Genomic DNA, 55,561 nt, shown 5'->3' on the forward strand with positions numbered 1-55,561 from the left:
GACATGGGGCCGCTCGCCTCGCGGGTGCAGCGCGAGCGCTACGAGCGCATTCTCCACCGCGCCATCGAGCAGGGCGCCCGCGTTGCGGCCGGTGGTGGTCGCCCGCGCGGCCTGGAGCAGGGCTGGTTCGCCGAGGCGACCGTGCTGCGCGACGTGCGCCCGGAGATGGACATCATGCATGACGAGAGCTTCGGCCCGGTGGCGCCAATCTGCCGGGTCGAAAGCCTGGACGAGGCGCTGAAGCTGTCCAACGACTCGCGCTACGGTCTTGGCTCGACCATCTACACCACCGACCTCGAGGAAAGCATGCGCGCCGTGCACGCACTGGAGGCCGGCATGGTGTGGGTCAATGCGCCGCTGCTGGACAACGACGCGGGCCCGTTCGGCGGCCGCAAGCAATCGGGGATGGGGCGCCAACTGGGGGCCGAAGGCCTGGATACCTTCCGCCACAGCAAGTTCGTGATGATGGACCCGGCGGCCTCGGCGCAGGACTTCTGGTGGTTCCCGTTCCGCGACGAGGAAGCCTTCCCGGGAGCGCGCTGAGTCAGCAACCGATGCAAACACTTCGCCGTGCCGGTAGGCGCGGCGGACCTTTCTGGATGAGGGCCGAAAAAATGCAAGAACAAACGGGCGAACTGGAAAGACGTCTGCGGTTGCTGGAAGACCCGGATGAGCAGGGCGACGACTTCGATGCGATGAGCTGGTTCTGGCTGCTCCTGCTCGGGCTGGTCCTGCCGGTGGTGGCGCTGGTAGCGGGGTGGTACGCATGAACGGACAAGTATCCACGGCCTCGACGGCTGCACGGTCCGCCGCCAGCGCCGCCGTCGAGGCGGACAAGAGCGCCCTGCCGCTGCTGCGCGGGGAGCGCACCTGGGGCAGCTGGAAACTGGGCATCTCGCTGGCCACCGCGGCGGCGGCGACCTGGTGCTATCTCATCGGCGGCTACGTTGGCGCCTACCTGCCGTTCCTGCGCGGCTCGATCTCCCTCAGCGCCGGCTGCATGATTGGCATGCTGCTGGTGGCACTGGCCGTGGTGCCGGTGTGCATGCGTTTCGGCGTCGACTCGATCGCCTCGGTCAAGCCGCAGTTCGGCAACCGCGGCTGGGTGCTGGTCAGCGCCATGCAGTTCATCTCGATCGTCGGCTGGAACTCCCTGCTGCTGATCTTCTTCGCCAAGTCGACCACCCAGTTGCTGCTGGCGCTGGGCGTGATCAAGGACGGCAGCGGCGCGTTGCTGGTGCCGATGACCATACTGCTGGCCTGCTCGCTGGTGTTCTGCTTCCTGCTCAAGGGCTCGAGCGGAGTCGATCGGGTTGCCAAGATCCTGGTGGTGCACGTCCTGGTGGGCTTCTGGATGCTCTACATCATCGTCAGCCAGCGCTGGGACGAGCTGGCCAGCGCGGTGCCGGCGTCCGCCTCGCCGGACCGCCTGTGGAACTACACCACCGGTGTCGAGATCGGCATCGCCTCGCTGCTGTCCTGGTGGCCGTACATGGGCGCCATGGTGCGGATGGCGCCTAAAGGCCGCACGGCAGCCTTGCCGATCATGCTCGGCATGTCGGCGCCAGTACCGGCACTGAGCCTGATCGGTATCGCTGGAGTCCTGGTGCTGCAGGTGTCCGACCCGTCGGAGTGGCTGCGCAGCATCGGCGGGCCGACCTATGGCATCGTCGCGCTGCTGTTCGTCGCCGCCGCCAACCTCGGCACCGCCGTGGCGGGGGTCTACGCCTCGGCCATCGGCCTGCAGCACTTCAAGGCGCTGGAGCGCCTGTCCTGGCCGGCGATCCTGCTGATCACCATTCTGCCGGTGGCACTGGTCGGGCTGATTATCCCGGAGCTGTTCTTCGCCAACTTCGGCACCTTCCTCGCCTTCATCGGGGTCGGCTTCGCGCCGCTGTGCGGCATCCAGATCGCCGACTACTACCTGATGCGCCGGCGCCGGATCGTGGTGCGCGCACTGTTCGACAACGGTCCGGCCAGCCCCTACCGCTTCTGGCTCGGGGTCAACCCGGCGGCGGTGCTGGCGATGGCGGCGGGGTGCGCGACCTATGTCGTCCTGCTCGATCCGCTGACCTACGAAAGCCATGGCCCCTACGCCTTCACCACCGCGTCGCTGCCGTCGGTGCTGGTCGCGGCGGTGGTGTATTGCCTGCTGACCCGGCTCTGGATCATGCCGGCGGGCAAGGGCGGCTATCGCTGAGCCTGCGCACGGAGCCCGCTCGCCGGGCTCCGGCTGTCAGTCGCCGGTGCGCTGGCGGAAGCGTCCGGGCGTTTCCTGGCAGGTGCGGTGGAAGCACGCGGTGAAGTGGCTCTGGCTGGAGAACCCTGTGGCCAGGGCCACGTCGCTGATGCGCGCGTCGGTTTCCCGCAGCAGCACCTTGGCGCGCTCGATGCGCCGTTGCAGCAGATAGTGGTAGGGCGACACGCCCATGGCCTTGCGGAAGGTGTGGGCGAAGTGACAGGGGCTGCTGTGCGCCGCCGTGGCGATGTCTTCCACCGAGATGTTCTGCGCCAGGCTCGCTTCGACGAAGTCCAGCGCCGCCTTGAGCTTGTGCGGCGAGAGCGCCAGGCGCTCGTCCTGCTCCTCGGCCAGGAGATTGCAGTGGCCGCGCAGCAGTTCCAGGCAGAAGGTCTGGGTCAGTGCCTGCACGTAGGCCCGTGAGCCGGGCTTGTTGCCATGCAGCTCGTCGAGCAGGCCCAGGCCGATGTTGTAGATCGCCGGGTTCTCCAGGCCGATCCCGTCGGTCAGTTCGAATGCCGGGAAATCCGATTCGCGCGCGGTGCGGCGCAGTACCTGCGGGTCCAGGCAGACATGCAGGGAGTCGATCGCCGACGACCATTCCCAGGCGTTCTCCTGGTTCGCCGACATGATCGAGATCTGCCCTGGACGACTGTGTCCGCGCAGCCACTGGCCATTGAGGCGGACGCCGAGATCGCCGGGGGTGTCGAGGTGGATGACGATGAAGTGCGCGGCCAACGGTGGCGGCTCGATGTGCCCGCGGGTGGGGTGCAGATGGCGGCGGGCGGTGATCGACGACCAGCCGTGGCTGTCGCTGGAGGTTTGCGCGGGGGTGGGCATGAAGCTCGCCCACTCCTGCGGTGAAAGCGCATCGGGGTGCTGGCTCTTGCGGAGCATGGCCTCGCCTCTTGTTGTTCTTCTTGAGGAGACGTGTCCGTGTCGTTCGGCGGATGGTGCCCCTTCGGGCCGCAAGGTGCGGCGGGGCTCTGCAGTTCTAGCAGAAAAGCCGGGCCTGGGGGAGGCCCGGCATGCGCTCGGGGATCGCTGGCGCGGTCAGCGCTTGAAGCGCTCGGCCAGGGCGCCGGCGACCGCGGGATGGACGAACTTGGTGATGTCGCCGCCCAGCGCCGCGATTTCGCGCACCAGGGTGGAGGAGATGAAGGAGTACTTCTCCGACGGGGTGAGGAACATGCTTTCGAGGTCAGGGGCGAGCTGGCGGTTCATGTTGGCCAGCTGGAATTCGTACTCGAAGTCCGACACCGCGCGCAGGCCGCGCAGCAGGATGTTGGCGTTCTGTTCCTTGGCGAAGTGCGCGAGCAGCGAGGAGAATCCGACGACTTCGACATTGGGCAGGTGCGAGGTGACCTGGCGGGCCAGCTCGACCCGTTGCTCCAGCGGGAACAGCGGATTCTTCTTGGGGCTGGCGGCGACGGCAATGATTACCTGGTCGAACAGTCGCGAGGCGCGTTCGACCAGATCGGCATGGCCTTTGGTGATGGGGTCGAAGGTACCCGGGTACAGCACTCGATTCATCGCGGCGTCCTGGTCGGCTCTTGTTGGCAGGCTGGGCATCAGCGGGGCGGATGGTAACGCAGCACGTCCGTGGGGCCAAGCGACCTTGGTAGTGCTTCCGCGCGCGGACTACCTGAGTTTATAGGCGGCGGACCGGGCAGTCACGCGCAGGCCCCGTTCCAGAGCCTGTGCGTGGGTTTTTGCCGGTTGCCGTGGAGATTTACGCCTTGCCCAGGCGCTCGGCCAGTGCGGCGGAGAGTTGCGCGGTGAGGCCGTAGACCGACAGCTGCGGGTTGGCGCCGATGCTGGTAGGGAACAGCGAGCCGTCGTGGATCGACAGGTTCTGCAGCTGGTGATGGCGACCGAGGCTGTCGCACACCGCCTGCTTCGGGTCTTCGCCCATGGCGCAGCCACCCATCACATGGGCGCTGCCCAGGCGAGTGCGGTACAGCTCCAGGCTCAGGCTGTCGATCAAGGCGTGGGCTTCCTTGGCGGTCTTCACATAGTCGGCGTCGGCATGCATCGGCAGCACGGCCTTGGCGCCAGCGGCGAACTGGATGTCGGCCATGGTGTGATAGGCGCGGCGGATGCCGTCCCAGGTGTAGTCGGTCATCTGGTAGTCGAGCACCGGGGTGTCGTCGCCGCGCAGGCTGACGGTGCCCACCGCGCTGTCCGGGTGGAAGCCGTCGCGCATCAGCGCGAGGATCACGTTGGTGTGCGGCAGCTGCTCCATGCGCAGGGCGTTGTCCTCGCCGAAGCGTCCGAGCAGGGTGGCGCTCAGCGAGGGTTGCAGTGGCGGCACTTCGAGCTTGTAGGACATGCGCCCGGTGGCGCCGTCGTCCCACTGGAAGTGGTCGGAGTAGATCGACTGCGGTGCGCCATAGAACGGGTTGATCACCTCGTCGAACAGCGCGGCGCTGAAGTTCACCACGTGCAGGAAGGTGCGCTTGCCGACGCGTCCGTTCGGGTCCGGCGCCTTGGAGCGCATGAGGATCGCCGGGGTGTTGATGCCACCGCCGGACAGCACGTAGTGACGTGCCTTGACGGTGATCTTGCGGCCGGTGGGGGCGACGCAGCGCTCGTCCATGGCCAGGCACTCCAGGCCGCTGACCTTGTCGCCGTCGATCAGCAGGCGGTTGGCGCGGACGAGATAGAGCAGCTCGCCGCCCTTGTCGAGGGTGGCCGGAATGGTGGTCACCAGCATCGACTGCTTGGCGTTGGTCGGGCAGCCCATCCCGCAGTAGCCCAGGTTCCAGCAGCCGCGCACGTTGCGTGGGATGACCTTCCAGTGCAGGCCGAGCTTGTCGCAACCCTTGCGGATCACGTCGTTGTTCGCGTTCGGCGGCAGTGCCCAGGGCGCGACGCCCAGGCGCTGTTCCATCTTCTCGAACCAGGGCGCCATCTCGGCCACGCTGTGGCCCTTGACGCCGTGCTCCTTGGCCCAATGATCCAGGGTCAGGTCCGGCGTGCGGAAGCTGGACGTCCAGTTCACCAGGGTGGTGCCGCCCACGGCGCGGCCCTGGAGGATGGTGATGGCGCCGTCCTTGCTCATCCGGCCGATACCTTCCTGGTACAGGGTCGGATAGGCGTCGGCTTCCTGCATCTTGAAGTCGGAGCTGGTGCGCAGCGGGCCTTCTTCCACCAGCAGCACCTTGAAGCCGGCGGCGCTGAGGGTTTCGGCGGTGGTGCCGCCACCGGCGCCGGTGCCGACGATCACCACGTCGGCTTCGAGGGTCAGGTCGTTTTCCAGGCGGGAGCCGTCATGGACTTTCCAGCCACCGGCGAGGCCAGCGGCGAACAGATCGGGTACAGGCATCGGGATTCTCTCAGGCTAATTCTGGTTGTTCTGACGGGCTCAGACCTTCGGCGGTCCGGGGTAGCCGCAATGGCCCCAGGACTCCGGTCGGCCGTACCAGGCCATCAGGACCAGTTGCAGCAGCGAGCTGTGGCCCATCTTCAGCAGCGAGATCGAGCTGTTCTGCCAGCGTTCGAGGAAGTGCTTCACGTCGGCGGCGCTGGCGTTGTCCCAGCTGCCCCAGATACCGGTCAGCGGACCGCGAGTGATCGGCAGGGCGAGCACGTCGAACAGCTGGACAGTGAGCTTGAGCATCTCCGGGGAGAGACGGTTGAGGCTGAAGTCGAGGCTTTCCAGGGTGCCCTTGACCGCGTCTGCCATGCGCTCGGCGGGCACGGCGCCGGCCAGCATCACCGGGATCAGGGCGCGCAGGAAGGGCATGTCGGAATCGCGCAGGACCTTGTAGCCATTGGCCGGGGCGCTGGCCGAACAGCCGCTGAGAGTGGCGGTGACGCCGGCGGTGGCAAGGAAGGCGCCACCGAGCAGGCCGACTTTGAGAACGCCACGCCGGGACAGGCCCGGTGCGCTCAGGGAGGTGTCTGTCATTCTTGTTCTTTCACCTGTGTGGAACGCCGCCGGGGTTGCCGGCGGTCGGGGAGATCAGCGGATGAACAGCTTGTACACCAGCTTCTGCAGCGACTTGCCGTAGGGCGGGTAGATCACCCGCGCGGCGTTGAAGCGCGGCTTGCTGAACACGCCCTTGGCCTTGCTGAAGGTCAGGAAGCCTTCATGGCCGTGGTAGTGCCCCATGCCCGACGGACCGACGCCGCCGAACGGCATGTCGTCCTGGGCCACGTGCAGCAGGGTGTCGTTCAGGCACACGCCACCGGAGTGGGTACGCGCCAGCACGTAGTCCTGCTCGCGCTTTTCGTAGCCGAAGTAGTACAGCGCCAGCGGACGGTCGCGCTCGTTGATGTAGCCCAGGGCTTCGTCGAGGTTCTGGTAGGGGATCACCGGCAGCAGCGGGCCGAAGATCTCTTCCTGCATCACCTTCATCTCGTCGGTCACGTTCAGCAGCAGCGCCTGCGGCAGGCGGCGGCCCTGGGCCTGCGGGAACAGCGGGATGACCGTGGCGCCGCGTGCCTTGGCGTCGGCCAGGTAGCCGTTCAGGCGCGACAGCTGGCGCTCGTTGATGATCGCGGTGTAGTCCGGGTTGTTCTCCAGTTTCGGGAAGAAGCCCTGCACCACCTGGCGGTAGCTCTCGACGAACTCGTCGACGCGGTTGTGCGGCACCAGTACGTAGTCCGGCGCCACGCAGGTCTGCCCGGCGTTGAGCGACTTGCCGAAGGCGATGCGCTCGGCGGCGTCTTTCATCGGCACGCTGGTGGAGACGATGGCCGGCGACTTGCCGCCCAGTTCCAGGGTCACCGGGGTGAGGTTCTCGGCGGCGGCGCGCATCACGTGCTTGCCGATGCTGGTGGCGCCGGTGAACAGCAGGTGGTCGAAGGGCAGCTTGGAGAAGGCCACGCCAACCTCTACCTCGCCTTCGACGACCGCCACCATGTCCTCGGGGAAGATCTTGGCCAGCAGCGCCTTGAGCATGCGCGCGGTGGCCGGGGTGGATTCGCTCATCTTGATCATGACGCGGTTGCCGGCGGCCAGGGCGCCGGTCAGCGGGCCGATGGCGAGGAACAGCGGGTAGTTCCACGGCACGATCACGCCCACCACGCCCAGCGGCTGGTAGATGACCTTGGCCGAGGCCGGCTGGAACTGCATGCCCACGCTGCGCCGGGACGGCTTCATCCATTTCTTCACGCGCCTGGCGGCGTAGTGCACGCCGTGCAGGGCGGGCATCACCTCGGCCAGCAGCGTCTCGTCGGCCGAGCGGTTGCTGAAGTCGCTGTTGATCGCTTCGATGATCGCCTGCTGCTCGGTGACCAGCAGGTTGGCGAGGCTCTTCAGCCAGGCGATGCGCTGGCCGGCGTCGGGCATCGGGTTGGCGCGATAGGCCTGACGCTGGCGTTCGAGGAGGGATTCCAGCTGGCTGATCTGCTGCTGGCTCTGCTGCAGGTAGGCGATGTCGGCGACCATGACGGGCTCCTTGGCGGAAGCGACTGGGAGAAGCGTCCGGTGGGTAGGCGCTTCAGGTTATTGTGCTGTCGCTGGATTTTTAGAGCAATTACTCTAGACTGTCAATCAGCATGCCGCGTCCGCGTCGTCACGCCCAGCCAACGAAAAGTTGGGCTGTGCCTGCCCAGGTGTTACGCGGTAGCAATAGGTGTACCTTTGCCCCGCAATCCGTCTTCACGAGTTCCGCGAATGGCCCCACGCATCAAGACCCGCGAGCGCATCGTCCAGGCCAGCCTGGAGCTGTTCAACGCCCAGGGTGAACGCAGCGTCACCACCAACCACATCGCCGCGCACCTAGGGATTTCGCCGGGCAACCTGTACTACCACTACCGCAACAAGCAGGCGATCATCGCCGAGCTGTTCGCCGAGTACGAAGGCTACGTGGACCAGTTCCTGCGCGTACCGGAAGACCGCGCGCTGACGGTGGAAGACAAGATCTACTACCTCGAGTCGCTGCTGGAGGCGATGTGGCGCTACCGCTTCCTGCACCGCGATCTTGAGCACCTGCTCGACGCCGACCCGGAGCTGGCCGCCAACTACCGTCGCTTCGCCCGGCGCGCGCTGGTCAACGCCAAGGCCGTCTATCGCGGCTTCGTCGACGCCGGCATCCTGCTGATGGACGACACCCAGCTCGAGTCCCTGACCCTGAACGCCTGGATCATCCTCACCTCCTGGGTGCGCTACCTGTGCACCACCCGCGAAGCGGCCGGCGACCTCAGCGAAGCCCAGCTGCGTCGGGGGCTCTACCAGGTGCTGGCGCTGGAAAGCGGGCATATCGCCCCGGATGCGCGCGAGGCGGTGGCGGCGGTGTTCGACCGCTTGTACGTGCCGCTGGAAGACTGAGCCAGCGGGGGAGTCCGTCGGCGGCCCCGCGTAGGGCGCATAACGCGCCGGCGTTATCCGCCGCCTTGCCCGAGCCTGACCTTCACCCATCCGCCTTGCGCGGCCCCGGCACCCGGGGCCGGCGCAGTGCAATGCCGTGGCGCACGAAGAAGGCTTCCACGCCCTCGGTGGCATCGGTGTAGAGCGTGCGTTGCGGATGGTCGGCGAGGAAGCGCGCCATCAGCAGGCGCCCCACGCCGCGCGACTGGAAGCCCGGCAGCACGGCGATCTCCGCCAGCCAGGTGGTCTGCGCCGTCTCGCTCTCGGCCCGCAGCAGGCCGATGACCTGCTCGCCGTCCTGGGCCAGCAGGGTGTAGCTGGAGAACTCGTAGAGCTCGCGCAGTTCGAGCGTCGTACCGGGCGAGCCCCAGCCCACCGCACGGTAGAGCGCGGCGATCCCGACGCACTGCGCATCGCTCAATGCCGGGTTATGCAGAATCGTCAGCGCCGTGTCGGTCATGGCATCACTCCTGTCCGGCCTTCCCTTCCTGGGTGCACCTCCAGTCTGCCCCATTGCCGTCCCGGCCGGCTGATCCAGGACAGTCAGGCGCCGTGCCGGTGCTGCAGCCACTGGGGGATGCGGCGTTCCAGATAGTAATCCGGCCGGCCCGGCAAGCCGCCGATGAAACCGACATGCCCGCCGTGGGCCAGCAGTTCCAGTTCGGTGGAGGCTGACAGTTCGTCGGCCTGCGGAATGCTCCGGGCGTGGATGAAGGGGTCGTCACTGGATTGGATGACCAGGGTCGGCACGTGGATGCCACTCAGGTAATAGCGGCTGGACGCCCGCCGATAGTAGTCGTGGACATCGGCGAAGCCGTGCAGCGGTGCGGTCACCCGGTCGTCGAAATCCCAGAAGGTGCGCATGCCGTCCAGCGGGCCGAGGCGCTCCAGCGCGGCGAGGTTCTCCGCATGGCCGCCGGCGGCGAAGGCCTTGCGCTTGGTCTGCACATAGGCCACCAGCTCGCGCATGAAATGCGCCTGGTAGACCTTGGAGAAACCGATGCCGATGCGGTCGGCGCACTGGTCCAGGCGGAATGGCACCGATACCGCCACGGCGCCGCGCAGCGGGCAACTGGCGGAGGACTCGCCCAGGTACTTGAGAAGTACGTTGCCGCCCAGCGAGTAGCCCACGGCGTAGAGTGGCGCCATCGGCCGCTTCGCCCGCAAATGGGTGACCACGGCGGCGAGGTCTTCGCTGACGCCGGAGTGATAGCCGCGCGGCAACAGGTTCGACTCGCCCGAGCAGCCGCGCCAGTTCAGCGCCACGCTGGCCCAACCCTGGGCCGCCAGTTGTTGCTGCAAGCCGAGGATGTAGTGCGACGACGAGGAGCCGGTCAGCCCATGCAACGCCAGCACCAGCGGCGTATCGGCCTCGTGCGGGCCGTGCCAGTCGAGGTCGATGAAGTCACCGTCCTCCAGCCACAGCCGCTCGCGGCTGCGATCGAGTGTCGGTGCCTTGCGCAGCAGCGAGCCGTACAGGGTCTGCAGGTGCGGACCGGGGAGCCACCAGGCGGGTTTGAAGGGGGCGTTCATGAATGGGGTATGCGGCAAGTGGAAGGCCAGTTTAGCGCCATCCACTTGCCGGCGGAGCGCCGGGTTTCAGGCTTCCCGCTGCCATAGTGCGTAATGCACTGCCCCGGCTTTCTTCTCCCGGTGCAGGCGCCAGTTAGGCGGCAGCCCGAGGCTGGACGGCACGGCTTCGCTTTCGGTGTAGATCCACGCGTCCTTGGCCAGCCAGCCGCGTTCTTCCAGCAGACGGCAGGTGTTCTGCAGCAGATCCTGGTGGAAGGGCGGGTCGAGGAACACCAGGTCGAACGGGGCGGCCGGTTGGCTCTCCAGATAGCGCAGGGCGTCGGTCAGCAGGACCTGGCCGCTAGTGCACTGGAGGGTGGCGAGGTGGCTGCGCAGGGCGGTCGCCGCCTCGGCGTTGGTGTCCAGCGCCAGGCCCGCGCTGGCGCCGCGCGAAAGGGCTTCGAGGAACAGCGCGCCGCTGCCGGCGAAGGGGTCCAGTACGCGGGCGCCGGGCACATAGGCCGCCAGCCAGTTGAACAGGGTCTCGCGCACCCGGTCCGGCGTCGGGCGCAGGCCCGGACCGTCGGGGAAGGCGAAGCGCCGGCTGCGCCATTCGCCGCCGATGATGCGCAGCTGGCCCTGGCCGCCATGGGGACGTTGTGCGGCGCGCGGGGCGCCGCCAGGACGTTTGCTCATCAGTGCTCCGGTACGCCGGCGGGCTGCTCGGCGGGCTTGTCGGTGGGCGGCGGCAGCGGCTTCTGCGGCACGGTGGGGCCAGCGGTGACGATGACGAAACCGTCGGCGGTGACGTGGCGGCGCATGGCCTGCTGCACCTGCTCGACGCTCAGCGCCTGCACCTGGCTGAGGAAGGTTTCCAGGTAGTCCAGCGGCAGGTCGTAGAAGCCGATGGCGCCCAGCTGGCCGACGATGTCGGCGTTGCTCGCGGTGGACAGCGGGAAGCTGCCGGCCAGCTCGCGCTTGGCGTCGTCCATCTCCTTCTGGGTCGGGCCCTTGTCGAGGTAGTCGCGGACGATGTCCTGGACCAGCTTGAGGGTGCCTTCGCTCATCTCGGCACGGGTCTGCAGGCCGATGGTGAACGGTCCGCGCGCCTGCATGCCGGTGAAGCCGGAATAGACGCCGTAGGTCAGGCCACGCTTCTCGCGCACCTGGTCCATCAGCCGGGTGCCGAAGCCGCCGCCGCCGAGGATCTGGTTGCCCAGGTAGAGCGCGGCGTAGTCCGGATCGTTGCGGGTGATGCCCAGCTGCGCCAGCATCAGCTGGGTCTGCTTGGACGGGAACTCGATGTGGGTGACACCGGCCTTGGGCGTCTGCGGCTCGGCAGGGGCCGGCAGGGCAGGGCCCTTGGGCAGCGACTGGGACACACGGTTGGCGATGCTTTCGGCCTGCTCGCGGGTCAGGTCGCCGACCATCGCGATGACCACGTTGCCGGCGGCGTAGCCCTTCTGGTGGAAGGCGCGTAGCTGAGCGGTGGTGATCTTCGGGATCGACTGCTCATTACCATCGCTGGAGTGGGCGTAGGGGTGGTCGCCATACAGCCGCTTGAACAGCTCCAGACCCGCCAGTTTGCCGGGGTTCTGCTTCTGGTATTCGAGGCCGGCCAGCACCTGGTTCTTGATGCGCACCAGGGCATCCTCGGGGAAGGTCGGCTGGCCGATCACCTGGTCGAACAGCGCCAGCGCGGCGTCGCGCCTGGTCGGCTCGCTCAGGCTGCGCAGGCTGGCCACCGCCATGTCGCGATAGGAACCGTTGCCGAAGTTGGCGCCCAGGTCTTCGAAACCGGCGGCGATGGCGCTGGTGTCCTTGCCGGGCACGCCTTCGTTGAGCATGGCGTTGGTCAGCATGGCCAAGCCGTAGGCGTCGCCGTCCTGGCTGCTGCCGGCGGCGAAGGTCAGGCGCAGGTCGAACATCGGCAGCTCATGGGCTTCGACGAAGAGTACGCGGGCGCCTTCGGATGTCTTCCACTGCTGGATGTTCAGTTTGCGGTGGCTGGGGGCCTTGCCGGCGGCTTCGGCGAGGGATTGCAGGCCGGTGGGCGCGCTCGGCTCGACGGCCGGCTTGGCTACGCCGGTATCGGCGGCGGGGCGGGAAACGAACAGCACCAGTCCGGCGATCAGCGCGATGACGATCAGCCCGACCAGGCCGTAGCGCAGGCCATTGCGTTCACTCATGGCTCGGCTCCTTGTCGGTGGCGACTTCCGGCAGGACCTGGGCGAGGGTCAGGCGGGAGCGGGTGAAATAGGTGCGGGCGGCTTTCTGGATGTCCTCGGCGGTGACCGCCTGCAGGGACTCCAGGTCCTGATCGGCCACTTTCCAGGACAGGCCGACGCTTTCCAGTTCGCCGATGTTGCTGGCTTGGCTTGCGATGGAGTCGCGCTCGTAGACCAGCCCGGCGATGACCTGGGCGCGCACGCGCTCCAGCTCTTCCTGGCTCGGCGGGTTCTTCTTCAGGTCTTCCAGTTGCTGCCAGAGCGCGGCCTCGACCTGGTCGAGGGTCTTGCCGGTCTGCACGTTGGGCGTTGCGGAGAGGAAGAACAGGCTGTCGCCACGGGCGAAGGCATCGTAGGAGGCGGAGGCACCGGTGACGATTTCCGAGCCACGCTCCAGGCGCGAGGACAGGCGGGCACTGTAGCCGCCGTCGAGGATCGCCGAGAGCAGGCGCAGGGCGTTGACCTCGCGCGGGTTGTCGGTGCTGCCCAGGCTAGGCACGTTGAAGCCCATGATCAGGCTCGGCAACTGGGTGCGCACGTGCATGGTCAGGCGGCGCTCGCCGGGTTCGGCCAGCTCCAGCGGCTTGCGAGCGGCGGGCAGGTCGCGCTTGGGAATCTCGCCGAAGTACTTCTGCGCGAGGGCTTTCACCTCGTCGCCGTTGACATCGCCGACCACCACCAGGGTGGCGTTGTTCGGCGCGTACCAGGCCTGGTACCAGCGGCGCAGGTCCTCGATGGTCATGCGCTGCAGGTCGGCCATCCAGCCGATGGTCGGGGTGTGGTAACCGCTGGCGGGGTAGGCGGCGGCCTTGAAGCGTTCGAAGGCCAGCGCGTTGGGCTTGTCGTCGGTGCGCAGGCGGCGTTCCTCCTTGATCACCTCGATCTCGCTCTTGAACTGGTCGGCGGGCAGGGCGAGGTGGGCCATGCGGTCGGCTTCCAGCTCCAGCGCCACCGACAGGCGGTCGCGGGCCAGCACCTGGTAATAGGCGGTGTAGTCGTCGGTGGTGAAGGCATTCTCTTCCGCGCCGAGTTCGCGCAGCACGAGCGACGCCTCGCCCGGGCCGAGCTTGCGGCTGCCCTTGAACATCATGTGCTCCAGGGCGTGGGACAGGCCGGTCAGGCCGGGCGTCTCGTAGCTGGAGCCGACCTTGTACCAGAGCTGGGAAACCACCACGGGGGCGCGGTGGTCTTCGCGGACCACGACCTTCAGGCCGTTGTCCAGGGTGTATTCGTGGGTGGGCTGTGGTTCTGCGGCAACCGCCATCAGCGGCAGCAACAGAGAGCCGAGCAGCAGGCCGGCGTGGCGGCGTGCAAGGGTTTTCATCGTCGAATGAACCTTTCGGGCTATCCGCAGGGTCTATGCAGGCTGGCGGCCAGCCTCTTAACCCCGGCGGGCGAGGAGATGCTAGGATACCCATCCGTTTTCCGGGCGGCCACGTTCAGGGCTTCTCAAAGCTGTTTCGAGGCTTTTTTGCTGCCTGTCTCCGTGGCGTCCCCTAGAGATTCGATCCCTACATGTTTGGTTCCAACGACGACAAGAAGGCCCCGCCCGCCGGGGAAAAGAAAGGTCTGTTCGGCTGGTTGCGCAAGAAGCCGCAGGCCGTCGAACAGCCCGTTGCCGAGGCCGAGCAGCAGGTCCAGGCGCCTGCCTCGCATGAACCGGCCGCGCCTGAATCGGTCGGTGCGCCCGTCGCTTCGCCGGTTGCCCAGGCCGAGCCCGTCGCGCCGCGCGTCGAGCCGATCCCCGAGCCGGTGGCCGACGTGGTGTCCGCCAGTGTTCCCGTCGAGCCGGCAAAGCAGCCCGAGCCGCAGCCGACGGCCGTCGCCGAAGCGCCGCAGCCGGTCGTCGAACCCGTACAAGTCGTACAGCCCGTCGAGCTGCCGCCGGTTCCGGTCGCAGCTCCGGTGCAACTCACCCCGGTGCAGCCGGCGCCTGTAGCGCCCGTCGTGACGGTCCAGCCAGAGCCGCAAGCCGAACCCCAGGCGCAGCCCGAACCGCAAGCACAGCCGGAGCCGCAAGCCAAGCCCGCTGCCGCAGAACCGGCCAAGATCGGCTTCTTCGCCCGCCTCAAGCAGGGCCTGTCGAAGACCAGCGCCAGCATCGGCGAGGGCATGGCCAGCCTGTTCCTGGGCAAGAAGGCCATCGACGACGACCTGCTCGACGAACTGGAAACCCGCCTGCTGACCGCCGACGTCGGCGTCGAGGCCACCACCACCATCGTGCAGAACCTGACCAAGCGCGTGGCGCGCAAGGAACTGGCCGACAGCGAGGCGCTGTACAAAGCCCTGCAGGAAGAGCTGACCGGCCTGCTGCGCCCCGTGGAGCAGCCGCTGGCCATCGAGGGCGGCAAGCAGCCCTACGTGATCCTCGTCGTCGGCGTGAACGGCGTCGGCAAGACCACCACCATCGGCAAACTGGCGAAGAAGCTCCAGCTGGACGGCAAGAAAGTCATGCTGGCCGCTGGCGACACCTTCCGCGCCGCTGCCGTCGAGCAGCTGCAGGTGTGGGGCGAGCGCAACAACATCGCGGTAATCGCCCAGCACACCGGCGCCGACTCCGCCTCGGTGATCTTCGACGCCGTGCAGGCCGCCAAGGCCCGTGGGGTGGACGTGCTGATCGCCGACACCGCCGGTCGCCTGCACACCAAGGACAACCTGATGGAAGAGCTGAAGAAGGTGCGCCGCGTGATCGGCAAGCTGGACCAGACGGCTCCCCACGAAGTCCTGCTGGTGCTGGACGCCGGCACCGGGCAGAACGCCATCAACCAGGCCAAGCAGTTCAACAACGCCGTTGAGCTCACCGGCCTTGCCCTGACCAAACTGGACGGCACCGCCAAGGGCGGGGTGATCTTTGCCCTGGCCAAGCAGTTCGGCCTGCCGATTCGCTACATCGGCGTCGGCGAAGGCATCGATGATCTTCGAACCTTCGAAGCCGACGCTTTCGTCCGCGCACTCTTCGAGACCCGGGAGATCGCATGATCCGTTTCGAGCAGGTCGGAAAACGCTATTCCAACGGCCATGTCGGCCTGCACGAGATTTCGTTCCGCGTACCCCGCGGCGAGATCATGTTCGTTACCGGCCACTCCGGCGCGGGCAAGAGCACCCTGCTGCGCCTGATCCTGGCGATGGAGCGGCCCACCTCCGGCAAGCTCCTGCTGGGCGGGCAGGATGTGTCGCGTATCTCCACCGCGCAGATTCCCTTCCTGCGCCGGCAGATCGGCGTGGTGTTCCAGAACCACCAGCTGCTCAGCGACCGCAGCGTGTTCGACAACGTCGCCCTGCCGATGCAGATCCTCGGCCTGCCCAAGCCCGAGATCGCGCGCCGCGTGGAAGAGGCGCTGGAGCGGGTGAACCTCAAGGAGAAGGCCCAGGACCTGCCGTCCGACCTCTCCACCGGCCAGCAGCAGCGCGTCGGCATCGCCCGCGCGGTGGTGCACCGTCCGGCCCTGCTGCTCGCCGACGAACCCACCGGTAACCTCGACCCGCGCCTGGCCTCGGAAATCATGTCCGTGTTCGAAGATATCAACCGCCTGGGCACCACCGTGCTGATCGCCAGTCACGACCTGGCGCTGATCGCGCGGATGCACCACCGGATGATCACCCTGCAGCGCGGCCGCATCATCGCCGACCGTGAGGAGACCGCCTGATGAGCGCCAACGACCTGCCCCACGGCCCGGAAGAGGGCACGCCGCAGCGCAACACCCGCGAGCGCCCGGACGAGCACGAGAACCAGGACCAGAGCGCTTCGCTGGCCGCCTATGCAGAAAACCACCGCGCCAGCCTGGCCGACAGCCTGCATCGCCTGTTCAGCCATCCCCTCGGCAGCTTCTTCACCTGCCTGGTGATGGGCATCACCCTCAGCCTGCCCATGGGCCTGTCGCTGCTGCTGCACAACGTCGAGCGCCTCGGCGGCTCGTGGCAGCGCGCCGCGCAGATTTCGCTGTTCCTTGATCTGAAGACCAGCGAATCGAAGGGCCAGGACCTGCGTGAGCAGATCGAGAAAATGCCCGACGTGATCGAGGCGCAGCTGATCAGCCGCGACGATGCGCTGAAAGAACTGCAGGAACAGTCCGGTCTTGGCGAGGCTTTGAAGGAACTGCCTGACAACCCGCTGCCGGCGGTGATCTCGGTGACGCCCAAGCAGATCGACAAGGCGCAGCTGGATGCCTTGCGTCAACGGTTGTCCGAATTGCCGGGTGTACAACAGGCGCAGTTGGACCTGGTCTGGGTCGAGCGGTTGTCGGCAATCCTCAAGCTGGGCGACCGCTTCGTCTTCGGCCTGACCATCCTGCTGGTGCTGACCCTGCTGCTGGTCATCGGCAACACCATCCGCCTGCACATTGAAAATCGCCGTAACGAAATCGAGGTGATCAAGCTGGTCGGCGGGACGGACGGTTATGTGCGCCGCCCCTTCCTCTATATGGGGGCCTTGTACGGCCTGGGCGCGGGCGTCCTGTCCTGGGCCTTGCTGGCGTTCGGCCTGAACTGGCTGAACGACGCAGTGGTCAATCTGGCCGGGCTCTACGGCAGCGACTTCGGCCTCGCTGGCGTGCCGGTGGACGACGGCCTTTCGCTCACCGTCGGCGCCGTGCTGCTGGGCTGGATCGGCGCCTGGCTGGCCGTGGCGCGCCACCTGCGGGAGCTGGCGCCGCGCTGAAACCCCCGGAATTTACGGGGGTCAAGTGGGTGTAAAGGAACTTTTACACCCGCTTGCAGTCAGATTTCGCAGTGCTACACTGCGCGAGTTTCGTGAATCGGAGGATTCGCATGACCACTTCTCTGCAACCTGTTTATGCCCTGGTTCCCGGTGCAAACCTGGAATCCTATGTGCACTCCGTGAACAGCATCCCGCTGTTGTCGCCGGAGCAGGAGCGCGAACTGGCCGAACGCCTCTTCTATCAGCAAGATCTGGAAGCGGCACGGCAAATGGTTCTGGCGCACCTGCGCTTCGTCGTGCACATCGCCCGGAGTTATTCCGGGTACGGCCTGGCTCAGGCCGATCTGATCCAGGAAGGCAACGTCGGCCTGATGAAGGCCGTGAAGCGCTTCAACCCGGAAATGGGTGTGCGCCTGGTGTCGTTCGCCGTCCATTGGATCAAGGCGGAAATCCATGAGTTCATCCTGCGCAACTGGCGGATCGTGAAGGTCGCGACCACCAAGGCGCAGCGCAAGCTGTTCTTCAACCTGCGTAGCCAGAAGAAGCGTCTGGCCTGGCTGAGCAACGACGAAGTGAACAGCGTCGCCGAAAGCCTGGGCGTCGAGGCCCGTGAAGTCCGCGAGATGGAAAGCCGTCTCACCGGGCATGACATGGCCTTCGATCCGGCGGCCGACGCCGACGACGAGAGCGCTTACCAGTCTCCGGCGCATTACCTGGAAGACCATCGCTACGACCCGGCGCGCCAGCTGGAGGAAGCGGACTGGAGCGACAGCTCCACCGCCAGCCTGCACGAGGCGCTGGAAGGCCTGGACGAGCGCAGTCGCGACATCCTCTACCAGCGCTGGCTGGCCGAGGAGAAGGCAACGCTGCACGACTTGGCGGCCAAGTACAACGTGTCCGCCGAGCGTATCCGTCAGCTGGAAAAGAACGCGATGAACAAGCTCAAGGGTCGCATCGAAGCCTGACTGGCTTCGACGCACCCCGGCGAGTCCGAGAACCGCACCCCTGGTGCGGTTTTTTTCTGCCCGCGCAACCGGAGAGCTCCATGCCGCGCATTCGCCCCGTCTACGGGATGTTCTTCCTCGTCATTGCCGTGCTGGCGTTCGCCCTGGGCTCCTGGGTCGCCCGCACCTCGGCGCCGCCCATGCCGCCGCTTTGGTTCGGGGAGTGGGAGGATCAGCTGTTCGAGCCGCTGGCCGATGACCGCCTGACGTTGCGCGAAGTCCATGCCCGGCTGCCGGGCGAGCTCTGGCTGACCGCCAACCAGGACGGGCCGCAATTGTTCTATCGCGGCCAGTTGCACACCGACGAAGGACTTTGGCATGTCGAGGCGGAGTTGGAGCTGAGCAAGGCGGAACATGCCAGCCTGGCCAAGGCCACTGGAGTGCAGCCTGGCAGCAAGGACCAGCCATTGAGCGCCGAGCTCATGCGTCAGCTGGAAAACAAACCGGTAGCCGAGTTGGCACTGGCGCCGCAGGAGGAACTGGCCGTTGGCCGTCTGGCGGTCAGCCTGGGTGATCCCAGGGTGCGACTGCAGACCGATGCCGGCGAGGCCTGGGTCTACCCCGAGCGGGGTCTGACGCTGATGCACAAGGATGGCCTGCTGCAATGGGTGCGCGTGGCGCCGCGCAGCACGTTCGAGAAGACCCGGCCGCATTGAGTCGCTGGCCGAGGCTGGCCCGCACCCGGCGGGGTCACAGCCGATCGAGGTAGTCGCCGCCGCCCAGTTGCCACATCTGCTGGCGAATCCAGGCGGCGCGCTGGCGCACGTAGGCGCCGGGGCGGCTGGCGCTCCATTTGCGCGGGTTGGGCAGCACGGCGGCGAGCAGGCTGGCCTGCTGTTGCGACAGGCGCTTGGCGTCGACGCCGAAGTGATGTTGCGCGGCGGCCTGGGCGCCGAACACCCCGGAATCCCACTCAGCGCTATTCAGGTAAACCTCGAGAATCCGCTGCTTGGACCAGAAGGTCTCGATCAGCAGGGTGAACCAGGCCTCGAAGCCCTTGCGAATCCAGCTGCGGCCGGACCAGAGGAAGACGTTCTTGGCTACCTGCTGGCTGATGGTGCTGGCGCCGCGCACGCTGCCGCCGCGCTCGTTATGCGCCAGGGCATTCTGGATGGCCGGCAGGTCGAAGCCATGGTGTTCGGCGAACTTCTGGTCTTCGCTGGCGATCACCGCGACTTTCAGGCTCTCCGGCAGGTCGTCCCAGGCGCACCAGCTGCGCTGCAGGTCGATCGGTTCGCCGTCGAACCAGGACTCGATCTTGCGCTCGACCATCAGCATGCTGCCCGGTGGCGGCACCCAGCGCAGGACGATGACCAGCGCCACGCTGCCGGCGACGAACCAGAGGGCGAACTTGAACAGGCGGCGGAACAGGTTGCGCATGCGGACTTTGCCGGGACGGGTGAGCGGGCCATTATAGCGGCAGTCATCTGTCTGGAGCTTTCGCATGCTGCGTATCTTCCTCATGCTCGCCGCCTTTTTCGGCTTTACCGGCGTAGCCCTCGGCGCGTTTGCCGCCCACGGCCTGAAAAACCGCCTTACGCCGGAGTACCTGGCAGTGTTCCAGACCGGCGTGCACTACCAGATGCTGCATGCCCTGGCGCTGCTGGGCGTGGCGCTGCTCTCGGTGCAGGTCGGCGGTGCGCTGGTGAAATGGGCTGGCTGGGCCTTCGCCATCGGTATCCTGCTGTTCTCCGGTAGCCTCTACCTGCTGACCCTCGCCGGCCTGGGCGTGGGCATCGTCACCCCGATCGGCGGCCTGTTCTTCCTCATCGGCTGGGCCCTGCTGTTTGCCACGGCCGCGCGCCTGGGCTGACCCGGACGTCAGAAAAGCGGGGCTGCGGCGCCCGATACCTTGGTCATCGGGCGCGATCGGGCTAGAATGCCGACCCCTCCAGCAACGACCGTCCCGCCCATGCGTATTCAGTTGAATGGCGAATCTTTCGAGCTGCCCGACGGCCAGACCGTCGCCAACCTGCTCGAGCGTCTCGACCTCACCGGCAAGCGTGTCGCGGTCGAGCTCAATCTGGACATCGTGCCGCGCAGCCAGCACGCCGCCATCGCCCTGAGCGAAGGCGACCAGGTGGAAGTGGTGCATGCCATCGGCGGCGGCTAGAGTCCGTCGCCACATCTTTCAGGCCCCGCAAAGCTTTCCCAATTCCTGAGGAGTGATCCGATGAGCCAAGCTTCCTCCACCCTGCCAGTCGACAAGCCCTTCACCCTGGCTGGCCGCACCTACAATTCGCGCCTGCTGGTCGGTACCGGCAAGTACAAGGACCTCGAAGAGACCCGCGTGGCCATCGAGGCCTCCGGCGCCGAGATCGTCACCGTGGCCGTGCGCCGCACCAATATCGGCCAGAATCCGGGCGAACCGAACCTGCTGGACGTGATCCCGCCGGATCGCTACACCATCCTGCCGAACACCGCTGGCTGCTACGACGCGGTCGAGGCCGTGCGCACCTGCCGCCTGGCCCGTGAGCTGCTGGATGGCCACAACCTGGTCAAGCTGGAAGTCCTGGCCGACCAGAAGACCCTCTTCCCCAATGTCGTCGAAACCCTCAAGGCCGCCGAAGTGCTGGTCAAGGACGGCTTCGACGTCATGGTGTACACCAGCGACGACCCGATCATCGCCCGCCAACTGGCCGAAATCGGCTGCATCGCGGTGATGCCCCTGGCCGGCCTGATCGGCTCGGGCCTGGGCATCTGCAACCCTTACAACCTGCGCATCATCCTCGAAGAAGCCACCGTTCCGGTGCTGGTGGATGCGGGTGTGGGCACCGCCTCCGACGCCACCATCGCCATGGAGCTGGGCTGCGAGGCCGTGCTGATGAACACCGCCATCGCCCACGCGCAGAACCCGGTGATGATGGCCGAGGCCATGAAGCACGCCATCGTCGCCGGTCGCCTGGCCTACCTGGCCGGCCGCATGCCGCGCAAGCTCTATGCCAGCGCGTCGTCGCCGATGACCGGCCTGATCAACTGACGATCTGCTGCGCGTCGGCGGAACGTTGTTGAAAAATGGTGCGGGTCGCTCATTTACTGCGTGTAAACTCCGCTCCCGCCCCATTTTTCGCCTAGTTCCGCTCTAGCTCGCGAGATCGTTGGCAGGCATTCAATAGACACCCGCGCGCGGGCCGGTTTGCCTCTGGTAACCGGCCCGCGTGTGCATTTACCCGCAAGGTCCGAGTCATGAGTGATATTCCCGAGAACCAGCCCGACGCCGAAAACCGGCCGATGCGCACCATCAAGAGCTTTGTGATGCGCGCCGGGCGCATGACCGAGGGCCAGCAGCGCGGCCTTGACCAGGGCTGGCCGAAGTACGGTCTGGAACTGGCCGACGGTCTGCGGGACTTCGACCAGGTCTTCGGGCGCAAGGCGCCGCGTACCTTCGAGATCGGTTTCGGCATGGGCCACGCCACCCTGGAGATGGCTGCCGCTGCGCCGGACCAGGATTTCATCGGCGTGGAAGTGCACCGTCCGGGTGTCGGTGCGCTGCTCAACGGCATGCTGACCGATAACCTCAGCAACATCCGCGTCTACAGCTGCGACGCCCTGGAAGTGCTGCGCGACTGCGTGGCCGACGCCAGCCTCGACCGCCTGCTGCTGTTCTTCCCCGACCCGTGGCACAAGTCGCGTCACCACAAGCGTCGCATCGTGCAGCCGGCCTGGGCGGAGCTGGTGCGACAGAAGCTCAAGGTCGGCGGTGTGCTGCACATGGCCACAGACTGGGAACAATATGCCGAGCACATGCTGGAAGTGATGAATGCCGCACCCGGCTATCGCAACCTTTCGGCGGATAATACTTATGTGCCGCGCCCGGAAGAGCGTCCGGTGACCAAGTTCGAACGGCGCGGCGAGCGCCTCGGTCACGGGGTCTGGGACCTCAAGTTCGAGCGCGTCGACTGAGCCACCCGAAGGCCTGCCAAGCAGGCCTTTTTCATGGATGAGCATCGATTAGACCGGGACCACCCGGCGGCCAGGAAGGCCACCCTCACCTCCTGACATAAGCGGCGCCCGCCGCGGACGAAAATAAGAGTGGCGGACAGGAGTCCGTCGCAAAGGAGTCTGCTGTGTTGAAGAAACTTGCTGTACTGCTGGTGGCGGGGGTGTGGGCCCTGCCGACACAGGCGAAAGTCGATGCCGCGCAAGCGGCAAGGCTGGGCCACGACCTGACGCCAATGGGGGCGGAGAAAGCCGGCAACGCCAATGGCACCATCCCGGCCTGGAGCGGTGGCGTCACCACGCCGCCGGCCGGTTACCAGCCTGGCACCCACCATGCCGACCCTTATGCTGGCGACGCCGTACAGTACAAGGTCGACAGCAAGAATCTGGCGCAGTACCAGGCCCAGCTCACCCCGGGCACCCAGGCGCTGCTGCAGGAGAATCCGGATTACTACCTGCGCGTCTTCCCCAGTCGCCGCAGCGCATCCTTGCCCCAGCGCATTTACGAAGCCACCCGTTTCAATGCCGAGAACGCCGAACTGATCGCCGACGGCAACGGCGTGCAGGGCGCCGCTGCCGGCGTGCCGTTCCCGATTCCGAAGAACGGCCTGGAGGCGATCTGGAACCACATCATGCGCTACCGTGGCGAGCAGATTCACATGGTCACCAACCAGGCCGCCGTGCTCGCCAACGGCAGCTACAACCTGCTCAAGCTCGACCGCTACGTGTACTTCAACTACGGCCGCGAGGGCATGACCCCGCAGGACCTGAACAACACCCTGTTCTACTACAAGTACAACGTTGTGGCCCCGGCCAAGCTGGCCGGCTCGGCGCTGGTGGTGCAGGAGACCCTCGACCAGGTGCTGTCGATCCGCAAGGCCTGGCGCTTCAACCGTGGCGAGCGCCGCGTGCGGCGTCTGCCGAGCCTGGCCTACGACAGCCTGCAGCCGGACACCAATGGCCTGGCCACCGCCGACACCGTGGACGTCTACAACGGCGCGCCGGACCACTACGAGTGGCAGCTGCTGGGCAAGCGCGAGATGCTGGTGCCGTACAACAGCTATGCGGTGCACCAGAAGGGCATTCCCTATGCCGATATCCTGCGCACCAAGACCCTCAACCCCGAGCTGCTGCGCTACGAGCTGCACCGGGTCTGGGTGGTCGAGGCGACCCTGCGCAAGGGCATGAGCCATCCGTTCGCCAAGCGTCGCTTCTACCTGGATGAAGACAGCTGGCAGATCCTCGCCAGCGATATCTACAACCAGGACGGCAAGCTGATCCGTGCCCAGGAAGTGCACCCGATCAACTACTACGACGTGCCTGCGGTGCTCAGCACCCTGGAGGCGCTGTACGACCTGGAGGGCGCGCGTTACTTCGTCGACGGCCTGGACAACAACGAGCCGATGTACGACTTCAAGGCTCCGCTGGGACCGCGTGACTTCACCCCGCAGGCGCTGCGCCGCGAGGGTAACTGAGTCAGACAAAGGCCGCCGCGAGGCGGCCTTTGTCTTTGTGCGGTGTGGAATGTCGTTGCTGACGCAACGCATCGCGGGCATGGCCCGCTCCTACGCCAAGGTGCCGCCCGTAGGAGCGGGCCATGCCCGCGAGGACCGTCCGTAGGACGGTGAGTCAGAATCTACTCGATCAACTCCGCTCCCAGCACCGTGGTCTCCGGCATGCGCATCGGAGCCGGGCTGATCTGCAGGTATTTGATGCTGGTGCGGGGAATGATCAGCAGGTCGCCGTCCACCTCGATGGCGATGGCTGGCGACTCCATCTGCTTGCGGATGCCACGGGCCACTTCGGCGGGGTCGTCGCTCTGTTGCGGGAAGCGCAGCGCCAGGCGCTGGCCGTCGGTGAAATGCAGGTAGAGGTGCTTGATCGGCTTCATGGGTCCTCCGGCGGTGGTGGTGGATGACCGCCGGAGGCAGCGCGATCAGCTGCGGTCGGCGATCATGCCAATCACGAAGAACACTAGCAGCAGGATTGGCGCCAGGGTGTAGTTGTTGAAGTAGCCCAGGCCCTTGGCCAGCCACGGGGTGACGAAGACCATCGCCAGGCCGTAGCCCACGGCACAGATCAGCACGAACAGCAGGGTGCGGAAGACGAAGTTCAGGCTGCCGATGCGCTGCTGTACCCAGGCGTTGATCGCCGGGCCGAACAGCACCAGCACGGTGGCCATGATTGCCAGGGCGATGTCGGACAGGTGGCCGCGGCACCAGCGGGAAACGTTGGCAATCAGTTCGAGCGCGAAGTCCATTGGGGCTCCTAGGGATCGAGGGTCGCCGGGGAGTGTACACGGGCGGCGCCAGCGGCGTCGCCCGGTGGGGCGGTCAGGGCAGGAAGCGCTGCAGCAGGTCGTTGAGGAACAACTGGCCACGCTCGGTGGGCGCCAGGCGCTGCGGGTCGTCGACCAGCAGGCCGTCGGCGCGGGCCTGGCGGCAGGCGTCGTCGATGGCGGCCAGCGGCAGGCCTGTACGCTCGGCGAACAGGGCCGCCGGAACGCCATCGGTCAGGCGCAGGGCGTTCATCATGAACTCGAAGGGCAGGTCGTCCGCCGGAAGCTCGCGCTCGCCGGCCTGGAAGGGCTTCTCCGGGTTCAGATAGTCCTTCGGCAGGCGGGTCTTCCAGGTGCGCAGGATGCGGCCTTCCGGGGTGCTCAGCTTGGCGTGGGCGCCGGCGCCGATGCCGAGGAAGTCGCCGAAGGTCCAGTAGTTCAGGTTGTGCCGCGCGCGCTTGCCGTCATGGGCATAGGCCGAAGTCTCATACTGGAGGTAGCCGGCCTGGGCGAGCAGCGCCTGGCCAGCCTCCTGGATTTCCCACAGCTGGTCGTCCTCGGGCAGCTCCGGCGGCTGGCTCCAGAACACCGTGTTCGGCTCCATCGTCAGCTGGTACCAGGACAGGTGCGTCGGCGCCAGCGCGATGGCTTGCTCGAGGTCGGACAGGGCATCGGCGACGCTCTGCTCCGGCAGGCCGTGCATGAGGTCCAGGTTGAAGTTGTCGAAGCCGGCGCGGCGGGCCATCTCGGCGGCGCGTATGGCTTCGTCGCCGTCGTGGATGCGGCCCAGTGCCTTGAGCTTCTCGGCCTGGAAGCTCTGGATGCCGATGGACAGGCGGTTGATGCCCAGTGCCCGGTAGTCGGCGAACTTGGCCTGCTCGAAAGTGCCGGGGTTGGCTTCCAGGGTGATCTCGATGTCGCTCTCGAAGCCGACCTGGCGTTCCAGGCCGTCGAGGATGCGCCCGAGCGCCTGGGCCGAGAACAGACTCGGCGTGCCGCCGCCGAAGAAGATCGAGGTCAGCTTGCGGCCATGGACATGCGTGCCGTCAGCGGCCAGGTCAGCCAGCAACGCCTCGACATAGGCGTCTTCCGGCAGCTCGGGCCCGGCAGCGTGGGAGTTGAAGTCGCAATAGGGGCATTTGCGCACGCACCAGGGAATGTGAACGTACGCGGACAGCGGCGGCAGGCGGAAGCCGGAAACCACCGGCCCTGCGTCGAGCCCGTGGCTTCCTGCCTGGCTCATAGTCCCAGCCGCTGCTTCAGCAGGGCCATCGCGCGGGCGCGGTGGCTGAGCTGGTTCTTCTGCTGCGGCGGCAGTTCGGCGCTGGAGCACTCGGCTTCCGGCACCCAGAACAGCGGGTCGTAGCCGAAGCCATGCTCGCCGCGCGCTTCGTGCAGGATACTGCCGTGCCAGAGGCCTTCGCAGAGGATCGGCAGCGGGTCGTCGGCGTGGCGGACCAGGGCCAGCACGCTGACGAACTGGGCGCCGCGCTCATCGTCCGGTACGTCCTTGAGGGCGTCCAGCAGCTTGGCGTTGTTCGCCGCGTCACCCTTGCCATCGGCATAGCGCGCGGAGTAGATGCCCGGCGCGCCGCCGAGGTAGTCCACCGCCAGGCCCGAGTCGTCGGCCAGCGCCGGCAGGCCGGAGATGCGCGCGGCGTTGCGGGCCTTGAGGATGGCGTTCTCGACGAAGGACAGGCCGGTCTCTTCCGGTTCCACATCGCTGAACTCGCCGATCGAGCGCACCTTCACGTGGGCGCCGAGCATGGCCTGGAGTTCCTTGAGTTTGCCGGCGTTGTGACTGGCCAGCACCAGTTGTTCGAGCTTGATCATTCGTCGGGGAAGATTTCCTGCATGAAGTCGAAGCTTTGCGGGGCTCCGCCTCCGGACTGTACCTGGATGGTGAAGGTCAGGGTTTCGCGGCCTTCGATGGGGAACTGCGCCAGGTTGTAGACGGCGCCTTCCTCGACCACGCGCTTGAAGGTCAGGGGAATTTCCTGGCCCATCAGGTTCTTCGCGGAACCTGCGACGGTGGCGTTGGCCGGCTTGCCGTTAGCGTCCAGCGGCACGATGTTGACCACGCCCTGGGCCTTGCTGCGCACCACGCCCACGGCCTGGGCGACCTTGGGCTGGAGGAAACTGGAGTTGAACACGCTGTAGTGGACCTGGAGGTCGCCCAGGCGTTTGACCTGCTCGGCGAAGGCGGGCAGGGCGAGGGCCAGGCAGGCGATGAAGGTAAGCAGGCGGCGCATGATAGTTCTCCTGGGGTCGATCAGATGGCAATGCGATGGTCCTGCACGCCAGGGCCGCTGACCCGATAAATGCCGATCTCACCCAACAGATTAGGCCAGATTCGCGAAGCCCAGCCATGCTGGTGCTCGCGGTCCACCGCCAGGTGGTCGAGAACCTTCACCTGCAACTGTCGGCACAGGGCCTCGAAGTCGCGGAAGGTACAGAAGTGAATGTTCGGCGTGTTGTACCAAGTGTACGGAAGGAAGTCCGACACCGGCATGCGACCGTTGCGCGCGAGGTACCAGCGGCAACGCCAGTGACCGAAGTTGGGGAAGGTGATGATGCAGGTCTTGCCCACCCGCAGCATTTCCGCCAGCACCTTGTCCGGGTAGCGCAGGGCTTGCAGGGACTGCGTCATCACCACCACATCGAAGCTATTGCTGGCGAAGTTGCCCAGGCCCTTGTCCAAGTCCTGTTCGATGACGTTGACGCCACGTTCGATGCACTTGGCGATTTTTTCGGCGTCGATCTCCAGGCCGTAGCCGCTGACCTGCTTGTGGTCGCGCAGCCAGGCGAGCAGTTCGCCGTCGCCGCAGCCCAGGTCGAGTACCCGACTGCCGGCGGGGATCCAGTCTTGGATGATGTCCAGGTCGGCGCGCATGGCGTTCCTTCTTATACGCTGATGCGGTTCATGTAACCGCCAAAGGCTTGCAGGTAGCGTGGAATCGGTATCAGGAAGGCGTCGTGACCTTGCGGTGCGTCGATTTCCAGATAGCTGACGTTCTTCTTCGCCGCCAGCAGGGCGTCGACGATTTCCCGCGAGCGCGCCGGGGAGAAGCGCCAATCGGTGGTGAAGGACATCAGGCAGAAGTCCGCCTTCACCCCGGCCAGGGTCCGCGCCAGGTCGCCGCCGTGGGCCGCGGCCGGATCGAAGTAGTCCAGCGCCTTGGTCATCAGCAGGTAGGTGTTGGCGTCGAAGCGGGTGGAGAACTCTTCGCCCTGGTAACGCAGGTAGCTTTCCACCTGGAACTCCACGCTGTGGAGGTCGTAGTTGAGCTTCTCCGATTTCATGTCGCGGCCGAACTTGGCGCCCATGGCGTCATCGGAGAGATAGGTGATGTGCCCGACCATCCGCGCCAGGCTCAGGCCGCGGCGGGGAATCACGTCGTGTTCCTGGAAGTGGCCGCCGAAGAACTCCGGGTCCGTGAGAATTGCCTGGCGCGCCACTTCGTTGAAGGCGATGTTCTGCGCCGACAGCTTGGGGGCGCTGGCGATGCACAGGCAGTGGCGTACGCGCTCGGGGTAGCTGATGGTCCACTGCAGGGCCTGCATGCCGCCCAGGCTGCCGCCGATGACCGCCGCCCACTGGGTGATGCCCAGGCGGTCGGCCAGGCGCACCTGGCTGTGGACCCAGTCTTCCACGGTGACCACCGGGAAGTCCGCGCCGTAGGTCTTGCCGGTGGTCGGGTTGAGGCTGGTCGGGCCGGTGGAGCCGTTGCAGCCGCCCAGGTTGTTCAGCGAGACGACGAAGAACTTGCGGGTGTCGATGGGCTTGCCCGGGCCGATGCAGCTGTCCCACCAGCCCGGCTTGCGGTCATCGATGCTGTGGTAGCCGGCGGCGTGGTGATGGCCGGAGAGGGCATGGCAGATCAGCACGGCGTTGCTGGCCGTGGCGTTCAGCTCGCCATAGGTCTCGATCACCAGCTGATATTCGGGCAGCGTCTTGCCGCAGGCCAGGGGCAGCGGTTCGCTGAACTGCAGTGTCTGGGGGGAGACCAGACCGACGGAATCTTCGGGGAAGACTGTAGGCATCGACCCAGCTCAAGAATAAAAAAGGAGGGTCAGTCTAAAGAGCGCCGCCCCTAGCGGCAAGCGCTGGGGCGGGGTTCAGGCGCGCTGCGAGCCGGGCAGCGTAACGACCTTGGCCTGGCGTTGCAGGGGCGAGGGACGGCGCAGCTGGCGGAGGACCTCGGAGGCGTCGGCGAGCTGCTTTTCCAGTTCTTCGGTGTAGCGCCCCAGCAGCAGCGAGCGCTGGCGCGCCTGCTGGGTTTCCTGGGCCAGGGCCTTGAGCCGCAGCATGTGGGTTTCCAGCAGCTGCTTGTGCTCCAGGCTGTACTGCATCAGCGGCATCAGCGCGTCGGTGGCCCACTGCTCGGCCTCCTCGCGCAGGCGCAGGTGCAGGCCGATGACTTCCTGGGCCACGGTGGCGAAGAAGCGCCGGGTGAGTACGCGTTGCTCGGTGAGCAGGGTCTTCAGGTGCAGGCGGAAACGGTCGGCCTTCTCCTGCAGGGTGGTCAGTTCGCGCAGGTAGCGCTCGACGCGGAATTGTGGCGCATCCAGTGCGTTGAGCGGGTTTTCCTGGTTGTGCCGCTGGTAGATGGCCGCGACCATGCGATTGGCCGTCTCCGCCTCGTGGTGCAGGTTGATGAGGTCGCCCTGCACGGTGTCGAAGAAGTGCAGGATGGCCTGGTTGATGCCTACCGTGGTCCAGCTGCCGCGCAGCTTGTGGTGGACCCGCTTCAGGTGCAGTTCCAGTCGCTCGGGGTGCAGCGCTTCGCGCAGCTGCTCGCCCTGGTGGCGCAGCAGGCGCTGGTTGGTCTTCAGGTTGAGCAGGCGTTTGTGATGCTGGCTGTGGTCTTCCTTGGTCCTGGCGGTCAGTTCGAACAGCAGTTGGCCGCTGTCGTGCTGTTGGCTGTCGAGCAACGCGTGTTGCTCCTTCACCTTCTCCAGGCGCACGCGCAGGGTGTGCTGGGTGTTGTTCACCAGCGCCAGCACCTGGCCGACCACGGCGCTTTCGAGCAGGCGTTCCTTTTGCGTGACGATGCGCTCGCAGAGCAGGTCTTCGAGGCTTTCCATCTGGCTGCGGGCGAGCAGTTCGCGGTCGCCGCGCACCTTGGCCAGCAGCGCCTGCTTGGCCGAGAGTGGCAGCACGTCGTCACGGGCGATGCCCAGCTGGCGCGCGGTGGCGTCCTGGATCCGGCGGATGGCGTTCTGCACGAAGCTCTCGCCGGCCAGGTCGTCCCACAGCACGTCGATCTTGTTCAGCACCGCGTAGAGCGTGGTGTGGCTGTCCTCGCCCAACTGGTGGATGTGGTTCTGCCAGATTGCCATGTCGGAGGCGGTAACGCCGGTGTCCGCCGCCAGCAGGAAGAGGATCGACTGGGCCGCAGGCAGCATCGACAGCGTCAGCTCGGGCTCGCTGCCCAGCGCGTTCAGGCCGGGGGTGTCGAGGATGCGCAGGCCCTGGCGCAGCAGCGGATGGTCGAAGTTGACCAATGCGTGACGCCAGGCCGGCACCAGCACCATGCCGGGCTTGTCGGTGGCATCCAGCATGTCCGGGTGGAAACCCAGCTGGATCGCCTGCTCCACCGGCAGTGGCTTGGTCTTGGCGACCTGGGCGAAGGCCAGGGCCATGTTGGCCGGGTCGGAGGTGTCCAGCGGGATGTTCACCCAGTGCCGGGGGATGCGCTTGAACTGCGCGACGCTGGCGTCGGCCATGCGGGTCTCGATCGGCAGCAGGCGGATATAAGGACGCTCCGAGCGCGGGTCGAAGAACAGCTCGGTGGGGCACATGGTGGTGCGCCCGGCGTGGGACGGCAGCATGCGCCGGCCGTAGTCCGCGAAGAACAGGCTATTGATCAGCTCGGTCTTGCCGCGCGAATACTCACCGACGAAGGCCAGCGTGATGTGGTCGACGCGCAGCAGGCGCAGGGTGCGTTCGAGTCGGCTCTCGATGTCCGGCGTATTGAGCCGGCAGCGCTCCAGCAGGCTGCGATAACGGGTGATCTCCCGGACCAGCTCGCGCTTCCAGGTAACGTAGGCATCGATCTGCTGACTGAGACGTTCCATGCTCATTCAAGCGTTCCTTAGGCTGGCGCATCCTGCGCGGGGATGGATACCTTGAATTATGCGATGGCGCGCAATAGCGTCAATTGGCCTTCATCACAATACCGAACGTAAGGTCGGCCAAGGTTACCGAGCGGTAATCCCCAACTCCGCCGGGAATTTCGTCGGCCGTGGGATGCGCACGCGCTTCTGGCGGTTCAGCTCACCGCTTTCCAGCTTCACCTGGCTTTTCGGGACGCCGAAGGCCTTGCCGAGGAACGCCAGCAGGTGGGCGTTGGCCTTGCCCTCCACCGGCGGCGCGGTGAGGCGGATTTTCAGACGCTCACCGTGCAACCCGGCGAACTCGTCGCGGCTCGCCTTGGGTTGCAGGTGGCAGTCGAGGATCAGGTCCTCGCCGTCCCAGTGGTAGAACGGCATGTCTGATTACATGAAAGGAGAGAGGATCTGCGGCATGCCGGTCATGGCTGCCAGGTTGCCGATCACCAGCATGTCGATCAGCTTCAGCGCGATGAAGGCGAAGATCGGCGAGATATCCAGGCCACCGAGGTTCGGCAGCAGCTTGCGGAACGGTGCCAGGAACGGCTCGCAGATCTGGTTCACCAGCTGGGCGCCGGGGTTGTAGCTGCCCGGAGCGACCCAGGAGAGGATCACGCTGATGATCAGGGCGAAGAAGAACACCTTGAGGAACAGCGAGGTCACCGCGATCACCGACCACACCAGCAACTGCAGGATGTAGCCGCCGACGCCGTAGCCCATCAAGGTCAGGGTGACGATCATCAGCACCAGCTGGACCAGGATCGCCAGCACCAGCGAGGCGAAGTCGACGCCGCCAAAGCCTGGGATGACGCGGCGCAGCGGATTCAGCAGCGGCTTGGTGGCGCGCACGATGAACTGGCTGAGCGGGTTGTAGAAGTCGGCGCGCACCAGCTGCAGGATGAAGCGCAGCAGCACGATCAGCAGGTACAGGCTGCCAAGTGTCTGGATCACATAGATGGCGGCTGTGGAAAGTCCGGTCATTGGGCGGTCCTTGGTAAACGTTGGGCGCCGGCGCGCAGGGCCGGGCGAATCGGGCGGTCAGTCAACGACGGCGCTGTAACGCCATACTGTAGGGAATTCATCGTCGCCGGTCGCGTGTAAGTGTGTTTCGTCACGTGCAAATTCAACCCCGCTTGGCCATCAGGTCGGGGCCGTTGCATGCCGGGTCAGCAGTCCGGCTCAGGCCCAGCAGGGTGAAACCGTTGGATTCCTGGCGGATGCTGACGTAGCGCTGGTTGCCTTCGGCCAGTGGCTGCGGGCTGTCCAGCTCGATATCCACCTGGAAGCGCGCGGGGTCGGCCTTGCAGCCGCGTACCGCGGTATAGGCCAGAGTGACGCCGCTGCGTTTGTTCAGGCCAGTGAGTTCTTCGCGAGCTGCCAGGGCCTTGTCGGCCCCGGACGGATCGGCCCAGGCGCGGGCCAGATCGGCGTCCACCCGCAGCCATTCATCGACGAAGCCGCGGCCATTGGACGCGGCGGGCTGGATGCGCTGGAAGGTTTCGCCGTCCTGGCGATAGCGGAAGATGCCGGGACGGGTCAGCAGGTCGCCGTCCAGGCTGCCGACCTCGGCGCGCCACTCGAAGCCGTCGGGGCGGGCCTTGAGCTGTACCTCCTGTTCATCGCGGACGTAATCGTGCTCGGTATGCAGCAGGGTGCGCTGGGCCTGATCAGCCGTGGCCGGGCGGATCACCTCCACTGCCAAGTGGCTCCAGCGCGAGGTACACCAGGGCGTGCCGTGCATCAGCGCGATGTCGCCGTTGGACAGGCGCTCGTACAGGTACAGGTCGCCGTAGGCGCCGGAGATGTCTTTATAAGGGCCGCTCTGCCAGTCCAGCGCACGCACCCAGGCATCGCCGTCGCGGCGATAACCGCGCAGGACGTTGTCGCTGCCGCAGGGAATGGCGAAGCCGCCGCTGACCAGCAGCAGCGGGGTAGGGCTGTCGCTCAGGCTGACGGCGATCTCGTTCTGGTCGGGCAGCGCGACTTCGTCGTCGCTGACCGGCTTCGGCGCGGGCAGCAGGCGCTGGCGCAGGTCGGCCTGTAGGGCATTGAGGTCCGGTGTGGCCTGGGCGCAGGCGAGGTGGGCGTCGAAGGCGTCGGCCAGTGTCTGTTTATAGTGCTCGATGGCCTGGCTGAGCGCTGGCGCGACGGTGTTGTCAGCGTCGTCGGCGAAACCGCTGGCCATGGCCTGCTGCATGGCCTGATAGGCAGTCCGTGCGGCCTCGTCTATGGGCGCGGCAACTGGACATTGCGCCGCCTGGGCGGCGGCGCTGGCCAGCAGGAAACAGACAGCGAGGGGTAGTGCGACCTTCCCTGGTCGCCGGGCGGCGTGCGTCATCGCAATCAGCGACCCAGTTGTTCGGCCAGCTCGGCGGAGCGGTGGTCGGCGGCGCCTACCGCCTTCTCTACCAGCGCTTCGAAACCGTTGGCCTGGAAAGTCTTGATTGCAGCTTCGGTCGTGCCATTGGGCGAGGTCACGCGGCGGCGCAGTTCGGCCGGGTCGACATCGCTGGTGGTGGCCATCTGCGCGGCGCCCAGGGCGGTCTGGCGGGCCAGCTGGCCGGCGACCTCGCGGGACAGGCCGAGCTTCTCGCCGGCAGCGGTCATGGCTTCCATCAGCAGGAAGAAGTAGGCCGGGCCACTGCCGGAGACGGCGGTGACCGCGTCGATCTGCTTCTCCGCGTCCAGCCACAGGGCGATGCCAACTGCGCTCAGCAGTTTTTCCGCCTGTTCGCGCTGGGCGGCGCTGACGCTGGCGTTGGCATACAGGCCGCTGGCACCCAATCCGACCAGTGCCGGCGTGTTGGGCATGCAGCGGACGATGGCGCGCGGCCGGCCGTCGACGGCGCCCAGCCAGCGTTCGAGGCTGGCGCAGGGAATGCCGGCGGCGATGGAGACGATCAGGGCGTTGCCGGACAATGCCGGGGCCAGGGCCTGGCAGACGTCCTTCATGACCTGCGGCTTGACCGCCAGGACCACCACGTCGGCGCCGCTGGCTGCGCTGGCGTTACTTTCGACGACTTCGATGCCGTGCTCGGCGGCGATCTTCGCGCGCTGCTCGGCGCCCGGGTCGCTGGCACGGATGTCGGCGGCGGCGACGCCCTTGGCGCGCAGGCCTCCGATGAGACTGGCGGCCATGTTGCCGGCGCCGATGAAGGCAATGCGGGTGCTGCTCATGGAGTCTCTTCCTTTATTCAGTGCGAGGCGCCGTAGTCGCGGGCGCCGAACAGGGCGGTACCGATCCGCACCCAGGTGGCGCCTTCGTCGATGGCGGCTTCGAGGTCGTGGCTCATGCCCATGGACAGGCTGTCCAGGCCGAGGTTCAGGGCGTGCATCGCCTCGCGCAGGCGGGCGAATGCGGCGTGCTGTGCGGCAACATCTTCAGTCGGTTCGGGAATCGCCATCAGGCCGCGCAGCTTCAGGTTGGGCAGTTGCGCCACCGCCTGGGCGAGGGCGGGCAGTTCTTCGATGGAGCAGCCGGACTTGCTGTCCTCGCCGCTGACGTTCACCTGCAGCAGGATGTTCAGCGGCGGCAGGTGCCCGGGGCGTTGCTCGGACAGGCGCTGGGCGATCTTCAGGCGGTCCACCGAGTGCACCCATTGGAAGTGTTCGGCAATCGGCCGGGTCTTGTTGGACTGGATCGGACCGATGAAATGCCAGGTCAGCGCAAGGTCCGCCAATTCCGTCTGCTTGGCCAGGGCTTCCTGCAGGTAGTTCTCGCCGAAATCGGCCAATCCGCAGGCGAAGGCTTCGCGGATATCGGCCGCCGGCTTGGTCTTGCTCACCGCCAACAGGCGCACCGAGTCCGGGGCGCGTCCGCAAGCTTGCGCCGCCTCACGGATGCGTGCGCGAACCTTTGCAATATTCTCTGCTATCGTGGACATTACCGTCGCTTTCCGCCCGGCTGCTGCGAGTTCTGCGGCATTCTACCTGCTTGCTCTTGATTGGGGAGTCCCATGGATATTACCGAGTTGCTCGCCTTCAGCGCCAAGCAAGGTGCTTCGGACCTGCACCTCTCGGCCGGTCTGCCGCCGATGATCCGCGTCGACGGGGACGTTCGCCGGATCAACCTGCCGCCACTCGAGCACAAGCAGGTCCATGCGCTGATCTACGACATCATGAACGACAAGCAGCGCAAGGACTTTGAAGAGTTCCTCGAGACCGACTTCTCCTTCGAAGTCCCCGGGGTCGCCCGTTTCCGGGTCAATGCCTTCAACCAGAACCGTGGCGCCGGCGCCGTGTTCCGTACCATTCCCTCCAAGGTACTCACGATGGAGGACCTGGGCATGGGAGAAGTGTTCAAGCGTATTACGGACGTGCCGCGCGGCCTCGTGCTGGTGACCGGCCCGACCGGCTCGGGCAAGTCCACCTCGCTGGCGGCGATGCTCGATTACCTGAACAACACCAAGTACAGCCACATCCTCACCGTCGAAGACCCGATCGAATTCGTCCACGAGTCGAAGAAGTGCCTGGTCAACCAGCGCGAGGTGCACCGCGATACCCTCGGCTTCAACGAGGCGCTGCGCTCGGCCCTGCGTGAAGACCCGGACATCATCCTGGTGGGCGAGATGCGCGACCTGGAGACCATTCGCCTGGCGCTGACCGCCGCGGAAACCGGTCACCTGGTCTTCGGTACCCTGCACACCACCTCCGCGGCCAAGACCATCGACCGTATCGTCGACGTGTTCCCCGCCGAGGAAAAGTCCATGGTTCGCTCCATGCTTTCCGAATCCTTGCAGTCGGTGATCTCCCAGACCCTGCTGAAGAAGATCGGCGGCGGTCGGGTGGCGGCCCACGAGATCATGATCGGCACCCCGGCGATCCGTAACCTGATCCGTGAAGACAAGGTCGCGCAGATGTACTCGTCGATCCAGACCGGCGGTGCGATCGGCATGCAGACCCTGGACATGTGCCTGAAGGGTCTGGTCGCCAAGGGTCTGGTGACCCGCGAGGCGGCCAAGGAAAAGGCCAAGATTCCGGAAAACTTCTAAGAGCCTGCTTTCGATCTGCTGCGCGTCGGCAGAGCGGCGTTGAAATCGGTCTCGGGATGCTCATTTACTGAACGTAAACTCTGCTCCCTTCACCGATTTCCCCTTGTTCTGCTCTGGCTCGCGAGATCGTAAACAGGCTCAAAACCACCGGGCCGATCACCGGCCCGGCGCACGGAGCGCGCCACACGCACTCGCTCCGTGATCCGACAGCATTGTCGTAGTCAGCGTGAACCCGGCGGGAACGATCATGGAATTCGAGAAGCTGTTGCGCCTCATGGTGGAAAAGGGTGCCTCCGACCTCTTCATCACGGCGGGCGTGCCGCCTTCGATGAAGGTCAACGGCAAGGTGCTGCCGGTGACCAAGACCGCGCTGTCGCCGGAGCAGACCCGTGAAACCGTGCTCTCGGTGATGAACGAGCAGCAGCGCCGCGAGTTCGCCGAGAACCACGAGTGCAACTTCGCCATCAGCGCCCGTGGCGTCGGCCGTTTCCGTGTCAGTGCCTTCTACCAGCGCAACCTGGTGGGCATGGTGCTGCGCCGCATCGAGACCAACATCCCGACCATCGAAGACCTCAAGCTGCCGGAAGTCCTCAAGAAGCTGGCGATGACCAAGCGTGGCCTGGTGATCTTCGTCGGTGCCACCGGTACCGGTAAGTCCACCTCGCTGGCGGCGATGATCGGCTACCGCAACAAGAACTCCACCGGCCACATCATCTCCATCGAAGACCCGATCGAATACATCCACCAGCACCAGGGTTGCATCGTCACCCAGCGCGAGGTGGGCTTGGATACCGATTCTTTCGAAGTGGCCCTGAAGAACACCCTGCGCCAGGCGCCTGACGTGATCATGATCGGCGAGGTGCGCTCGCGCGAGACCATGGACCACGCGGTGGCCTTCGCCGAAACCGGCCACCTGTGCCTGGCGACCCTGCACGCCAACAACGCCAACCAGGCGCTGGAGCGGATCATCCACTTCTTCCCGGCCGACCGGCATGGCCAGGTGTGGATGGACCTGTCGCTCAACCTCAAGGCCATCGTCGCCCAGCAGCTGGTGTCGACCCCGGACGGCAAGGGCCGCCGCGCGGTGATCGAGGTGCTGCTGAACACCCCGCTGGCCGCCGACCTGATCCGCAAGGGCGAGGTGCACGAGCTCAAGCCGCTGATGAAACGCTCCACCGAGCAGGGGATGCAGACCTTCGACCAGGCGCTGTACCAGCTCTACAGCCAGGGCGAGATCACCTACGAAGACGCACTGGCGTACGCCGACTCGGCCAACGACCTGCGCCTGATGATCAAGCTGGGTTCGGAAACCGATGCCGACCACCTCTCCACCATGACCCAGGGGTTGACCCTGGAGATGAGCGACGACGACCCCAATCGCCGATTCCGCTGATCGACGATGCCCGAGAAGCCCGCCTAGCGCGGGCTTTTCGTTTATTCTGGGTGTACCGCAACAACACGGGAGAAAGGCATGTCCGCCAACCCTGACACCCACAGCAAGGTCATTGGCTACCTGCTGTGGATCTTTGGCTTCACCGGCTCACACCGCTTCTACTATGGTCGCCCCATCACCGGGACCATCTGGTTCTTCACCCTCGGCCTGTTCTTCATCGGCTGGATCATCGACCTGTTCCTCATCCCCTCCATGGACGATGCGGCGGACCGCCGTTACCGCGCCGGCGGAGTGGACTACAACGTCGCCTGGATCCTGCTGACCTTCCTCGGCGTGTTCGGCGTGCACCGCATGTACATGGGCAAGTGGCTCACCGGCATCCTCTATCTGTGCACCGGCGGGCTGTTCTTCATCGGTGTGCTCTACGACTTCTGGACCCTGAACAGCCAGATTTCCGAGCGCAACGGTCCGCAGCGCATCTGATTCCAGCGCGCTCTTGCGGCTTTGCCGCCGCGGGCCTGGCGCGACTCTGCGGCGGGTCCGACTCCGTATCCCCTGTAGGAGCGTGCCATGCCCGCGATCGCGCCCATGGGGCGCTCCTACAGGTAAAGGCCGTGCATACCTGTTGCGCTTGCAGGAGCGGACTCAATCCGCGACGGCCCGCCCCACGCCGGAGTCCGTGCCGGCACCGCCGTCTTTCGTCGCACCGCCTGGCGATCCCTTCGCCGCCCGCCTAAGGTCAGGAGGACAGTAGCAGGCGCCGCCGGGCGATCCCTGGGGCGCCAAGAAGGAGTGGCTGCCATGAGCAACGAATCCCGTCCCGCGGTACTCGACCTGATCGGCAATACCCCCATGGTCCGCGTCACGCGCTTCGATACCGGACCCTGCACCCTGTTCCTCAAGCTCGAATCGCAGAACCCCGGCGGCTCCATCAAGGACCGCATCGGCGTCGCCATGATCGAAACCGCCGAGCGACAAGGCCGGCTCAAGCCCGGCGGCGTGATAGTCGAAGCCACCGCCGGCAATACCGGGCTAGGGCTGGCGCTGGTCGGCCGCGCCAAGGGCTACCGGGTCGTGCTGGTGGTGCCGGACAAGATGTCCACCGAGAAGGTGCTGCACCTGCGGGCCATGGGCGCCGAGGTGCACATCACCCGCTCCGATGTCGGCAAGGGGCACCCGGAGTACTACCAGGACGTCGCCGCGCGGCTGGCGAAGGAGCTGCCCGACGCCTTCTTCGCCGACCAGTTCAACAACCCGGCCAACCCCCTGGCCCACGAGACCGGCACCGGTCCGGAGATCTGGGCGCAGACCGGCCATGACCTCGACGCCGTGGTGGTCGGGGTCGGCTCCGCCGGTACCCTGACCGGACTGACCCGCTTCTTCCAGAAAGTCCAGCCGAAGCTGGAAATGGTCCTGGCCGATCCGGTGGGATCGATCATGGCCGAGTACTCTCGCTCCGGCACCATCGGTACGCCCGGCTCCTGGGCGGTGGAGGGCATCGGCGAAGACTTCGTGCCGTCGATCGCCGACCTTTCCAGCGTGCGCCACGCCTACTCGATCAGCGACGAAGAAAGCTTCGCCACCGCCCGGGAGCTGTTGCGCAACGAAGGCATTGCCGCCGGTTCATCCACCGGCACCCTGCTGGCCGCCGCGCTGCGCTTCTGCCGCGAGCAGACCGAACCCAAGCGCGTGGTCAGCCTGGTCTGTGACACCGGCACCCGCTACCTCTCGAAGATCTACAACGACCAGTGGATGACCGACCAGGGCCTGCTGCAGCGCAAGCGTTACGGCGACCTGCGCGACATCGTCGCGCGGCGCTTCGAGGAGGGCCGGGTGGTCAGCGTCGGCCCCGGCGACACCTTGCTCACCGCCTTCCAGCGCATGCGCCTGGCGGACGTCTCGCAGCTGCCGGTACTGGACGGCGGGCGGCTGGTGGGTGTCATCGACGAGTCGGACATTCTGATGGGCGTCCACGACGATCCCAGCCACTACCGCTGCGATGTTGCCAGCGCCATGAGTAATGCGCCCGAAACCCTTGCGCCCGGCGCCAGCCTGGCGGAGCTCGAGGCGGTGCTCGATCGCGGGCTGGTGGCGATCATCGCCGATGCCTCGGGCTTCCATGGCCTGATTACCCGTTTCGATCTGCTCAACCATTTGCGGAGGACCCTCGCATGAGCCAGCACCACGACCGCCTCGGTTTCGCCACCCGTGTGATCCATGCGGGCCAGGAGCCGGACCCGTCCACCGGGGCGATCATGCCGCCGATCTACGCCAACTCCACCTACCGCCAGGACAGCCCTGGCGTGCACAAGGGGCTGGACTACGGCCGCTCGCACAACCCCACGCGCTGGGCGCTGGAGCGCTGCGTGGCGGACCTGGAAGGCGGCACCAAGGCATTCGCCTTCGCCTCCGGTCTGGCGGCGATTTCGGCGGTGCTGGAGCTGCTCGACGCCGGCTCCCACGTCGTTTCCGGCAATGATCTCTACGGCGGCACCTTCCGCCTGTTCGAGCGGGTACGCCGCCGCAGCGCCGGGCATGACTTCCACTTCGCCGACCTGGCCCAGCCCGGCGCGCTGGAAGCGGCGCTCACCGACAAGACTCGCATGGTCTGGGTGGAAACCCCGAGCAACCCGCTGCTGCGCCTGACCGATCTGGCCGCCATCGCCCGTACCTGCCGCGAGCGCGGCATCCTCTGCGTGGCCGACAACACTTTCGCCAGTCCCTATGTACAGCGCCCGCTGGACCTGGGCTTCGACATCGTCGTGCACTCCACCACCAAGTATCTCAATGGCCATTCGGACGTGATCGGCGGCATCGCCATCGTCGGTGACAACCCTGACCTCGCCGAACGCCTGGGCTTCCTGCAGAACTCGGTGGGCGCCATCGCCGGCCCGTTCGACGCCTTCCTCACCCTGCGCGGGGTGAAGACCCTGGCTCTGCGCATGGAACGGCACTGCGCCAACGCCCTGGAGCTGGCCAAGTGGCTGGAGCAGCAGCCGCAGGTGAAGCGGGTCTATTACCCCGGTCTTGCCTCGCACCCGCAGCATGAACTGGCGCGCAAGCAGATGAAGGGCTTCGGCGGGATGATCTCGCTGGATCTGAATACCGACCTCGCCGGCTCGAAACGTTTCCTGGAGAACGTCCAACTGTTCGCCCTGGCGGAAAGCCTGGGTGGCGTGGAAAGTCTGATCGAGCACCCGGCGATCATGACCCACGCCAGCATCCCGGCGGAGAACCGCGCGGAGCTGGGCATCGGTGACTCGCTGATTCGGCTGTCGGTGGGGGTGGAGGACGTGGAGGACCTGCGCGCCGACCTGGCCAGGGCCCTGGCGACGATCTGACGCCCTGCGCCGACCCGCTTTCCGTAGAAGCCGCGCACGCCTGCGCCTTCGTAGGATGGTGTGGAGCGAAGCGATACCCATCATTTGCGGCACTGACAGCATGGGTATCGCTGCGCTCCACCCATCCTACGTCCGAGCTCCCTGCACGGGCGCTAAAGAAAAAGCCCGCCAATCGGCGGGCTTTTTTATGGAACAGTGCAGCGTTACACCGCGTGGACGATATGCCCGTCCACCAGGGTGCAGCGCACCACGCCCGGCAGGCAGTGGCCAAGGAACGGGCAGTTCTGGCCACGGGAGTGCCAGGTCTCGCCCGCCAGGGTCTGGCCGTCGGCTTCGAACAGCACCACGTCTGCCGCAGCACCCACCGCCAGCTTGCCGGCTGGCAGGCGCAAGGCGGCGGCCGGGCCGCTGGACAGACGCGCCAGCAGGGTCGGCAGGTCGAGCAGGCCGTCCTGCACCAGGGTCATGGCCAGCGGCAGCAGCAGTTCGACACTGCTGATGCCCGGGTCGGTGGCGGCGAACGGGGCGTTCTTCGCGTCCGGCTCGTGGGGCTGGTGGTGGCTGGCGATGGCCTGGATCACGCCACTCTTCACCGCTTCGCGCAGGGCGTCGCGGTCCTTGCGCGAGCGCAGCGGCGGCTGCACGTGGTACAGGCTGGAGAAGTCCGCCAGCGCCTCGTCGGTGAGGATCAGCTGGTACAGCGCCACGTCGGCGGTGACCGGCAGGCCGCGGGCCTGGGCCTGGGCGATCAGCTCGACGCCACGGGCGCTGGTCAGCTGGCTGAAGTGCGCGCGCACGCCGGACTGTTCCACCAGCAGCAGGTTGCGCGCCAGGGCCACGGACTCGGCGGTTTCCGGGATGCCGGCCAGGCCGCGGAAGCTGGCAGTCGGGCCTTCGTGGGCGATACCGCCTTCGGCCAGGTCGTGGTCCTGGGAGGTGAAGATCACGGTCAGGTCGAAGGTTGCTGCGTATTCCAGCGAGCGCAGCAGCACGCGGTTGCTCGCCATCGGCGCCAGGCCGTTGGTGAAGGCCACGCAGCCGGCGTCGCGCAGGGCGACCAGCTCGGACAGCTGCTCGCCGCCCAGGCCCTTGGTCAGGGCGCCGATGGGGAAGACCTTGGCGTTGCCGGCCTCGCGGGCGCGGTCGAGGATCAGCTCGGCCACCGCCGAGGTGTCCAGCACCGGTTTGGTCTGCGGCGGGAAGCACAGGCTGGTGACGCCACCTGCAGCGGCGGCGCGGGTTTCGCTTTCGATGCTGCCCTTGCGGCTGTAGCCCGGCTCGCGCAGGGCAACGCTCAGGTCTACCAGGCCAGGCGCGGCGATCAGGCCGGCGGCGTCGATTTCCTGGGCGGCGTGGAAGTCGGCGGGGGCATCGCCGATGGCGATGATGCGGCCGGCCTCGATGTGCAGGTCGCAGACCTTGTCCAGGCCGCTGGCCGGGTCGATCAGGTGGGCGCCACGAATACTGACGGTCATTGCGCGTCCTCCTGTTCCAGCTGTCGTTGCGCGTTCTGGCCGCTCATGGCCATGGACAGCACGGCCATGCGGATGGCGATGCCGTAGGTGACCTGGTTGAGGATCACCGACTGTTCGCCGTCGGCCACGGCGGAGTCGATCTCCACGCCGCGGTTGATCGGGCCGGGGTGCATGACGATGGCATCGGGCTTGGCCAGCTTCAGGCGCTTCTGGGTCAGGCCGTAGAGCTTGAAGAACTCGCCTTCGCTGGGCAGCAGGCCGCCGGCCATGCGCTCGCGCTGCAGGCGCAGCATGATCACCACGTCGACGTCCTTCAGGCCCTCGTTGGCGTCGGTGAACACCTTTACCCCGTATTGCTCTTCCAGGCCCACCGGCAGCAGGGTGCGCGGGGCGATGACGCGGATGTCCGGGCAGCCCAGGGTTTTCAGCGCGAGCATGTCGGAGCGTGCCACCCGCGAGTGCAGGATGTCGCCGACGATGGCCACCGAGAGGTTCTCGAAGCTGCCCTTGTGGCGGCGGATGGTGAGCATGTCGAGCATGCCCTGGGTCGGGTGGCCGTGGCGGCCGTCGCCACCGTTGATTACGGCGACATTGGGGCTGACGTGTTCGGCGATGAAGTGCGCGGCGCCCGAGTCGCTGTGGCGCACGACGAACATGTCGGCGGCCATGGCTTCCAGGTTGCGCAGGGTGTCGGTGAGCGTCTCGCCCTTGCTGGTCGAGGAAGTCGACACGTTCAGCGAGATGACGTCGGCGGACAGGCGCTGGGCGGCCAGTTCGAAGGTGGTGCGGGTGCGTGTGGAGTTCTCGAAGAACACGTTGCACACGGTCTTGCCGCGCAGCAGCGGGACTTTCTTCACCGCGCGGGCGCCGACTTCGAGGAAGGAGTCGGCGGTATCGAGGATTTCAGTCAGCAGTTCGCGGGACAACCCGTCGAGCGAGAGGAAGTGGCGCAGCTGGCCCAGGTCGTTGAGCTGCAGCGGGCGCTTGGCGTCGGTCGGCATGTGGCAGGCCCTGAAAGTAGGAGGTGGAGGTCCAGGCGCGCGGGGCTGGAACCTGTTTACGATCTGCTGCGCGTCGGCATAACGGCGTTGAAATCGCTCTCGGGATGCTCATTTACTGCGTGTAAATTCCGCTCCCTCAACCGATTTCGCCTTGTTCTGCTCTAGCTCGCGAGATCGTAAGCAGGTTCTTACAGCGCGGAGCTGAGAAGCGTGCGCTCGAGGACGAGTGGTGCGGGACCGCGCAATTTTACCCGCTCGTTGGGGGCGAGCGACAGGGTTTCGCCGACCACATCCGGACGAATCGGCAGCTCACGCTTGTTCAGGTCCACCAGGCAGACCAGCGTCACGCTGGCCGGGCGGCCGTAGTCGAACAGCTCGTTGAGCGCTGCGCGGATGGTCCGGCCGCTCATCAGCACGTCATCCACCAGCACCAGGTGCTGGCCGTCGATCTCGAAGGGCAGCTCCGACGGACGGACCTGCGGGTGCAAGCCGCTGCGGGTGAAATCGTCGCGATAGAAGGAAACGTCGAGGATGCCGAGGATCTCATCGCTGCCCAGTTCCTTGAGCAGTGCCTGGGCGACCCAGATGCCGCCGGTGTGGATGCCGACGAAGCGCGGCGAGTCGATCCCGCGCTGCGCCAGGTAGTTGCGCAGGTCGGTGGCCATGCGGGGGAGGAGTTCGGCGGGGCTGGGCAGGGTCATGACGTCTCCAGGTCGGATGGCGGGGCCGCCCGTCTTGAGCGGCCTTCGGTGCGGACCGTTCCGGGGCGGAGTGGTCCGGCAAGCATAGTGGCTTTCGCTCGCTTGGCGCTGCCTCAGGTCAAGCGGGGGCGTGCTCGGCCAGCCAGCCCTCCAGCAGCAGGGCGGCGGCCAGGGCGTCCACCGGACGCTCGCGGTAGCCGTCGCGCTGGCCCTGGGCCAGGCGTTCGCCCTTGGCGGCATAGGTGGTCAGGCGTTCGTCGTGGGTGTGCACCGGCAGGTTGTAGCGGCCGTGCAGGCGGCGGGCGAATTTCTCGGCGCGCTCGCTCATGTCGCTGGGGGTGCCGTCCATGTTCAGCGGCAGGCCGACGACGATGGCGTCGGGCTGCCATTCCTTGATCAGGGCTTCCACGCGGTTCCAGTCCGGCACACCGTTCTGCGCCTTGAGCACGCAGAGTTCGCGGGCCTGGCCGGTGATGGCCTGGCCGACGGCGACGCCGATCTGCTTGGTGCCGTAGTCGAAGCCCAGGAGCAGGCGCAGGGGTTTGCTCGACATCAGGCGTGCCCGGCCTGGGCGGTGAGCAGGCTGAGGTTGATCCCCAGGCGCTCGGCGGCGGCGGACAGGCGCTGTTCGGCCGGAACCTCGAAGAGCACTGCCGGGTCGGCGGGGCAGGTCAGCCAGGCGTTGTCGGTGAGCTCCGCTTCCAGCTGGCCGGCATCCCAACCGGCGTAGCCGAGAGTGATCAGGTGCTGGGCGGGGCCGCTGCCGTCGGCGATGGCGAACAGCACGTCCTGGGAGGTGGACAGCGACAGCTCGCCCAGCTCCAGGGTGGCCTGGTAGCTGCGCCCGGCGGGGTGCAGGACGAAGCCGCGGTCGGTCTGCACCGGGCCGCCGTTATAGATGAGCGTGCCCTGGCAGCGCACGGGCGGCAGTTCGTCCGGGCGCAGCTGTTCGAGTACGTCGGCAAGGCTCAGGCCGCTGGGGCGGTTGATGATCAGTCCCATGGCACCCTGCTCGTTGTGCTCGACGATATAGGTGACGGTCTGGGCAAAGTTGGGGTCCGCCATGTGCGGCATGGCGATCAGGAAGTGGTGCTTGAGAGAGCTTGCGGCTGTGCTTTTCATGCCTGCTAGTTTCAGGCCTGTGGTCTCGTGGGACAAGCCTTGAATACGCCACTGCGCGCCCTCAGGCACGACAGGTTCACTGGCTGGACAGGCGGTCGCCGCGCTCGAAGCGCCAGGTGCGGATGATTTCCAGGCGGTCGATGTCCGACAGGTCGCCGGAGAATGGCGCGAAGGGTGCGGCCAGGCGGACGATGCGCTGGGCGGCCTGGTCGAGGGTGGGCTGGCCGGAGGACTCCAGCACCTGCACTTCATAGAGGGAGCCGTCGCGGTTGATCGACACCAGCAGGCGCAGGCTGCCGTAGATGCGCTGGCGGCGGGCTTCGTCGGGGTAGTTCAGGTTGCCGATACGCTCGATCTTCTTGCGCCACTCTTCCTTATACCAGGCGCCCTTGTCGCGCATGGTCGAGGCGGCGCTCAGGCGGTGGATGCGCGGGCGTTTTGCGTAGGCCTGCTGCTCGCGGGCAAGGTCGGCCTCAAGGCTGGAGATCTGTGCAGAAAGCTGGCTGGAGTCGAACTCTGGCGCGGGTTTGGCGACGGTCTCGGCCTTGGGCGTCTCCGGCTTGGCCTGGACCTTGTCCGGACGTGGGCTACGGGTGCTGACGGCGGTCTTGGGCGCTTCCGGGCTCTTGGCCTGCTTCGGAGTGGCCGGCGGCGCGACTTTCTTGACTTCGGTGTCCTGGAATGGCGCCTGCTCGGTGGTCTTGGGGATCGCCTTGTGTTCCAGGGTGCCGCTGCCCTGCTGGTGCATCTGGGCGAGGTAGTCGGCCTTCTCGGGCGCTTTCTCGCTCTTGAAGCTGGCCAGGGTGATTTCCAGGGTTTTGCTCAGCATGCTGGGCATCGGCATGGTGAAGCCGACGCCGAGCAGAATGGCCACGTGCACGATGGCCGCTACGAACAGGGTGAAACCCAGTCGGTCCGCCGGGCGGACGCCGGAGGACACGGGGAAGTCGGAATGGGTTGCAGCGTTCATTGCGGGTCACTAGGCCAAAGTGGGCGAAAGTCTGCCCACGAGGCTTATAAAAGTCTATGACGCACTGCGCGCCTTGAGCTTTTCGTCGATGACTGCCATCAGCCTCTCACCGATGCGGGTGTCGTAGGCCGCGTCTATCTCGCGGATGCAGGTCGGGCTGGTGACGTTGATCTCGGTGAGGTTCTCGCCGATCACGTCCAGGCCGACGAACAGCAGGCCGCGCTTGCGCAGTTCCGGACCGACCTCCCCGGCGATCCAGCGGTCGCGCTCGGACAGCGGCTGGGCCACGCCACGGCCGCCGGCGGCCAGGTTGCCACGGGTTTCGCCCTGCGCCGGGATGCGCGCCAGGCAGTATTCCACCGGCTCGCCGTCGATCATCAGGATGCGCTTGTCGCCGTCCTTGATCGCCGGGATATAGCGCTGCGCCATCACCTGCTGCTTGCCATGCTGGGTCAGGGTTTCGAGGATCACCGAGAGGTTCGGGTCGCCTTCGCGGTGGCGGAAGATCATCGAACCGCCCATGCCGTCCAGGGGTTTGAGAATGATGTCACGATGCTCCGCGGCGAACTCGCGCAGAATATCGGACCGGCGGCTCACCACGGTGGGCGGCGAACACTGCGGGAAGAGGGTGGCGAAGTACTTCTCATTGCAGTCGCGCAGGCTCTGTGGGCGGTTCACCACCAGGGTGCCGGCGGTTTCGGCCTGTTCCAGCAGGTAGGTGGAGTAGACGAATTCGTTATCGAAGGGCGGGTCCTTGCGCATCAGGATCACATCCAGCTCCGACAACGGCTGGTCGATCTCCGCGTCCAGCTCGAACCAGTGGGCCGGATCGTAGAAGACTTTCAGGGGGCGCATGCGGCCGCGGGCCACATTCTCTTTCTGGTAAAGATCCTGCTGTTCCATATAGAACAGTTCCCAGCCACGGGCCTGGGCAGCCAGCAGCATGGCCAGCGAGCTGTCCTTCTTGAAATTGATCTGCGCGATGGGGTCCATCACGATCCCGAGGCGTACGCTCATGGGATGTCCTCCTGGGACGGGTGAGGGCGGTGAAGAGCACCGTCGAAAAGGCTGAAAAAGGATGCTCAGGGTGGCGCTGGATGTGCGCTCGGTCAAGGAAAAAGCCTGCGCGTTCCGGGTCTTATGGCCTGAATTTGCTGGGCGTGGTAAAGATTCTGACGATTGTGGTAAAAGGTTCCCACGATTGGGTCGCAGCCCGACGGTGGCAGGGCGCTAGCGCACTGAAATAAAAAGTGGAAAAACGACTCACCGAGACGGTAAGGGCGAACATGGAACAGCATTCCGACGGTTTGAAAGTAATGGTGATCGACGACTCCAAGACGATTCGTCGCACCGCCGAAACCCTGCTGAAGAAAGTCGGCTGCGATGTCATCACGGCCATCGACGGTTTCGATGCTCTGGCCAAGATTGCCGATACCCATCCCAGCATCATCTTCGTCGACATCATGATGCCCCGCCTGGATGGCTATCAGACCTGCGCCCTGATCAAGAACAACAGTGCCTTCAAATCCACCCCGGTGATCATGCTGTCCTCCAAGGACGGCCTGTTCGACAAGGCCAAGGGTCGCATCGTCGGTTCCGACCAGTACCTCACCAAGCCCTTCAGCAAGGAAGAGCTGCTCGGCGCGATCAAGACCCATGTGCCTGACTTTACCCCGGTGGAGCACGCTTCCTGAAGTCCGGCCCGAGCGCCGGTGACGCCTTTTCCGTATGGGGACCACAATGGCTCGAATTCTGATTGTTGATGACTCGCCGACCGAGATGTACAAGCTGACCGCGATGCTGGAAAAGCATTCGCATCAGGTACTCAAGGCCGAGAATGGCGCCGACGGCGTGGCCCTGGCCCGCCAGGAAAAGCCGGACGTGGTCCTGATGGACATCGTCATGCCCGGCCTGAACGGCTTCCAGGCGACTCGCCAACTGTCCAAAGACCCGGAAACCAGTGCTATTCCGGTAATCATCGTCACCACCAAGGACCAGGAGACCGACAAGGTCTGGGGCAAGCGCCAGGGCGCGCGCGACTACCTGACCAAACCGGTGGACGAAGAAACGCTGCTCAAGACCATCAATGCGGTGCTGGCCGGCTGAAACCGGTCCGCATGCGCTGAAGTCTTCAAGAACATAATTATTAGAGAAGGCCAGGGCCGGCATGGCGGAAGTCCAGAGTCCTTTCGAGGTTCTCGTCCAGATCGATCAGCGTTGTCGTCAGCTGGCCGCGGGTCTGCCTGCGCAACGCGAAGTGGCGCAGAGCTGGAACGGGATTGGCTTTCGCATGGCCGGGCGCCTGTTCGTGGCACCCATGGGGGAGGTCGGCGAGGTTCTTCACGAGCCCCGCTACACGCTGCTGCCCGGCGTCCGTGACTGGGTGAAGGGGGTCGCCAACGTGCGTGGCCGCCTGTTGCCGATCATGGACCTGTGCGGTTTCCTCGGCGCGGAGCTGTCGCCTCTGCGCAAACAGCGGCGCGTGCTGGTGGTGGAACACCAGGAAGTCTTCGCCGGCCTCATCGTCGATGAGGTGTTCGGCATGCAGCACTTCCCGGTGGAAACCTTCAGCGAGCAGCTGCCGCCCCTCGAAGCGGTCCTGCAACCCTTTATTCATGGCGTCTTCAATCGAGAACAGCCCTGGTTGGTGTTCAGCCCGCATGCGCTGGCGCAGCACCCGGCGTTCCTCGAAGTCGCCAGCTAGATTTTGACCGGTTGGGCTGGTTCTCCGGCCCTTGTTGTGACATGGAAACCGTAAGCGTGGGGGTCCAGGCGGGGGCCGTATATGAAAAAAATCAAGGCAGGCAGTCTCTTTTCGGGCACGCGCAGCAGCTCGCTGATCCTTGGACTCTTCGTGGTCCTGGTGGTGGCGATCGTCTTGCTGTTCGCCAACTTCGCTTACCTCAACAAGCAGGCGGACCACGACAAACAGTACATCGGCCACGCCGGTGAACTGCGCGTGCTGTCCCAGCGTATCGCCAAGAACGCCACCGAAGCTGCAGCGGGCAAGGGCGAGGCGTTCAAGTTGCTGAAAGAAGCGCGCAACGACTTCGAGAAGCGCTGGAACATCCTGGTCAAGGGTGACGAAACCACCAACCTGCCGCCGAGCCCGGCCGCTGTGCAACCGCAGATGGCGGAAGTGCAGAAGGATTGGGACACCCTGCGCAAGAACACCGACTCCATCCTGGCCAGCGAGCAGACCGTACTGTCGCTGCACCAGGTGGCCGCGACCCTCGCCGAAACCATCCCGCAGCTGCAGGTGGAGTACGAAGAGGTCGTCGACATCCTGCTGGAAAACGGCGCCCCGGCCGACCAGGTCGCGGTAGCCCAGCGCCAGTCGCTGCTGGCCGAACGTATCCTCGGCTCGGTGAACAAGGTGCTAGCCGGTGACGAGAACTCCGTCCAGGCCGCCGACAGCTTCGGCCGTGACGCCAGCCTCTTCGGCCGCGTGCTCAAGGGCATGAAGGAAGGCAACGCGGCGATGAGCATCTCCAAGGTGACCAACGCCGAGGCCGTCGACCGCCTCAACGAGATTTCCGAGCTCTTCGAATTCGTTTCCGGCTCCGTGGACGAAATCCTCGAAACTTCGCCGGAACTGTTCCAGGTACGTGAAGCGGCCAACACCATCTTCGGTGGCTCGCAGGTCCTGCTGGAGAAGGCCTCCACCCTGGCCAGCGGCTTCGAGAACCTGACCGAGAGCCGCGTCTTCAACCAGGTCGCCAGCGTCATGCTGGGTGTGATCGTGCTGGGCTCGATCATCCTCATCGGTCTGGTGATGGTGCGCGAGACCAACCGCCGACTGTCCGAGACCGCCGAGAAGAACGAGCGTAACCAGGCGGCGATTCTGCGACTGCTCGATGAAATTGCCGACCTCGCCGACGGTGACCTGACCGTGGCCGCGACCGTGACCGAGGACTTCACCGGTGCGATCGCGGACTCCATCAACTACTCCATCGACCAGCTTCGCGAGCTGGTGGAAACCATCAACCTGACTGCCGTGCAGGTGTCCGCCGCCGCCCAGGAAACCCAGGCCACCGCGATGCACCTGGCCGAAGCTTCCGAGCACCAGGCGCAGGAAATCGCCGGCGCCTCCGCCGCGATCAACGAGATGGCGGTGTCCATTGACCAGGTATCGGCGAACGCCTCCGAGTCCTCGGCGGTAGCGGAACGTTCCGTAGCCATCGCCAACAAGGGCAACGAAGTGGTGCACAACACCATCACCGGCATGGACAACATCCGTGAGCAGATCCAGGACACCTCGAAGCGAATCAAGCGCCTCGGTGAGTCGTCCCAGGAGATCGGTGACATCGTCAGCCTGATTAACGACATTGCCGACCAGACCAACATCCTCGCACTGAACGCCGCGATCCAGGCGTCCATGGCGGGCGACGCGGGCCGGGGCTTCGCGGTGGTAGCGGACGAAGTACAGCGCCTGGCGGAACGTTCCTCCGCTGCGACCAAGCAGATCGAGGCGCTGGTTAAGACCATTCAGACCGACACCAACGAAGCGGTGATTTCGATGGAACAGACCACCTCCGAGGTGGTGCGCGGTGCCCGTCTGGCGCAGGACGCCGGTGTGGCACTGGAAGAAATCGAGAAGGTATCCAAGACTCTGGCGGCGCTGATCCAGAACATTTCCAACGCCGCCCGTCAGCAGGCGTCCTCCGCCGGCCACATTTCCAACACCATGAACGTGATCCAGGAGATCACCTCGCAGACCTCCGCCGGTACCACCGCAACTGCGCGCAGCATCGGTAACCTGGCGAAGATGGCGAGCGAAATGCGTAACTCCGTATCCGGCTTCAAACTGCCGGACATCGCGGAACAGGCCTGAGCAGGGGAGGTGCGCTGCCCGGGCGGTAGCGCACGACAGTCTTGAGCGAGGGACGCGACATGCAGGCAAGTGGCGTCTGGTCGTTGCAGCCGTTGGCCGACATGTCGGCCGCGGAATTCCGCGACTGGCAGGCACTGTTGGAAGACCGTACCGGCGTTGTCGTCAACGAACAGCGCCGTGCCTTCCTGCAGACCAGCCTGGGCGCACGCATGCGCGAACTGGGCATCAGCGACTACGGCAGCTACTACCGGCAGGTCACCGATGGCCCGCGCGGCGCCGTGGAGTGGTCGAACCTGCTGGACCGCCTGACCGTTCAGGAAACCCGTTTCTTTCGCCACAAGCCCTCCTTCGACCTGCTGCAGCGCTACCTGCGCCAGCGCGCCGAAGAGGTCGGCCAGAGCCGGCCGCTGGCCTTGTGGAGCGTGGGCTGTTCCAGCGGCGAGGAGCCATACTCCCTCGCCATGGTCGCCACGCGGGTCTTGGAGGCCGCCGGGTTTGCGCCGTTTTTCGGCGTGACCGGGACCGACATCAGCCTCAACGCCCTGAGCCGGGCGCGCGAGGCGGTGTATGCGGCACGCAAGCTGGATGAGTTCGACCCCGCGTTGACCGCGCGCTTTTTCAGCGTGAGGGACGACGGGCGCTATCAGGTGATACCGAGTCTGGTCGAGCGCGTCTGCTGCGCCCGGCTGAATGTGCTGGAACTGGCCCAGGCGCCAATGTCCGGCATGGATGTGATCTTTTGCCAGAACCTGCTGATCTACTTCCGCCGCTGGCGGCGGCGGGAAATCCTCAATCGCCTGGCCGAGCGCCTGGCGCCAGGGGGACTGTTGGTGGTCGGTGTCGGCGAGGTGGTGGATTGGCACCATCCGCTGCTTGAACCGGTCGCCGACGAGCACGTTCTGGCCTTTACCCGGAAGGGATGACACAGACACATGAGTGGAGTGGCTATGGGTGATCGGCACGATTATGTCGCCCTGGAATGGGTAAAAGGCGAGATTGCCGAAACGCTCAAGCAGGCGCGGCAGGCGCTCGAATCCTACGTCGAGAATCCCCAGGACCCGACGCGGATGGGCTTTTGCCTGGCCTATATCCATCAGGTGCGGGGAACCCTGCAGATGGTGGAGTTCTACGGCGCGGCACTGCTCGCCGAAGAAATGGAGCACCTGACCCAGGCGTTGATCGACCACAGCGTCACCAGCCAGGGCGAGGCCCTGGAAGTGCTGATGCAGGCGATCCTGCAGCTGCCGGTGTACCTGGATCGCATCCAGAGCGCCCGCCGCGACTTGCCGATGGTCGTGCTGCCATTGCTCAACGACCTGCGCACCGCCCGTGGCGAGAAGCTGCTGTCGGAAACCAGCCTGTTCTCCCCCGACCTGTCCCGTACGGCCGCGGCGCTGCCGGTGGATGCCCTGGCGCGCCTGCGTACCGCCGAGTTCCCGGCGCTGCTGCGCAAGCTGCGGCAGATGCTCCAGGTCGCCCTGGTCGGCGTCATCCGCAACCAGGACCTGCCGACCAACCTGGGCTACATGGCGCGCGTCTTCGCCCGCCTGGAGTCCCTGTGCAAGGACGCGCCGCTGGGCCGCCTGTGGGTGATCGCCTCGGCGATCATCGAAGGCCTGGCCAACGGCAGCATCGCCAACGGCACCTCCATGCGCAACCTGTTGCGCCAGGTGGACCGCGAGTTCAAGCGCCTGGTCGACCAGGGCGCCGACGCGATGAACCAGCCGGCGCCGGACGAGCTGATCAAGAACCTGCTGTTCTACGTGGCCAAGGCCTCGGACCAGTCGCCGCGCGTACGTGCGGTGAAGGACGAGTACCGCCTGGACGACGCCCTGCCCGGTGAGGCGGTGGTCGACGAGGAGCGTGCCCGCCTGGCCGGCCCGGACCGCGACGCCATGCGCTCCGTGGTGGGTGCGCTGTGCGAGGAACTGGTGCGGGTCAAGGACAGCCTCGACCTGTTCGTGCGCAGCGACCGCAGCGTGGTGGGCGAGCTGGAAAGCCTGCTGGCGCCGCTCAAGCAGATCGCCGACACCCTCGCGGTGCTCGGCTTCGGCCAGCCGCGCAAGGTCATCCTCGACCAGATCGACGTGGTCGGCGCCCTGGCGCGCGGCCAGCGCAAGCCGGACGATGCGACCCTGATGGACGTGGCCGGCGCGCTGCTCTACGTCGAAGCGACCCTGGCTGGCATGGTCGGGCCGAGTGAGGCGCCGGGCAGCGAGGAAAGCCGCCTGCCGACCACCGATGTCGAGCAGATCCACCAGGTGGTGATCAAGGAAGCGCGCAATGGCCTGGAATTGGCCAAGGACGCGATCATCGAGTTCATCGCCTCGCAATGGAACCACGAGCACCTGGCTCGCGTGCCGGAGCTGCTGACGCAGGTTCGTGGTGGTCTGGCAATGATCTCCCAGGAACGTGCGGCGAAGCTGCTGGAATCCTGCAATCGCTATATCCAGGAGCAGCTGCTGGTGCGCCAGGCCGTGCCGGACTGGCACAGTCTCGACACCCTGGCCGACGCCATGACCGGCGTCGAGTACTACCTGGAGCGCCTGTCCGAAGACCAGGGCACCCAGGGCGACCTGATTCTCGACGTGGCCGAGGAGAGCCTGGAAAGCCTGGGCTACTCCGTCAAACCGCGTCCTTCGATTCTCGATGCCGTCGAGCCCCAGGCTCCGGCACCGCTGGACAATCCGCTGGATGAAATCGACGTGCTCGCCAGCGCGGCACTGTCGGCCGACCTGGCCGTCGAACCGGAGCCGCAGGAGGCGCCGAGCGTCCCGCTGGCGGCGCTGGATGAGCCGGTAGACGAGCTTCCCGTCGCCCCGGTGGACGATTTCAGTGCCCTGTCTTCGCCCGACGAACTGGGTCTGGGCGAACTCCAGACTGAAGCGCCAACCTTCGAGCCGCTGCAGCTCGATACCGAACCGCCGGCTGTCGCGCCGGTGGCTGATCTTGGCGCCTGGTCGCTGGACGAACCCGCTGCAACCTTGCCGGCCGAACCTGCCGACTTGAGCTTGGACGCAGCTCTGGAGCCCGTTGCACTGGATATTCCGGCTCAAGAGCCAAACGAGCCGGCCTGGGAGCTGGACAACGTCGTCGAACCGGCGGCCTCGGAAGAGAACCTCTGGGAAACGCTCGATCTGGGCGCTGAGTCCAACGCGCTTCCCATCCAGCCCGAGCTGAGCGAAGCGCCGACCGGGAACGAGACGAGTTGGTCGCTTGAGCCTGTTGGCGAAAGCGCGCCCGCTGCCGAAGAGGACTGGCTGAGCAACGACCTGAGCCTGTCGCCGGCCGAGCCGCTGGCACCGCTGGCCCTGGACGAGCTCCCGGTTACCCCTCAGCCGACCTCGGCTGCCCCGTTAGACGAGCTGAGCTGGGACGTCGCCGAGGTGCCCGCCGCCGAACAACCGCTGGTCAGCGATGACAACTGGACCCTGGGTGAGCTGTCCGAGACGCCGGTCCTGGCCGAAGGTGTCGACCTGAGCCTCGATGCGCCGCTGGCGCTGGACGAACACCCGGCCGCCATCGAGCCGACCCAGACCGCCCTTGCGGATGAGCTGAGCTGGGACGTCGTCGAGCTGCCCACTGCCGAGTTGCCTGCCGCTGAGCAAGTGCTGGTGAGTGACGACAACTGGACCCTCGGCGAGCTGTCCGAGACGCCCGCCGTCGCCGAAGGCTTCGACTTCAGCCTGGATGCTCCGCTGACCCTGGACGAACTTCCCGGCACCCTGGAATCGGTTGCGGCCGCTGCGACCGCGCCGGCGAACGAACTGAACTGGAATGTCGAACTCCCCGCTGCCGAGCAGCTGCTGGTGAGCGACGACAACTGGACCCTTGGCGAGCTGGCCGAGACGCCCGCCCTGGCCGACGGTGTCGACTTCAGCCTGGATGCGCCGCTGGCGCTGGACGAACTCCCGGGCACCACGGAGCCGTCCCCGGCTGCGCCGATTGCCTCGGCTGACGAGCTGAGCTGGGACGTCGAGCTGCCCGTGGCCGAACAGCGGCTGGTCAGCGATGACAACTGGACGCTCGGTGAACTGTCCGAGATGCCCGCCGTGGCGCAAGGCATCGACTTCAGCCTGGATGCGCCGCTGGAGCTGGAAACCCGGCCCGCCGCCAGCGCCGACGAACCTCTCGCTTCGGCAGAAGGCTGGAGCGAGCTGGATATCGCCGACCTCGACCTGCCGGAAGTCGAGCTGCCGAGTCCGCCGCCGGTGGTGGAACCGGTCACCGAGGTGATCGAGAAACCGATGTCCCTCGCGCAGGTGATGGCTGCTCCCACCCAGGCCATCAATCCGCCTGCGCAGGACGTACCGCCCAGCCTGCTGCCGCCGCCGGCCGATGAAGAGCCGATGGACGACGAGCTGCGCGAAGTCTTTATCGAAGAAGCCGGCGAGGTGCTGGAAACCATCGGCGACCATCTGCCGGCCTGGATGGCGAACGCCGACGAACGCGATGCGCTGACCGAAATCCGCCGCGCCTTCCACACCCTCAAGGGCAGCGGCCGCATGGTCCGCGCCCTGGTGATCGGCGAGCTGGCCTGGTCCATCGAAAACCTGCTCAACCGCGTACTCGATCGCAGCATTTCCACCAGCCCTGCCGTACAGCAGGTGGTGCAGGACGTGGTTGCGCTGATGCCGGAGCTGGTCGAGGAATTCGCCGCCAACGCCCAGCGCCAGCGTGACGATGTCGATCGCCTGGCCGCCACCGCCCATGCCCTGGCCAAGGGGCAGCCGGTCCCGCCGCCAGGTGGTGGACAACCGGAAGCCACCGTCGAGGCCAGCGTCGAGGATACCCACGCGCCCGTCGCGGCGAGCAGCGTGGAGGTCGAAGGCGAAAGCCTCGACCCGCAACTGCTGGAGATCTTCCGTAACGAGGCGGAAACCCATCTGGAAACCCTGGTCGGCTTCCTCGCCGATTGCGCGCAGCAGCTGCCGCAGCCGGTGACCGACGACCTGCAGCGCGCCCTGCATACGCTCAAGGGCAGCGCGCACATGGCCGGCATCCTGCCGATCGCCGAGATTGCCACGCCGCTCGAGCGGCTGATGAAAGAGTTCAAGACCAACCTGCTGCAGATCGACCTGCGCGAGGCCGAGTTGCTGCACGGTGCCGAGCGTCTGTTCCGTGTCGGTCTGGATCAGCTCCTGCAGGGCCGCCCGCTGGCGCCTATCGAAGGAAGCGCCGAGCTGCTGGCGCGCATCGCCCAGTTGCACCAGGAACGCCTGGAGGCCGCCGAGGCCAAGCGTCGTGGCGAGAGCGGCGAAGGCGGCAGCGACCCGCATTTGATCGGCGTATTCCTCGCCGAGGGCATGGACATCCTGCTGGACGCCGAAGACCTGCTGCGGCGCTGGCGCGAACACCCACAGGAGCGCCAGGAGCTGGGCGCCCTGCACGACGAACTGGAAACCCTCAGCCGCGGCGCGCAAATGGCCGAGCTGCCACAAAT

56 protein-coding genes (2 of these 56 only partly in view) are annotated in these 55,561 nt (G+C 66.1%); 25 read left to right on the forward strand and 31 right to left on the reverse strand.

From position 1 onward, the window contains the following. The 3 genes from GA645_RS01840 to GA645_RS01845 form a co-directional block, all read left to right on the forward strand. Positions 1-543: the 3' end of an aldehyde dehydrogenase gene (locus tag GA645_RS01840; RefSeq protein WP_152219419.1), read on the forward strand. The gene continues 969 nt to the left of window position 1, outside the view; only the last 543 of its 1,512 coding nucleotides appear in the window; the start codon falls outside the window, past its left edge; the stop codon is at positions 541-543. Positions 544-614: 71 nt separating this feature from the next. Further along, entirely contained in the window at positions 615-770 is a 156-nt protein-coding gene (locus GA645_RS28730; protein WP_178119471.1) for a hypothetical protein, read from the forward strand. Continuing rightward, positions 767-2,200, forward strand: a complete 1,434-nt coding sequence (locus GA645_RS01845; protein WP_152219421.1) for a cytosine permease — start codon at positions 767-769, stop codon at positions 2,198-2,200. The genes GA645_RS28730 and GA645_RS01845 overlap by 4 nt, the downstream gene beginning before the upstream one ends. A 36-nt stretch (positions 2,201-2,236) precedes the next feature. On the opposite strand, the gene GA645_RS01850 is transcribed toward GA645_RS01845, so the two are convergent. The 5 genes from GA645_RS01850 to GA645_RS01870 all read right to left on the reverse strand — a co-directional run bounded on the left by GA645_RS01850 (position 2,237) and on the right by GA645_RS01870 (position 7,637). Continuing rightward, entirely contained in the window at positions 2,237-3,136 is a 900-nt protein-coding gene (locus GA645_RS01850) for an AraC family transcriptional regulator (RefSeq protein WP_152219423.1), read from the reverse strand. A gap of 156 nt (positions 3,137-3,292) precedes the next feature. Beyond that, positions 3,293-3,772, reverse strand: a complete 480-nt coding sequence (coaD, locus tag GA645_RS01855) for a pantetheine-phosphate adenylyltransferase (protein WP_152219425.1) — start codon at positions 3,770-3,772, stop codon at positions 3,293-3,295. A 199-nt stretch (positions 3,773-3,971) separates the two neighbouring features. Beyond that, positions 3,972-5,567: a GMC family oxidoreductase gene (locus GA645_RS01860; protein ID WP_152219427.1), complete on the reverse strand. Its 1,596-nt coding sequence runs from the start codon at positions 5,565-5,567 to the stop codon at positions 3,972-3,974. Between the two features lie 39 nt (positions 5,568-5,606). Beyond that, on the reverse strand, positions 5,607-6,152 hold the full coding sequence (locus GA645_RS01865) for a twin-arginine translocation pathway signal protein (RefSeq protein ID WP_152219428.1): 546 nt from the start codon (positions 6,150-6,152) through the stop codon (positions 5,607-5,609). Positions 6,153-6,206: 54 nt separating this feature from the next. Continuing rightward, entirely contained in the window at positions 6,207-7,637 is a 1,431-nt protein-coding gene (locus tag GA645_RS01870; RefSeq protein ID WP_152219430.1) for a coniferyl aldehyde dehydrogenase, read from the reverse strand. Positions 7,638-7,865: 228 nt separating this feature from the next. Here GA645_RS01870 and GA645_RS01875 point away from each other — a divergent pair, with 228 nt between their 5' ends. Further along, a complete protein-coding gene (locus GA645_RS01875; protein ID WP_152219432.1) occupies positions 7,866-8,519 on the forward strand; it encodes a TetR/AcrR family transcriptional regulator in 654 nt (217 codons plus the stop codon). Between the two features lie 82 nt (positions 8,520-8,601). On the opposite strand, the gene GA645_RS01880 is transcribed toward GA645_RS01875, so the two are convergent. The 5 genes from GA645_RS01880 to GA645_RS01900 form a co-directional block, all read right to left on the reverse strand. After that, complete coding sequence (locus tag GA645_RS01880; RefSeq protein WP_152219434.1) at positions 8,602-9,018, reverse strand: GNAT family N-acetyltransferase; 417 nt, start codon at positions 9,016-9,018, stop codon at positions 8,602-8,604. An 83-nt stretch (positions 9,019-9,101) separates the two neighbouring features. Next, positions 9,102-10,091, reverse strand: coding sequence for a hydrolase (locus GA645_RS01885; protein WP_152219436.1), 990 nt, complete (start codon positions 10,089-10,091; stop codon positions 9,102-9,104). A 66-nt stretch (positions 10,092-10,157) separates the two neighbouring features. Next, positions 10,158-10,766, reverse strand: coding sequence for a 16S rRNA (guanine(966)-N(2))-methyltransferase RsmD (gene rsmD / locus GA645_RS01890; RefSeq protein ID WP_152219438.1), 609 nt, complete (start codon positions 10,764-10,766; stop codon positions 10,158-10,160). Continuing rightward, the gene (locus tag GA645_RS01895) at positions 10,766-12,259 is read right to left on the reverse strand and encodes a pitrilysin family protein (RefSeq protein ID WP_152219440.1); all 1,494 of its coding nucleotides are present in this window, start codon (positions 12,257-12,259) and stop codon (positions 10,766-10,768) included. Before GA645_RS01895 ends, rsmD begins: the two co-directional genes overlap by 1 nt. Further along, positions 12,252-13,622, reverse strand: a complete 1,371-nt coding sequence (locus GA645_RS01900; RefSeq protein WP_152219442.1) for a pitrilysin family protein — start codon at positions 13,620-13,622, stop codon at positions 12,252-12,254. Before GA645_RS01900 ends, GA645_RS01895 begins: the two co-directional genes overlap by 8 nt. A 191-nt stretch (positions 13,623-13,813) precedes the next feature. Here GA645_RS01900 and ftsY point away from each other — a divergent pair, with 191 nt between their 5' ends. The 5 genes from ftsY to GA645_RS01925 all read left to right on the forward strand — a co-directional run bounded on the left by ftsY (position 13,814) and on the right by GA645_RS01925 (position 18,615). After that, positions 13,814-15,277 (forward strand): signal recognition particle-docking protein FtsY, encoded by a 1,464-nt coding sequence (ftsY, locus tag GA645_RS01905; protein WP_152219444.1) that lies wholly within the window; start codon positions 13,814-13,816, stop codon positions 15,275-15,277. Beyond that, positions 15,274-15,945 carry a cell division ATP-binding protein FtsE gene (ftsE, locus tag GA645_RS01910; RefSeq protein WP_152219446.1) on the forward strand — a complete coding sequence of 224 codons (672 nt, stop codon included), beginning with the start codon at positions 15,274-15,276 and terminating at the stop codon, positions 15,943-15,945. Before ftsY ends, ftsE begins: the two co-directional genes overlap by 4 nt. Then, a complete protein-coding gene (ftsX, locus tag GA645_RS01915) occupies positions 15,945-16,955 on the forward strand; it encodes a permease-like cell division protein FtsX (protein ID WP_152219449.1) in 1,011 nt (336 codons plus the stop codon). The genes ftsE and ftsX overlap by 1 nt, the downstream gene beginning before the upstream one ends. A 110-nt stretch (positions 16,956-17,065) precedes the next feature. Continuing rightward, positions 17,066-17,920 carry an RNA polymerase sigma factor RpoH gene (gene rpoH, locus GA645_RS01920; RefSeq protein WP_152219451.1) on the forward strand — a complete coding sequence of 285 codons (855 nt, stop codon included), beginning with the start codon at positions 17,066-17,068 and terminating at the stop codon, positions 17,918-17,920. 80 nt (positions 17,921-18,000) lie between these two features. Continuing rightward, positions 18,001-18,615 carry a hypothetical protein gene (locus GA645_RS01925; RefSeq protein WP_152219453.1) on the forward strand — a complete coding sequence of 205 codons (615 nt, stop codon included), beginning with the start codon at positions 18,001-18,003 and terminating at the stop codon, positions 18,613-18,615. Positions 18,616-18,649: 34 nt separating this feature from the next. On the opposite strand, the gene mtgA is transcribed toward GA645_RS01925, so the two are convergent. Then, entirely contained in the window at positions 18,650-19,339 is a 690-nt protein-coding gene (gene mtgA, locus GA645_RS01930) for a monofunctional biosynthetic peptidoglycan transglycosylase (RefSeq protein WP_152219455.1), read from the reverse strand. A gap of 64 nt (positions 19,340-19,403) precedes the next feature. Here mtgA and GA645_RS01935 point away from each other — a divergent pair, with 64 nt between their 5' ends. From GA645_RS01935 to GA645_RS01955, 5 genes are all read left to right on the forward strand, one after another. Further along, positions 19,404-19,772 (forward strand): DUF423 domain-containing protein, encoded by a 369-nt coding sequence (locus GA645_RS01935; protein ID WP_152219458.1) that lies wholly within the window; start codon positions 19,404-19,406, stop codon positions 19,770-19,772. A gap of 99 nt (positions 19,773-19,871) precedes the next feature. Further along, complete coding sequence (thiS, locus tag GA645_RS01940; RefSeq protein WP_152219460.1) at positions 19,872-20,072, forward strand: sulfur carrier protein ThiS; 201 nt, start codon at positions 19,872-19,874, stop codon at positions 20,070-20,072. Positions 20,073-20,132: 60 nt separating this feature from the next. Next, positions 20,133-20,939, forward strand: coding sequence for a thiazole synthase (locus GA645_RS01945; protein ID WP_152219462.1), 807 nt, complete (start codon positions 20,133-20,135; stop codon positions 20,937-20,939). Positions 20,940-21,190: 251 nt separating this feature from the next. Continuing rightward, positions 21,191-21,862, forward strand: coding sequence for a tRNA (guanosine(46)-N7)-methyltransferase TrmB (gene trmB / locus GA645_RS01950; RefSeq protein WP_218572366.1), 672 nt, complete (start codon positions 21,191-21,193; stop codon positions 21,860-21,862). Positions 21,863-22,026: 164 nt separating this feature from the next. After that, positions 22,027-23,373: a DUF1329 domain-containing protein gene (locus GA645_RS01955; RefSeq protein WP_152219466.1), complete on the forward strand. Its 1,347-nt coding sequence runs from the start codon at positions 22,027-22,029 to the stop codon at positions 23,371-23,373. A 161-nt stretch (positions 23,374-23,534) separates the two neighbouring features. Here the strand turns inward: GA645_RS01955 and GA645_RS01960 are convergent, their stop codons facing one another. The 13 genes from GA645_RS01960 to GA645_RS02020 form a co-directional block, all read right to left on the reverse strand. Next, on the reverse strand, positions 23,535-23,789 hold the full coding sequence (locus tag GA645_RS01960) for a hypothetical protein (RefSeq protein ID WP_152219468.1): 255 nt from the start codon (positions 23,787-23,789) through the stop codon (positions 23,535-23,537). A gap of 45 nt (positions 23,790-23,834) precedes the next feature. Continuing rightward, positions 23,835-24,158, reverse strand: a complete 324-nt coding sequence (locus GA645_RS01965; RefSeq protein ID WP_152219470.1) for a DUF3392 domain-containing protein — start codon at positions 24,156-24,158, stop codon at positions 23,835-23,837. Positions 24,159-24,231: 73 nt separating this feature from the next. Then, positions 24,232-25,419, reverse strand: coding sequence for a radical SAM family heme chaperone HemW (hemW, locus tag GA645_RS01970; protein ID WP_152219472.1), 1,188 nt, complete (start codon positions 25,417-25,419; stop codon positions 24,232-24,234). Next, positions 25,416-26,009, reverse strand: a complete 594-nt coding sequence (gene rdgB, locus GA645_RS01975; RefSeq protein WP_152219474.1) for an RdgB/HAM1 family non-canonical purine NTP pyrophosphatase — start codon at positions 26,007-26,009, stop codon at positions 25,416-25,418. Before rdgB ends, hemW begins: the two co-directional genes overlap by 4 nt. Beyond that, positions 26,006-26,428, reverse strand: a complete 423-nt coding sequence (locus tag GA645_RS01980; protein WP_152219476.1) for a DUF4426 domain-containing protein — start codon at positions 26,426-26,428, stop codon at positions 26,006-26,008. The genes rdgB and GA645_RS01980 overlap by 4 nt, the downstream gene beginning before the upstream one ends. Positions 26,429-26,448: 20 nt before the next feature. Beyond that, positions 26,449-27,069, reverse strand: coding sequence for a methionine biosynthesis protein MetW (gene metW / locus GA645_RS01985; protein ID WP_152219478.1), 621 nt, complete (start codon positions 27,067-27,069; stop codon positions 26,449-26,451). A gap of 11 nt (positions 27,070-27,080) precedes the next feature. Continuing rightward, the gene (locus GA645_RS01990; protein WP_152219481.1) at positions 27,081-28,220 is read right to left on the reverse strand and encodes a homoserine O-acetyltransferase; all 1,140 of its coding nucleotides are present in this window, start codon (positions 28,218-28,220) and stop codon (positions 27,081-27,083) included. Positions 28,221-28,295: 75 nt separating this feature from the next. After that, positions 28,296-30,263: a dynamin-like GTPase family protein gene (locus GA645_RS01995; protein ID WP_152219483.1), complete on the reverse strand. Its 1,968-nt coding sequence runs from the start codon at positions 30,261-30,263 to the stop codon at positions 28,296-28,298. A 117-nt stretch (positions 30,264-30,380) separates the two neighbouring features. After that, a complete protein-coding gene (locus GA645_RS02000) occupies positions 30,381-30,671 on the reverse strand; it encodes a DUF167 domain-containing protein (protein ID WP_152219485.1) in 291 nt (96 codons plus the stop codon). A gap of 6 nt (positions 30,672-30,677) precedes the next feature. Further along, positions 30,678-31,271: a YggT family protein gene (locus GA645_RS02005; RefSeq protein WP_152219487.1), complete on the reverse strand. Its 594-nt coding sequence runs from the start codon at positions 31,269-31,271 to the stop codon at positions 30,678-30,680. Positions 31,272-31,413: 142 nt separating this feature from the next. Continuing rightward, positions 31,414-32,487 carry a hypothetical protein gene (locus GA645_RS02010; protein ID WP_152219489.1) on the reverse strand — a complete coding sequence of 358 codons (1,074 nt, stop codon included), beginning with the start codon at positions 32,485-32,487 and terminating at the stop codon, positions 31,414-31,416. A gap of 146 nt (positions 32,488-32,633) precedes the next feature. Further along, positions 32,634-33,467: a pyrroline-5-carboxylate reductase gene (gene proC / locus GA645_RS02015; protein ID WP_152219491.1), complete on the reverse strand. Its 834-nt coding sequence runs from the start codon at positions 33,465-33,467 to the stop codon at positions 32,634-32,636. A 17-nt stretch (positions 33,468-33,484) separates the two neighbouring features. Further along, positions 33,485-34,174, reverse strand: coding sequence for a YggS family pyridoxal phosphate-dependent enzyme (locus tag GA645_RS02020; protein ID WP_152219494.1), 690 nt, complete (start codon positions 34,172-34,174; stop codon positions 33,485-33,487). Between the two features lie 72 nt (positions 34,175-34,246). Between GA645_RS02020 and pilT the strand changes: the two genes are divergently transcribed. The 5 genes from pilT to GA645_RS02045 all read left to right on the forward strand — a co-directional run bounded on the left by pilT (position 34,247) and on the right by GA645_RS02045 (position 40,015). Beyond that, on the forward strand, positions 34,247-35,281 hold the full coding sequence (gene pilT / locus GA645_RS02025) for a type IV pilus twitching motility protein PilT (RefSeq protein ID WP_152219496.1): 1,035 nt from the start codon (positions 34,247-34,249) through the stop codon (positions 35,279-35,281). Between the two features lie 247 nt (positions 35,282-35,528). Continuing rightward, positions 35,529-36,674 carry a type IV pilus ATPase PilU gene (pilU, locus tag GA645_RS02030; RefSeq protein WP_152219498.1) on the forward strand — a complete coding sequence of 382 codons (1,146 nt, stop codon included), beginning with the start codon at positions 35,529-35,531 and terminating at the stop codon, positions 36,672-36,674. Between the two features lie 78 nt (positions 36,675-36,752). After that, a complete protein-coding gene (locus GA645_RS02035) occupies positions 36,753-37,157 on the forward strand; it encodes a TM2 domain-containing protein (protein WP_152219500.1) in 405 nt (134 codons plus the stop codon). A gap of 318 nt (positions 37,158-37,475) precedes the next feature. After that, positions 37,476-38,849, forward strand: coding sequence for a cystathionine beta-synthase (locus GA645_RS02040; protein WP_152219502.1), 1,374 nt, complete (start codon positions 37,476-37,478; stop codon positions 38,847-38,849). Next, on the forward strand, positions 38,846-40,015 hold the full coding sequence (locus tag GA645_RS02045; RefSeq protein ID WP_152219504.1) for a cystathionine gamma-synthase: 1,170 nt from the start codon (positions 38,846-38,848) through the stop codon (positions 40,013-40,015). Before GA645_RS02040 ends, GA645_RS02045 begins: the two co-directional genes overlap by 4 nt. A gap of 203 nt (positions 40,016-40,218) precedes the next feature. Here GA645_RS02045 and GA645_RS02050 read toward each other — a convergent pair whose 3' ends face one another. The 7 genes from GA645_RS02050 to gshB all read right to left on the reverse strand — a co-directional run bounded on the left by GA645_RS02050 (position 40,219) and on the right by gshB (position 46,301). After that, positions 40,219-41,490 carry a dihydroorotase gene (locus GA645_RS02050; protein WP_152219506.1) on the reverse strand — a complete coding sequence of 424 codons (1,272 nt, stop codon included), beginning with the start codon at positions 41,488-41,490 and terminating at the stop codon, positions 40,219-40,221. Beyond that, entirely contained in the window at positions 41,487-42,491 is a 1,005-nt protein-coding gene (locus GA645_RS02055) for an aspartate carbamoyltransferase catalytic subunit (RefSeq protein ID WP_152219508.1), read from the reverse strand. Before GA645_RS02055 ends, GA645_RS02050 begins: the two co-directional genes overlap by 4 nt. Positions 42,492-42,679: 188 nt before the next feature. Beyond that, complete coding sequence (pyrR, locus tag GA645_RS02060) at positions 42,680-43,192, reverse strand: bifunctional pyr operon transcriptional regulator/uracil phosphoribosyltransferase PyrR (protein WP_152219510.1); 513 nt, start codon at positions 43,190-43,192, stop codon at positions 42,680-42,682. A 118-nt stretch (positions 43,193-43,310) separates the two neighbouring features. Continuing rightward, the gene (gene ruvX, locus GA645_RS02065; RefSeq protein ID WP_152227853.1) at positions 43,311-43,748 is read right to left on the reverse strand and encodes a Holliday junction resolvase RuvX; all 438 of its coding nucleotides are present in this window, start codon (positions 43,746-43,748) and stop codon (positions 43,311-43,313) included. After that, positions 43,745-44,314 (reverse strand): YqgE/AlgH family protein, encoded by a 570-nt coding sequence (locus GA645_RS02070; RefSeq protein WP_152227855.1) that lies wholly within the window; start codon positions 44,312-44,314, stop codon positions 43,745-43,747. The genes ruvX and GA645_RS02070 overlap by 4 nt, the downstream gene beginning before the upstream one ends. Before the next feature lie 76 nt (positions 44,315-44,390). Beyond that, complete coding sequence (locus GA645_RS02075) at positions 44,391-45,284, reverse strand: energy transducer TonB (protein ID WP_152219512.1); 894 nt, start codon at positions 45,282-45,284, stop codon at positions 44,391-44,393. A 54-nt stretch (positions 45,285-45,338) separates the two neighbouring features. Further along, positions 45,339-46,301 (reverse strand): glutathione synthase, encoded by a 963-nt coding sequence (gshB, locus tag GA645_RS02080; protein ID WP_152219514.1) that lies wholly within the window; start codon positions 46,299-46,301, stop codon positions 45,339-45,341. Positions 46,302-46,570: 269 nt separating this feature from the next. Between gshB and pilG the strand changes: the two genes are divergently transcribed. From pilG to GA645_RS02110, 6 genes are all read left to right on the forward strand, one after another. Continuing rightward, positions 46,571-46,978, forward strand: a complete 408-nt coding sequence (gene pilG, locus GA645_RS02085) for a twitching motility response regulator PilG (RefSeq protein WP_015475142.1) — start codon at positions 46,571-46,573, stop codon at positions 46,976-46,978. 46 nt (positions 46,979-47,024) lie between these two features. Further along, on the forward strand, positions 47,025-47,390 hold the full coding sequence (gene pilH / locus GA645_RS02090; RefSeq protein WP_009615257.1) for a twitching motility response regulator PilH: 366 nt from the start codon (positions 47,025-47,027) through the stop codon (positions 47,388-47,390). 61 nt (positions 47,391-47,451) lie between these two features. Beyond that, positions 47,452-47,988, forward strand: a complete 537-nt coding sequence (locus GA645_RS02095; RefSeq protein ID WP_152219516.1) for a chemotaxis protein CheW — start codon at positions 47,452-47,454, stop codon at positions 47,986-47,988. An 81-nt stretch (positions 47,989-48,069) separates the two neighbouring features. Further along, positions 48,070-50,118 carry a methyl-accepting chemotaxis protein gene (locus GA645_RS02100; RefSeq protein WP_152219517.1) on the forward strand — a complete coding sequence of 683 codons (2,049 nt, stop codon included), beginning with the start codon at positions 48,070-48,072 and terminating at the stop codon, positions 50,116-50,118. A gap of 59 nt (positions 50,119-50,177) precedes the next feature. After that, positions 50,178-51,041, forward strand: a complete 864-nt coding sequence (locus GA645_RS02105; RefSeq protein WP_152219520.1) for a CheR family methyltransferase — start codon at positions 50,178-50,180, stop codon at positions 51,039-51,041. A 24-nt stretch (positions 51,042-51,065) separates the two neighbouring features. After that, positions 51,066-55,561 carry the 5' portion of an Hpt domain-containing protein gene (locus GA645_RS02110; protein ID WP_152219522.1) on the forward strand. It continues 3,892 nt past the right edge of the window, so only the first 4,496 of its 8,388 coding nucleotides appear in the window; it begins with the start codon at positions 51,066-51,068; its stop codon lies off the right edge, out of view.

The organism is Pseudomonas sp. SCB32, from assembly GCF_009189165.1.
In the GTDB taxonomy this organism is placed as follows: domain Bacteria; phylum Pseudomonadota; class Gammaproteobacteria; order Pseudomonadales; family Pseudomonadaceae; genus Pseudomonas.

Coding starts and splice junctions, on each gene's coding strand:
- pyrR (WP_152219510.1), bottom strand. CDS start 43,192: ATGACCCTGCCCAGCCCCGCCGAACTCCTCCCCCGCATGGCCACCGAC.
- GA645_RS01865 (WP_152219428.1), bottom strand. CDS start 6,152: ATGACAGACACCTCCCTGAGCGCACCGGGCCTGTCCCGGCGTGGCGTT.
- GA645_RS01965 (WP_152219470.1), bottom strand. CDS start 24,158: ATGGACTTCGCGCTCGAACTGATTGCCAACGTTTCCCGCTGGTGCCGC.
- GA645_RS01925 (WP_152219453.1), top strand. CDS start 18,001: ATGCCGCGCATTCGCCCCGTCTACGGGATGTTCTTCCTCGTCATTGCC.
- GA645_RS01850 (WP_152219423.1), bottom strand. CDS start 3,136: ATGCTCCGCAAGAGCCAGCACCCCGATGCGCTTTCACCGCAGGAGTGG.
- GA645_RS02105 (WP_152219520.1), top strand. CDS start 50,178: ATGCAGGCAAGTGGCGTCTGGTCGTTGCAGCCGTTGGCCGACATGTCG.
- GA645_RS01980 (WP_152219476.1), bottom strand. CDS start 26,428: ATGCGCCGCCTGCTTACCTTCATCGCCTGCCTGGCCCTCGCCCTGCCC.
- GA645_RS01995 (WP_152219483.1), bottom strand. CDS start 30,263: ATGAGCATGGAACGTCTCAGTCAGCAGATCGATGCCTACGTTACCTGG.
- pilG (WP_015475142.1), top strand. CDS start 46,571: ATGGAACAGCATTCCGACGGTTTGAAAGTAATGGTGATCGACGACTCC.
- rdgB (WP_152219474.1), bottom strand. CDS start 26,009: ATGATCAAGCTCGAACAACTGGTGCTGGCCAGTCACAACGCCGGCAAA.
- GA645_RS01935 (WP_152219458.1), top strand. CDS start 19,404: ATGCTGCGTATCTTCCTCATGCTCGCCGCCTTTTTCGGCTTTACCGGC.
- GA645_RS02095 (WP_152219516.1), top strand. CDS start 47,452: ATGGCGGAAGTCCAGAGTCCTTTCGAGGTTCTCGTCCAGATCGATCAG.
- GA645_RS02075 (WP_152219512.1), bottom strand. CDS start 45,284: ATGAACGCTGCAACCCATTCCGACTTCCCCGTGTCCTCCGGCGTCCGC.
- trmB (WP_218572366.1), top strand. CDS start 21,191: ATGCGCACCATCAAGAGCTTTGTGATGCGCGCCGGGCGCATGACCGAG.
- GA645_RS01895 (WP_152219440.1), bottom strand. CDS start 12,259: ATGAGTGAACGCAATGGCCTGCGCTACGGCCTGGTCGGGCTGATCGTC.
- GA645_RS01860 (WP_152219427.1), bottom strand. CDS start 5,567: ATGCCTGTACCCGATCTGTTCGCCGCTGGCCTCGCCGGTGGCTGGAAA.
- GA645_RS02010 (WP_152219489.1), bottom strand. CDS start 32,487: ATGCAGCAGGCCATGGCCAGCGGTTTCGCCGACGACGCTGACAACACC.
- GA645_RS02045 (WP_152219504.1), top strand. CDS start 38,846: ATGAGCCAGCACCACGACCGCCTCGGTTTCGCCACCCGTGTGATCCAT.
- ftsY (WP_152219444.1), top strand. CDS start 13,814: ATGTTTGGTTCCAACGACGACAAGAAGGCCCCGCCCGCCGGGGAAAAG.
- GA645_RS02000 (WP_152219485.1), bottom strand. CDS start 30,671: ATGCCGTTCTACCACTGGGACGGCGAGGACCTGATCCTCGACTGCCAC.
- thiS (WP_152219460.1), top strand. CDS start 19,872: ATGCGTATTCAGTTGAATGGCGAATCTTTCGAGCTGCCCGACGGCCAG.
- metW (WP_152219478.1), bottom strand. CDS start 27,069: ATGCGCGCCGACCTGGACATCATCCAAGACTGGATCCCCGCCGGCAGT.
- GA645_RS02035 (WP_152219500.1), top strand. CDS start 36,753: ATGTCCGCCAACCCTGACACCCACAGCAAGGTCATTGGCTACCTGCTG.
- coaD (WP_152219425.1), bottom strand. CDS start 3,772: ATGAATCGAGTGCTGTACCCGGGTACCTTCGACCCCATCACCAAAGGC.
- GA645_RS28730 (WP_178119471.1), top strand. CDS start 615: ATGCAAGAACAAACGGGCGAACTGGAAAGACGTCTGCGGTTGCTGGAA.
- pilU (WP_152219498.1), top strand. CDS start 35,529: ATGGAATTCGAGAAGCTGTTGCGCCTCATGGTGGAAAAGGGTGCCTCC.
- GA645_RS01945 (WP_152219462.1), top strand. CDS start 20,133: ATGAGCCAAGCTTCCTCCACCCTGCCAGTCGACAAGCCCTTCACCCTG.
- GA645_RS01960 (WP_152219468.1), bottom strand. CDS start 23,789: ATGAAGCCGATCAAGCACCTCTACCTGCATTTCACCGACGGCCAGCGC.
- pilT (WP_152219496.1), top strand. CDS start 34,247: ATGGATATTACCGAGTTGCTCGCCTTCAGCGCCAAGCAAGGTGCTTCG.
- ftsE (WP_152219446.1), top strand. CDS start 15,274: ATGATCCGTTTCGAGCAGGTCGGAAAACGCTATTCCAACGGCCATGTC.
- rpoH (WP_152219451.1), top strand. CDS start 17,066: ATGACCACTTCTCTGCAACCTGTTTATGCCCTGGTTCCCGGTGCAAAC.
- mtgA (WP_152219455.1), bottom strand. CDS start 19,339: ATGCGCAACCTGTTCCGCCGCCTGTTCAAGTTCGCCCTCTGGTTCGTC.
- GA645_RS02050 (WP_152219506.1), bottom strand. CDS start 41,490: ATGACCGTCAGTATTCGTGGCGCCCACCTGATCGACCCGGCCAGCGGC.
- GA645_RS02055 (WP_152219508.1), bottom strand. CDS start 42,491: ATGCCGACCGACGCCAAGCGCCCGCTGCAGCTCAACGACCTGGGCCAG.
- gshB (WP_152219514.1), bottom strand. CDS start 46,301: ATGAGCGTACGCCTCGGGATCGTGATGGACCCCATCGCGCAGATCAAT.
- GA645_RS01900 (WP_152219442.1), bottom strand. CDS start 13,622: ATGAAAACCCTTGCACGCCGCCACGCCGGCCTGCTGCTCGGCTCTCTG.
- GA645_RS01870 (WP_152219430.1), bottom strand. CDS start 7,637: ATGGTCGCCGACATCGCCTACCTGCAGCAGAGCCAGCAGCAGATCAGC.
- ftsX (WP_152219449.1), top strand. CDS start 15,945: ATGAGCGCCAACGACCTGCCCCACGGCCCGGAAGAGGGCACGCCGCAG.
- GA645_RS01875 (WP_152219432.1), top strand. CDS start 7,866: ATGGCCCCACGCATCAAGACCCGCGAGCGCATCGTCCAGGCCAGCCTG.
- GA645_RS02020 (WP_152219494.1), bottom strand. CDS start 34,174: ATGTCCACGATAGCAGAGAATATTGCAAAGGTTCGCGCACGCATCCGT.
- proC (WP_152219491.1), bottom strand. CDS start 33,467: ATGAGCAGCACCCGCATTGCCTTCATCGGCGCCGGCAACATGGCCGCC.
- GA645_RS02040 (WP_152219502.1), top strand. CDS start 37,476: ATGAGCAACGAATCCCGTCCCGCGGTACTCGACCTGATCGGCAATACC.
- pilH (WP_009615257.1), top strand. CDS start 47,025: ATGGCTCGAATTCTGATTGTTGATGACTCGCCGACCGAGATGTACAAG.
- GA645_RS02100 (WP_152219517.1), top strand. CDS start 48,070: ATGAAAAAAATCAAGGCAGGCAGTCTCTTTTCGGGCACGCGCAGCAGC.
- GA645_RS02070 (WP_152227855.1), bottom strand. CDS start 44,314: ATGAAAAGCACAGCCGCAAGCTCTCTCAAGCACCACTTCCTGATCGCC.
- GA645_RS01845 (WP_152219421.1), top strand. CDS start 767: ATGAACGGACAAGTATCCACGGCCTCGACGGCTGCACGGTCCGCCGCC.
- hemW (WP_152219472.1), bottom strand. CDS start 25,419: ATGAGCCAGGCAGGAAGCCACGGGCTCGACGCAGGGCCGGTGGTTTCC.
- GA645_RS01880 (WP_152219434.1), bottom strand. CDS start 9,018: ATGACCGACACGGCGCTGACGATTCTGCATAACCCGGCATTGAGCGAT.
- rsmD (WP_152219438.1), bottom strand. CDS start 10,766: ATGAGCAAACGTCCTGGCGGCGCCCCGCGCGCCGCACAACGTCCCCAT.
- GA645_RS01990 (WP_152219481.1), bottom strand. CDS start 28,220: ATGCCTACAGTCTTCCCCGAAGATTCCGTCGGTCTGGTCTCCCCCCAG.
- GA645_RS01885 (WP_152219436.1), bottom strand. CDS start 10,091: ATGAACGCCCCCTTCAAACCCGCCTGGTGGCTCCCCGGTCCGCACCTG.
- GA645_RS02005 (WP_152219487.1), bottom strand. CDS start 31,271: ATGACCGGACTTTCCACAGCCGCCATCTATGTGATCCAGACACTTGGC.